Origin of the sequence: Collimonas sp., assembly GCF_039923675.1 — a bacterium.
Lineage (GTDB): Bacteria > Pseudomonadota > Gammaproteobacteria > Burkholderiales > Burkholderiaceae_D > Collimonas.
This window is the reverse complement of sequence record NZ_JBDTCG010000053.1, coordinates 1-56615: the sequence shown is the minus strand read 5'-3', so window position 1 is coordinate 56615 and position 56615 is coordinate 1. Positions and strand designations below refer to the sequence as shown.

Sequence of the window (56615 nt, the reverse complement as noted above, 5' to 3'; positions counted from 1 at the left end):
GCTGGACCGGCGTAGACCTGTTCTTTGCCATTTCGGGATTTGTGATCGCGCGCGACCTGATTCCACGCCTTAACGCCAGCCAGGGCCGGCAATTCCCTGTCATGCTGAGCTTCTGGGTGCGCCGCGCTTCGCGCCTGTGGCCGTCTGCCTGGCTGTGGCTGGGATTGATCTTGGTGGCGACCGTCGCCTTCAATCATTCCGGTGTATTCGGTCTGCTGAAAACCAATCTGGATGCGACGCTGGCGGGCGTTTTCAATTATGGCAACTTTCGCCTGCAAGCCGTCTTCGGCCGCTCTGACTATGGTTCCAGTTTTCCCTACTGGAGCCTGTCGTTGGAGGAACAGTTCTACCTGCTGCTGCCGGTTGTCGCGATTGTTTTCCGCCGCTGGCTGCCATGGGTATTGCTGGTGCCGGCCATTTATCAGCTGCTGGCGAACCGTCATATCAGCCTGCCGTTGATGACCACCCGTTCCGATGCGCTGTTATTGGGCGTGCTGCTGGCAATCTGGAGCGTCAAGGATAGCTACCGCCGTTTCGAACCGACTTTCTTGCGTAATCCTGTGTGGCTGCGCTGGATCGTCTTGGCGCTATTGGCGATCGGGCTGGCTGCGATGGGCGCCTCGCGCTTCGAGAATTTCCGGTTCTGGGTGGGATGCGTAGCGCTGATCTCCATTGCGTTGGTATTCATCGCCTCTTACGACAAAGACTACCTGATGCCGGACAATCCCTTCAAACGGGTTTTCCTGTGGTTCGGCAGCCGTTCTTACGCGCTCTACCTGACGCATATGCCTGCCTATCTGGCCAGCCGCGAAATCTGGTTCCGGCTGGCGCCGGTAAATACCATCTTCGACCGCAGCTACAATCTGCGTCTGGGGTTGACCGCATTGGTGCTGTTGCTGATTTTCAGCGAACTGAATTATCGCTTTGTGGAAACGCCTTTCCGCGCTTATGGAAAAAAACTGGCGCAACGCATCAATCTGCGCCAGGACTGGTTACAAGGCTGGTTGGCCAGATTCCGCAACCAGTCTGCGATTACCGTGGATAGCGAAAAATCATAGTATGAAAAAATTCCTCAAGAATCTGTTTGGCATTGGCGATCAGGAACTAGTGGTTCCTGCGGCTCCCGCAACGGCAGTTGCGCCGGCAGTGGCGAGTGCGCCGATAGATTCTTTCCATGTCGGCCTGCGGGATGCCTTGGCGAGCGGCTGGTATCTGCAGGAAAGCGACGAACTGTATCGTGGTTTTGTCATCACCGCTGATGACGTGGTGCTTGATATCGGTTGCGGCGATGGCGGTAATTCCCTGTTTTGCGCCAATCGCGGCGCCCATGTGATCGTGGCAGATATCGATGCCGCCAAGGTCGAGTCGACCCGGCAGCGGCTGGCGGATACGCCTGCGCGGCTGGTGCAAGGCTTGGTGGGCGACGCCAATCCATTGGCGTTGGAAAGCGGTTTCGTTTCCAAGGTGATTTGCATGGAGGTGCTGGAGCACGTCGACGATCCGGCGCAATTTCTCAGCGAGCTGGTGCGCGTGGGCAGGTCGGGTTCGCATTACCTGTTGTCGGTGCCTGATCCGGTGCAAGAGCATTTGCAGAAGAAAGTGGCGCCGGCTTCGCATTTCGAAAAGCCGAACCACATCCGCATCATCCAGCGCGATGAATTTGAAAAGATGGTGACCGCAGCCGGCCTGACCATCGAGCGGCACGAGTACTACGGTTTTTACTGGTCGGTCTGGTGGTTGTTTTTCTGGGTCTGCAAGGTTGATCTGAGCGATGCCCGCCACCCTCTGCTGGACAGCTGGGCAAGTACTTGGGAAACCCTGATGGATAGTCCGAACGGCGAGCATGTCAGGAACGCGTTGAATGATTTCATGCCGAAAAGCCAAGTCATCATAGCGCGCAAGCCATGATGGGAACCAATGCATGTATGCAAGCGTAAAACTGCAGGGAAGGATTGACTGCGTATGAAGCAGCTGAAACGATTATTTGTCACCGGGCAATCCGGATTTGTCGGGCAGGCTTTCGAGCGCATGCGCGAACATAGCGTTGCCGCGCATGGCTGGGAGCTGGTTGCCCCCGTAAATACTTATGATTTGCTGGAACCGGCGTCGCTCGACCATGTGCTGCAGCAGTTGCGTCCGGATGCGGTGATACATCTCGCCGGACAGACCTTTATCCCGGAAGCATTCCGCGATCCCGGCCGTACGCTGGATGTCAACCTGAAGGGAACGCTGAACCTGTTGCAGGCACTGCAAGGAAGCGGCTTCGACGGTACTTTTCTTTATGTCAGTTCCGGCGATGTCTACGGCAAGGTGAATCCCGAGCTGTTGCCGATCAGCGAGCAACAGCCGCCACGCCCGCAAAATCCTTATGCGGTCAGCAAAGCGGCGGCAGAGTTGTTGTCTTATCAGTGGAGTTGCAATCTGCCGTGGCGCATCATGATCGCACGGCCATTCAACCATATCGGCCCGGGACAACGCGAAGACTTTGTGATCTCCAGCGTCGCGCGACAGCTGGCGCGCATCCGGCTGGGTTTGCAAGAGCCACGCATCCAGGTCGGCGATGTCGATGTCAGCCGTGACTTCCTGGATGTCGAAGATGTCATTTCGGCTTATCTGAACTTGCTGGAAAAGGGGCAGAGCGGCGAAATATATAACGTCTGCTCGGGCAAGGAATACCTGATTCGCGACATGATCGCCAGCATGCTTTATCTGACCGAGACCGACGCCGTGATTGAACAGGATCCGGCGCGGCTGCGGCGATCCGATCTGCGCCGCGTGAAGGGCGACAATCGCAAAATTACTCAGGCAACCGGGTGGAAGCCCGGCATTCCCATGCAACAGACTTTATTGAGCGTCCTGCAGGACTGGGATGCGCGGGTCGGCGCCGAGCTTGCGGTCCAGCCGCGGCTGTAACGGCAGGCGTGACGTGATAGAACACAAAATAAAATAACGGAGATACACCTGATGACAAAAACAGCATTGATTACCGGGGTGACCGGACAAGACGGGGCTTATCTTGCCAAGTTATTGCTGGACAAAGACTATAAAGTTTACGGCATGCTAGCGAGGCGCAGCAGCGACACCTTGTGGCGCCTGCGCGAACTGGGCATCCTGGAACAGTTGCAGTTCATCGAAGGCGACCTGGCCGACGCGACTTCTACGATACGCGCGGTCTGCCAATCCCGGCCTGACGAGATCTACAATCTGGGTGCGCAGAGTTTTGTAGGCACTTCCTGGAACCAGCCGGTCGTCACCGGCATGGTGGACGGCCTGGGCGTCACTCACATGCTGGAAGCAATCCGCCAGTTCGCTCCTGCGGCGCGTTTTTATCAAGCCTCCACCAGCGAAATGTTCGGTCTGATCCAGGCTGAACATCAAGACGAGAACACGCCGTTCTACCCCCGCAGTCCGTATGGCGTCGCCAAACTCTACGGCCATTGGATCACCGTCAACTATCGTGAGAGTTTCGGTCTGCATGCCTCAAGCGGCATCTTGTTCAACCATGAGTCGCCGTTGCGCGGCATCGAGTTCGTTACGCGCAAGGTGACTGATGCGGCGGCGCGGATCAAGCTCGGCAAACAACGCGAGCTGCGGCTGGGAAACATCGACGCCAAGCGTGACTGGGGATTCGCCGGCGACTATGTCGAAGCAATGTGGTTGATGCTGCAACAAGAGCAGGCTGAGGATTATGTGATCGCCACCGGTGTCACTACCAGCGTGCGCGAGATGTGCCGGATTGCCTTTTCCCATCTCGATCTGAATTATGAAGATCATCTGGTGATCGATCCGCAACTGTTCCGGCCCGCCGAAGTGGATATCTTGCTCGGCAATCCCGCCAAGGCGCACAGCAAACTGGGCTGGAAACCAAAAACCGCTCTTGAGCAATTGATGCAGCAAATGGTCGACGCAGATATGCGCCGCGTAGTTAAAGAATAAGGGGAGACGGAAAATGCGCACGCCAGAACCCGGTATTCCATTAACAGCAACCGCAGTCATCGTTCCGGTGGTGCTTTCGGGCGGCGCCGGCACCCGTTTGTGGCCGGTCTCGCGGGAGGGACACCCGAAACCCTTTATCAAACTTCCGGACGGCAAAAGCCTGCTGCAGAAGACCTATCAGCGAGTGGCGCAGCTCGGCATCCGCGGCGACATTCTTAGCGTGACCAATCGCGACTATTATTTCCAGAGCAAAGACGAATACATATCGGCCGATCTGGGGATCCATCATCATCCGCATTTCATGCTGGAGCCAGCGGGACGCAATACGGCGCCGGCGATCGCTGCGGCAGCGGTATCCTTGCGCGCTCTGCACGGCGACAACACCATCATGGTGGTAATGCCGGCAGATCACTTGATCAAGGATGTCGAATGTTTCGCCGAAGCCGTGCGGCATGCGGTGGAAGTCGCCAAGCAAGGTTACCTGGTGACCTTCGGCATACGGCCGCTGACGCCGGAAACCGGTTTTGGCTATATCGAGTGCGGCGAAGAAATCGACAGCGATGGTGCAGCTCAGGTAAAGCGTTTCATTGAAAAGCCGGACACCGAACGTGCCGCCGGCTTTGTCGAAAGCGGCAAGCATCTATGGAATGCCGGCATATTCTGTTTCTCGGTGTCGACTTTTTTAAGCGAGCTGGAAAAGCACGCCCCGAAAATTCTGGCAATGGCCACTGCCTGCATTGAAGCCAGCCCGGCCAGTCCCACGGCCGGCGTTTTGCTGCAGGAGCTGGACGGCGAGAGTTTCATGGCGATGGAGGATATTTCGATCGACTATGCGGTGTTGGAACGCTCGGACCGGGTCGCGGTGATACCGGCCGGTTTCGACTGGAACGATATCGGTTCCTGGGGCGCCTTGCGCCAACTGGTCGAACCTGACGAACAGGGAAATCGGGTGCTGGGTGAAGCGGTGCTGATCGACAGCGGAAACAATTATATCTACTCTGAACAGCGTCTGGTGGCGACTGTCGGCGTCAATAATCTGATCGTGGTGGACACGCCTGACGCACTTCTGATCGCGCATCCGGATCACGTGCAAAACGTAAAGAAAATCGTGCATCAGCTCAAGAGCACCGAACACGATACTTACAAACTGCATCGCACCGTGTTCCGGCCGTGGGGTAGCTACACCTTGCTGGAACAAGGCCCGAATTTCAAGATCAAGCGTATCGTCGTCAAGCAGGGTGCTTCGCTGTCGCTGCAGATGCATCATCATCGCAGTGAACATTGGGTCGTTGTGCATGGCATGGCCAAGGTGGTGAACGGCGACAAGGAAATCTATGTCAACACCAACGAATCGACCTACATACCTGCCGGCACCCGTCACCGCCTGGAAAATCCCGGCTTGCTGGAACTGGTCATGATTGAAGTGCAGAGCGGCGCTTACCTGGGCGAAGACGATATCGTGCGCTTTGACGACAAGTACGGCAGGTGCAAGCAGTGTTGAAGATGATGCAGAAGACAAAGGCGCCAACCTTGTTGCGTTCGATATGGCATTACCGCGGCTTTATTGTCGGCAGCGTCAAGCGCGAGTTCCAGTCGCGCTATCGCAATTCGATGCTGGGTGCCGCCTGGATGGTGCTGAATCCGCTGGCCATGATTGTGGTCTATACGGTGATTTTTTCGCAAATGATGCATGCGCGCTTGCCCAATGCCAGTAGCCAGTTCGCCTACGGGATATACCTGTGTGCCGGCTTGCTGACATGGGGATTTTTTACCGAGACTGTATCGCGCATGCAAAACATGTTTCTGGAGAATGGCAATATGCTGAAGAAGCTGAATTTTCCGCGCATTTGCCTGCCCATCATTACGGTCATGAACGCGGGTTTGAATTTTTCCATCATCTTTGCCTTGTTCCTTGGTTTTTTACTGGTGTCCGGTAATTTCCCCGGCTGGGTCTTCTTCGGCATGTTGCCGTTGCTGCTTGTACAAGTGCTGTTTTCTGCCGGTCTGGGGATTGTGCTTGGGGTGTTAAACGTATTTTTCCGGGACATCGGCCAACTGTTCGGCATCGTGCTGCAATTCTGGTTTTGGTTCACGCCGATTGTCTATACTATTTCCACGTTGCCGGCCGCTGCGCAAACCTTGCTCAAATTTAATCCGATGACTGCGCTGATCGTCGCCTACCAGGGAATTTTTGTCAGCGGCGCATGGCCGCACTGGCACGACCTGTGGGCGATTACTTTGCTGAGCGTCGCCTTGTGTGTTTTCGGAATGCTGCTGTTTCGCCGGCACGCAGGGGAAATGGTGGATGAACTCTGATGGGTAAGGTTACGGTGAAAGGCCTCGGCAAGGCCTACAAGATATATGGCGGCCGCTGGGCGCGCCTGGTTGAATGGATAATTCCGTTTGCCAAACCGCGTCATCAGTTGCACTGGGTCTTGCAGGACATCGATTTCCAGCTGGAGGCTGGTGAAGCGGTAGGTATCGTCGGCATCAACGGTGCCGGCAAAAGCACCTTGCTGAAACTGATTGCCGGAACTACCCAAGGCACCACCGGCACCATTGATATCCAGGGACGGGTAGCGGCGCTGCTGGAGCTCGGTATGGGTTTTCATCCGGATTTTACCGGCAGGCAGAATGCCATCATGGCCGGCCAGCTGCAAGGCTTGCGTGGTGACGAAATTGCCTCTCTGATGCCGGCGATCGAAGCGTTTGCAGAGATCGGCGAATACATCGACCAGCCGGTACGCACCTATTCGAGCGGCATGCAGATGCGGCTGGCTTTCAGCGTCGCCACGGCCAGCCGGCCGGATGTGTTGATTGTCGATGAAGCGTTGTCGGTCGGCGACGCATATTTCCAGCATAAGAGCTTTGAACGGATCAGGGAATTCCGGCGCGCCGGCACCACTCTGCTGATTGTTTCGCACGACCGTTATGCCATCCAGACCATCTGTGACCGCGCCATATTGTTGAATCGCGGCCGCCTGGAAATGCAGGGCAATCCGGTGGAAGTGATGGACTTTTATAACGCCATGCTGGCGGAGCGCGAGCAGCAAACCGTCAGGCAAGAGCGGCTCGAAGACGGCAAGCTAAGAACGATTTCCGGCACGGGTGAAGCCAGTATCGTATCAGTGAATCTGCTGGATGACGAGGGCAAGCGGCTGGATGTGGTAGAAGTCGGGGCCTACGCTACGCTGGAAATACGGGTTGCAATCAATACCGCCATACCGCGGCTGGTGATGGGTTACATGATCAAGGACAAACTGGGACAGTCGATCTTTGGCATCAACACCCACCGGCTTGACAGCCCCCAGACTGACTTGCTGGCCGATGAAGAACTGGTGTATCGCTGCCGATTTCCGGTGAACCTGGGCAAAGGTAGCTATTCGGTGGCAATTTCCTTGTCGCGGCTGGACTCGCATCTTGATACCAACTATGAGTGGCGCGACTATAGCGTTATTTTCCATGTGATCAATACCCGGCATCCCGATTTTGTCGGTTGCGCTTTCCTGGACGCCGAAATAACTGTGGAGCGGCCCCTCAGTCGTGCCAAAGATCGTTGTTTAGGTACAGTCGAAAATGGAGTGGGAGCATGAGCAGATTATTGATCGAATGCACCTATGTATATCATCATCCCGGAGTGAACTCGGGGATACAACGCGTGGTGCGTAATATTGTTAATAATTTATCTTCGGTTCAAGAAGAAATTACCTGCATTCCAGTTATCTTCAAAGATGGAAAAATACTTGAAGTCACTCAGTTGGAGCCAACGCACCGCGACACCTGGCACGGCCGTTTGCAAATATTCTTGGAAAGAGTAGCGCAGAAACTTGTACGCATGCGACATTTTTATTGGCTGATTCACGCGCGCCTTCAACCGCGATGGCCATGGAAGGCTTCTCGTGTTATGCGAAAGCTGACTTTTGAAGTCTGGAATTTGTTTTGCATGCCGTTGTCGTTGGCTATCTATCTGATAGAACAGATCCTGAAGGTGATCCAGGAAAGCTCGCGCGCCATAGAGATCGAATGCGAGTCTGACGATATCCTGGTGTTGCTGGACTCGTCTTGGCACGCGAATTTTTTTCCGATAGCAGAGCAACTCCAGCGAAAGGGCATATCGATCGTGTCAGTCATCTACGATTTGATTCCATTGACCCACCCACAATTTTGCGATGCGCCTCTGGTACAGGTATTTGATCGCTGGTTTGAGTGGGTTGCAAACACCGCCAACGGCTTCATTGCCATCTCCAGCACGATTCGCGATGAAGTTCAGAATGAAGTGCGGCGACGTTTGGGCAATGAACGGAGCGATCAGCGCTGGTTTGATTGTTTTCATCTCGGCTCCGAGTTGGATCTGGTCCATAGGGATACGGTGATACGCAGAAAAGTATCAAAATTATTCACATCGGGCCGTTCGATTTACCTGATGGTGAGTACCATTGAACCACGCAAAAATCACGCCTATCTGCTGGATGCGTTTGAAAAATCATGGGCAGATGGCGTTGATGTAGTCCTGTGTTTCGTCGGGCGCATCGGATGGAAGAATGAGCGCTTGATCGATCGCGTGAAAAAGCACGTCGAATTGGGTCGACGCTTATTCATGCTCAATGATCTCAGCGACGCCGAATTGGAATATTGTTACAGCGGTGCGAAGGCGTTGGTTTTCCCGTCATTCGTGGAGGGCTTCGGTTTGCCGCTGGTGGAAGCCATGCAGCGGGGTTTGCCGACGATGGCAAGCGATATCCCGGTTTTTCACGAAATTGGCGGTGACTATACCGCCTATTTTTCTTTAACTCAGTCCGAGTCTTTAAGTCGGCTGGTCGCCGAATTTGAACTGACAGACATTTTTCCGGCGAAGAAACCTATGACACACTGGACCTGGTTGAGTTGGGAGGATTCGACACGACAGCTGGTGAGACGAGTGATGTCTCATCATTCAATTTGCGATCCGACCCACCTGCAGTTACAAAGCGACAGTCATGCACCTGACCATTGCACTGAATAGCAAAATTCTGCGCGCACCGCGTACTGGCATCGGCAATTATGTTGTTGAGCTGGCGCAGGAGTTGCAGCAGAATCCCGGCTTGCGCATGCAATATTTCTCTGGCTTTGACTGGCATGGAAAATTGGCTACGGGCGCCATGCCGGGATACTCGCGATGTGCTGGCGCTGCCAAGCGTTTCCTGCCGAGCGCTTACGCTTTGCGCCGCATCGTTGAGCAACAATGCTTCAATCTGGGAATCCGCAGGATACGGCCTGACGTCTATCACGAGCCCAGTTTATGGCCCCTCGAGTTTGATGGACCGACGGTGATGACGATACATGATTTGACGCACCTGCATTATCCGCAAACGCAGCCCGCGGATCGTCTACAGGAAATTGAACGTCGCCTGCCTTCGGCGTTGACCCGTTCCAGCCGCATACTGGTTGTCTCTGAATTCATCGGACAAGAAGTCAGGCGCCACTTCGGATTATCGGATAAAAAAGTGGTGGTGGCGCCGTCCGGCTGTTCCGATGTTTTTCATCCAAGAGAAGAACATCAGCTGAGTGCAAGCCTGCAAAAATTGGGTCTGCACTATCGTGGATTTATCTTGTCAGTCGGTACGCTAGAGCCAAGAAAAAATCTGTTGCTGACGTTGAAGGCGCATGCGCGTTTATCGCCCGCTGCGCGCGCCAGATTCCCGCTGCTGGTAGTCGGCATGGCCGGCTGGCGTACCGATGAATTGACCGGTGTGTTGTCACAGGCGGTTAATTCCGGTTACGTGCGTCTCGCCGGCTATTTGGATCAACAAGATTTGGCTGCTGTCACAGCAGCTGCCAGGGTTATGGTGTTTCCGTCTTTGTACGAAGGTTTTGGTTTGCCGGTGCTGGAGGCAATGGCGAGTGGCACGCCCGTGATTACATCCAGCGGGTCCAGTATGGAAGAAGTCGCCGCCGGCGCTGGGACTTATGTCGATCCGCAGGACGAGGTCGGTTTGACTGAAAAAATACGTCAACTTCTGGAAGACGACGGGGTTTGGACGGCTAGCAGGACCGCAGGCCTGGAGCGTTCTCACGAATTCTCATGGGCGAAATCGGCTGCAATTACTGCAGATGTGTATCGACAGGCTTCAGAGAGTTAAATAAAGTTGGTTTTTAGAGGATGCGGGAGAGGATGCAATGAGAGTTCTTCATTTTTACAAGACATACCAGTCGGAATCATACGGCGGCGTCGAGCAGACTATTTACCAGCTATGCAAATGCTCGCCTTCCAGTGGCATTGAAAGCGAGGTGCTGACGCTGAGCGAATCTCCTGAGCCGGCGGAACTGATGTATCACGGACACAAGGTGCACCGGGTCAAGCAGGATCTGCACATCGCTTCTACCGGCTTTTCCTTTGCCGCCATCAAGCGCTTTGCCCAGTTGGCTGAGGATTTCGATCTTGTCCACTACCACTTTCCATGGCCGTTCATGGACCTGGCGCATTTCGTCACGCGTATGAACAAGCCAAGCGTGGTGACCTATCATTCCGACATCGTGCGTTATAAAGTCCTGCTGCAGCTGTACCGGCCTTTGATGCATCGCTTTCTCAGCAGCGTCGATGCAATCGTCGCGACGTCGCCCAATTACCTGCAAACCAGTTCGGTACTGGCAGACTACAAGGATAAAACCCAGGTAATTCCCATCGGGCTCGATAAAGGCAGCTATCCAACGCCATCGGAACCCCTGATGGACGAATGGCGAAATCGCATTGGCGGCCGTTTCTTCCTGTTCGTCGGCGCTATCCGTTATTACAAAGGCTTGCATATCCTGCTGGACGCCGCGCGCGGAACCCATTATCCGATTGTGATCGTCGGCGCCGGCCCGATCGAACAGGAACTCAAACGACGCGTCGCCGAAGAGGGGTTGAGCAATGTGATCTTCCTGGGCATCGTCAGCGATGAAGACAAGGTCGCATTGCTGCGGCAATGCTATGCGCTGGTGTTTCCGTCGCACTTGCGTTCGGAAGCTTTCGGCATCTCTTTGCTGGAAGGCGCGATGTATGGCAAGCCGATGATTTCCAGCGAAATCGGCACCGGCACCAGCTATATCAATAACCACGGCGAAACCGGTATTGTGGTGCCTCCTAGCGACCCCGCCGCCTTCAGGGCGGCGATGCAACAGTTATGGGATAACCCCGATCAGGCGCAGGCAATGGGACTTCGCGCGCAAGCGCGTTATCATAAATTGTTTACCGCGCGGGTGATGGGCGAGAGCTATGCATCACTCTACCGTGATGTGCTGGCAATGCACGGATTGACCGAGCAGCACGCAAGCATGGGGGTGTGAGCCTGCTGCAAGACGACAGCCACGATATTGATCCTGTAGTGATTTGTGATACGATCGATCAATAGATAAGCTATTGAATAATTCATTTTAATAGTGTTTAACTATTAAAAACTATAGATTACATTTGGCCAGATGTCAGTCTGGACTTATGTCATTTCATATGTCACTAAATCGCTTATTTTGGCTGATCTCTACGTTGCTGATGCTGCTTTTTCTGACTCTCACCGGCAGGATTATTGATAGTGAATGGGCTGCATATCAGCGCAGTACGGAAAGCATACCCGCGATCAGGAATCTGCATCTGGCGTTGCAGGCCGAAGAAAAGCTGATCGTTGAACGCGGGGTCAGCAACTCTCTGCTCCGACAAGATATGCAGGAGGGCGCAGCGGCACTCGCCAGGCTGACGCCGGCGCGGGCTGCCAGCGATCAGTCTTTGGCCGTTTTGCGGCAGTCCTTGCGGACGGAAACCAGTCCATGGCTGGCCTCGGTGGCGGCGAACGTACAGTTAACTGAGGACGCGCTCGCTGCCACGCGCAAAGAGGTGGGTCAGTTGGCGCTTCGGCCAAAAGCGCAACGCGATCCGGATGCTGTCAGTGCCGCAATCGACATGGCGATGACTGCCGTGGATGCCTTTACGTCCACCGTCACCGCTCTTTCCAGCATCGCTGTCCAGGCCGATCCACAATCGCATGACGGTGTTGACAGCGCACTACTGGTCTCCAGCCTGCGTAATATCGCCGGCCAGATGGCTTCCACCCTGACCGCAGCCATCGTTGCGCAACGGCCTCTCAGTGCGCAAGAGAGATACGCGTTCGCCAAGCTCTCGGGTAACGCCGAACAATTGTATTCTGTGATCGAACTGCAGTTGCGCAGCTACGGCCACAAACCGGATTTCACGGCGGCGCTGGAGAGTATCCGCGATCATTGGATGGGAGAAGCGCAGGATCTTCTGAATGCCTTGTTTATCATAGGACGCACTTCGGGAGACTATGGCCTGACCTCGGAGCAGGTGGTGGCTCGCTACGTGCCCAGGATGGCGGAAATTCCTCATCTGCGCGATATGATCATCACGGAAATGCTGCGTGAAGCCGAGTACCGCAATCAGCGGGCGCGTTATCTTTTACTGGGGACCGTCGGTTTGGCGATTCTGGCTCTGGGCATTCTTGTCGTGTTGCTACGTGTGATACGGCAGCGTGTCTTGCGGCCTATCCTGGACGCCACCGATCTATTCGTTGCGTTGGCAGGCGAACAGCCGATTGCCGCCGTCCCGGTTCCGCGCTATGACGATGAAATCGGCGACATGATGCGCGCCATCCATATACTGAAAGCGCATAGCCAGGAGAGAATTTCGCTTGGCAAGGAGCGGGAACAGATGATCGCTCAATTGCAAGCCACTTCCGATACGGATTTTCTGACCGGCCTGCTCAACCGGCGCGCCTTTTTTGCACAAGGAGAGCAGCAATTCGGTATCGCCCTGCGCTATCGGCGGCAGCTGGCATTGATCTTGATGGACGTAGATCATTTCAAGCAGGTCAACGACCGGCACGGACATCAGGCCGGCGATCAGGTCCTGTGTACTGTGGCAGAGCTGAGCCGTCGTTTCCGGCGCAAGGTCGATTTGCTGGCCCGCTATGGCGGCGAAGAATTTTTGCTGCTGCTGCCTGAAATCGATCTGAGTCAAGGCTGCGCAGTAGCGGAAAAATTGCGCAGTGAGATCGATGCTTGCCAGTTTCAGCTGGATGACGGCGTGATCGTCAAGATTACCGCCAGTTTCGGCGTCGTGGCTTTTGATCATGACGATACGCTTGAAAGCCTGATCGCACGCGCCGACCTGGCCTTGTACAAAGCCAAGAACGACGGCCGCAACAGGGTCATGACAGCAACCGGGGAAACAGGGTTGGCTACCGACGGCCCTCTTCCAGAAAATCATGACCGGGTCCGTGAACTGGGGATGTGACACAGCGCCAAGCAAAGTCATCGACGATTTCCTTTGAGAAATTAATTCGGCTAGTTTGCTAGAATGGCGAGCTAATTTCCGGAGACATGCATGCCAAAAGTCGTTTTTCTCTTTGCGCTGCTGCTGACGCCGTTCAGTCACGCAGCCAATTACACGGCCAGTGACACAGCCAGCGACACAGCGACCCCTCAGCAGCAACTCAACACACTATTCGACAGCGACTGGCAATGGAGCATGCGCAATTCGCCTGAGACGGCCACGGCGGTGGGCGACAATCGCTATAACGATCGCTTATCGGACACATCGCCGGCCGCCAGCCTGGCAGCTAATGCACATCAGGCGCAGATGCTGGCGCAAGCCGGGCGCATTGACCGCAACAAACTGAGCGGCCAGGACTTGCTGTCCTACGACCTGTTCATCTACGAAAAGAAAAAGAATATCCAGGCTGCCGATTTCTATCCCTACCATCCGTCGCCTGTCACGCAGCTGAGCGGCGTCCAGTTCGATTTTCCGCAACTGGTGGCGCAGACGCCGTTTAACAACGCCGGGGATTACCGCAATTATCTGGGGCGCCTGCGAGCGCTGCCAAAGTACGTCGATGGCGTGATCGCGCAATTGCAGCAAGGCGTCAAATCCGGCTGGGTGGCGCCTAAAGTCACCATGAGTGTGGTGCCCGGACAGCTGCGGGAATTCGTCGCCAAGCTGGACAGCAGCCCTCTGGCGGCACCCTTCAAAAATATGCCGGCCTCGATTCCTGCAGCACAGCGGGCGCAGTTGACGCACCAAGGCCGGCAATTATTGCAGCACGCTGTAGCGCCTGCCTTCCGCAAACTGGAAGCGTACGTCAGCAACACTTACCTGCCGGCTTGCCGCGACAGCATTGCGGCTTCCAGTTTGCCAGGCGGCGCTGCGTACTACGCGTACAAGGTCAAGGAAAACACCACGACCAACATGACGCCGCAAGAAATTCACGACATCGGTTTGCAGGAAGTGGCGCGGATTCAAGGCGAAATGAAGCAGGTGATGCGGCAAACCGGATTTACCGGCACGTTTGCTGAATTCATTAGGTTTTTGAATACCGACCCGCGTTTCTATTTCACCAAGCCGGAAGACCTGCTGGCCGGCTACAAGGCAATCATCAAGAAATCTTCAGCGCAGCTGCCGCGCTTCTTTGCCGAGATTCCACGGGCACCGGTGGATGTCAAGCCGGTGCCTGAGGTTGGTGCGGAAAACCAGGCCGGCGCTTATTACGAGCCGGGTACCCCGGATGGTTCGCGTCCCGGTTATTTCGTCGCCAACCTGTCGAAACTGGATACGCGCCCGAAATGGGAAATGGAAACGCTGACCTTGCACGAGTCGGTGCCGGGCCATCATCTGCAAACCGCACGTGCGCAGGAAATCAAGGGCCTGCCTGAGTTCCGCCGTTTCGGCTGGTATGTCGCCTTTGGCGAGGGTTGGGCGCTGTATGCGGAAAGCCTGGGCGGCGAAATGGGTTTCTATACCGACCCGTATTCGAAATTCGGCCATCTCAATGACGAGCTGTTCCGTGCTGCGCGGTTGGTGGTGGATACCGGCATGCATGCATTGGGCTGGACGCGGCAGCAGGCGGTTGACTACATGAACGTGAACACTGCCAATCCGCCACACGACAACCGGGTCGAGATCGATCGCTACATCGTCGATCCGGGCCAGGCTCTCGGTTACAAGATCGGTCAGTTGAAGATCAAGGCGCTGCGTGAAAAGGCGCAAGCGGCATTGGGAGACAAGTTCGATTTGCGGCATTTTAACAATGCGGTGATCGACAACGGCGCATTGCCGCTGGAAATGCTTGAAACGCAGATCGACGGCTGGATTGCGCAGCAGGCCGCAGCCAAATAATGTTTACTGTCCGGCCGGCTTGGGATGTATCCAGGCCGGCCGGCAGGTTCCTAAGCGTAACGGGCCGCCAGCAGTTTGGCGATCCAATCGACAAACACCCGCACCCGAGCCGACAGATGCTTGTTGTGGGCGTATACCACGGATACCGGCAATGGCGGCGGTTTGAAGTCCGGCAGCACTTCTTCCATCTCCCCACTCTCCAGCAAGTCTTCCAGACCGAAGCGCGGCGCTTGTATCAACCCTAGTCCGGCTCGGCAGCTGGCCAGATAGGCATCCGAGCTGGCAACTGAAATAAGTCCTGGCAGCTTGAGGAAATGTGGTTCGCCATCCACCATGTATTCCCAGCCCAGGTCGCGTCCGGTGCGGCTGGAAAAATAATTCACCACCATGTGATGCTGCAGATCGCCCAAGGTCTGCGGCCGGCCGTTGCGCTCCAGATACGAGCGGGCACCGCAATTGATCTGCGCCATGCTGCCGATGCGGCGGGCGATCAGGCTGGAGTCGCTGAGAGCGCCGACGCGCACCACGCAGTCGACCGCTTCTCCGATCAGGTCGACAAAGCGGTCGGTGGCGCTCAGCTTGAGCCGCAACTGCGGGTAGAGCACGAAAAATTCCGGCAGCGCGGGGATCACCACCATATGCGCCAGCCGTTCAGGCAAGTCGACCCGGACCACGCCGCGCGGCTGCAGCTGGTCGTGCTGGAACAGGGCGTCGACATCTTCGAATTCGGCTAATAGTTGCGCGCAGCGATCGAGGTAAGTGATGCCTTCATCGGTCAGCGTCACCTTGCGCGTAGTCCGGTGCAGCAGGCGTACTGCCAGATGCTTCTCCAGTGCCTGCACGGCATTGGTGACCGTCGCGGCAGGCAGGTTCAACTGCTCCGCAGCACGGCTGAAGCTGCCCAGTTCAGCGACTCTTGAGAAGACTTCCATGGCCTGGATACGATCCATTGCTCTCTCCCGGGGAATGATTATTGGTGATTTTCGAATAAAGAAATCATTTTAAGCCCATTTATTCATCGGTCGCAGTAGACAACAATGTCTCCTTGGTAGCCGAGTCCGGCTTTGCCTCTCTGCTGCAAATGAACAACTCAACCAAGGATGTCATGATGAAAACCCAACAAATAGGCAATACCGGCCCCCAATCTTCTGTCATTGGCCTCGGCTGCATGGGCATGTCCGACATGTACGGCCCTGCCGATGAGAGCGAAAGCATTGCTACTCTGCACGCGGCCATCGATGCCGGCATCACCCTGCTGGACACCGGCGATTTCTACGGCATGGGTCAAAACGAAATGCTGATCCGCGAAGCGCTGCGCACACGCAATCGCGACCAGGTGTTGCTGAGTGTGAAATTCGGCGCCATGCGCGATCCTGCAAGCGGCTGGATCGGCGTCGACGGCCGGCCTGCGGCAGTGAAGAATTTCCTGGCATATACCTTGCGCCGCCTGGGCACCGATCATATCGATATCTACCGTCCGGCGCGGCTCGATCCGAATGTGCCGATCGAGGAAACCGTCGGCGCCATCGCCGATCTGGTGAAAGCCGGCTACGTGCGCCATATCGGCTTGTCCGAAGTCGGCGTGCAAACCATACGCCGGGCGCAGTCTGTGCATTCGATTTCGGATCTGCAGATTGAGTATTCGCTGATCTCACGCGGCATGGAAGCGGAGATACTGCCGGTCTGCCGCGAACTGGGCATCGGTGTCACTGCGTACGGAGTGCTGTCGCGGGGTTTGATCAGCGGCCACTGGACCAAGGAAAAGACCCTGACGCCGGGAGATTTCCGCAGTTTCAGCCCGCGCTTCAGCGGCGATAATCTGGCGCACAACCTGTCCTTGCTGGAGGTGTTGCGAACCATCGCCGACAGCAAGCAAGCGACCGTGGCGCAGATCGCCATCGCCTGGGTGATGGCGCGCGGCAGCGATATCGTGCCGCTGATCGGCGCACGTCGCCGCGATCGTCTGGCCGAGTCGCTGGGCGCAATGACTATCCAGTTAAGCGCCGGCGACCTGGCCAGGATTGAAGCAGCGATCCCGGTGGATGCTGCGGCTGGCGATCGTTATGCGGCGGCGTCGATGGCGCATCTGGATAGCGAACGGCAGCACGTCGGCTGATGGAGTTTCAGAGCTTCAATTGCAGAAAATCCAGGAAGCAGCTGATGCGCCGCGCCAGTTGCGTATTCCGGTAATACACCGCATGGATCTGCTGATGGTAGCCGTTGTTGTGGGTAGCGAGGATGTCGATCAGCGTTCCCCGTGCGATATCTTCGCGGACCATGAAAGCCGAGAGACAGGCGATGCCGAGGCCGTGCAAGGCTAATTGGCGTATGGTCTCACCGCCCGACGCCAGCAGCGTCGGGCTGATCGTCAGGTTTTCGCCTTGTTGCTGCCTTAGCGGCCAGACATTCAACGATTCCGGCTGCGTAAAACCGAGCAGCTGATGGCGTGTGAGTTCCTCTGCATTAGCGGGTGTGCCATGCGTGCGCAGATAATCCGGGCTGGCGACAACATGCAGCCGGCTCGCTCCCAGCCTGCGCGCATGCAGCATCGAATCTTGCAAGGCGCCATGGCGTATGGCGATATCGGTGCGATGTTCCAGCAGATCGATATTCTGGTCGTTGCTGGTCAGTTCCAGCATGATGTCGGGATAGCTGCTGCGAAATTCAGCAATGTGCGGCACTATGCAATGCAGCATGAAAGGCGGTGAAGCGTCGACCCGCAAGCGCCCCGACGGCCGTTGATGGCGCACCTGGATCGCTTCTTCCGCCTCTTCCATCGCGGTAACGATGGCGCGCGCTTTTTCCAGGAAAAGGTGGCCTTCCTCGGTCAGCTCCATGCGCCGCGTAGTGCGCGTCAGCAGAGAAGTGGCCAGTTTCTGTTCCAGGCGCGACAGCGCGCGGCTCAGGCCGGAAGTGGTCTGGCCCAATTGCTCGGCGGCGGCGCTGAGCGTGCCGCAATCAACCACCGCAATGAAAACCCGCAGATCGTCCGAGTGAATATTCATCTTGTGCGAATTAATGGACACCGCCGCCATGGCTGCCAAGATTGGCGGGTACGTCGTCTTCCATGCTCGCCAACCCTTGCAGGATGCCGCAATCCTTGGCGGCCTGGGTTCTTTGGCATTGCTTGCGCAATTGCTTGAGCTGCGTTTGCAATGCCTTCAATTCGCTAATCCGGGCGGCGACGTGATCGATATGGTGATCCAGCAAGGTGTTGACCTCGGAGCAGTTATCTTCCGGCAAGTCGCGGAATTGCAACAACCTGCGTACTTCATCGAGCGTCATGTCCAGCGAGCGGCAGTGCCGGATGAACTGCAGACGTTCGATATGCGCCTGTCCATATAGCCGGTAATTGCTTTGCGAGCGTGCCGCCAGCGGCAGCAAGCCTTCGCGTTCGTAATAACGAATAGTTTCAACAGGGCAACCAGCATGCGCCGCCAGTTCGCCGATCTTGAGTGAAGTCGTGCCCATGCCACTGCTCCTTCGATAGCCATATCTGCAATTAGTCCTTGACCTTATAGTAGCTACAGGGTTTTAAATATGCAAGGAGTATGCATAAGCATCACCGAAACCCGCGTCCAGGAGAGCACCATGGCCAGTTGCCAACATGAACACAGCGACCACCACGACCATCATGATCACGAACACAAACATGATCATCCGCATAAGCAAGATCATCCGCACGAACCTGCGCAAGCGGATGCGGGCGTGGCTGTGGCCAGTCGTCCGACGCTGGCCGCCGGCGCGGCGGAAGCGGTGTTCCTGATCCAGAAGATGGATTGTCCGACCGAGGAAAAACTGATACGCGACCGCTTCAAGAGCATGGCCGGTATCGAGGCCATGCAGTTCAACCTGATCCAGCGCGAGCTGACGGTCCAGCATCGTCTGCCATCGGTGGACGCCATCGTCGCCACCCTGAAGGCGCTGGACATGGAACCGGCGCTGAAGTCGGACACACTGACCGGTGCGGTCGGTTTGGCTGAGGGCCTGGGCGATGGCGCATTCAAGATATCCCGGAAAAAATGGCTGCTGATGGCGATTTCGGGGATTACCGCGGTCGGCGCCGAAGTCGTGGTCTGGAGCAGCGGCCAGGATAGTTCATGGCTGGTGATCAGCCTAGCGCTGGTCGCCATCCTGAGCGGCGGCCTGGATACTCTGAAAAAGGGCTGGATCGCACTCAAGAATTTCTCACTCAACATGAACTTCCTGATGTCGATCGCAGTGATCGGCGCCGCCATCATCGGCCAATGGCCGGAAGCCGCGGTCGTGATTTTCCTGTTTGCGCTGGCGGAAATGATCGAAGCGCTATCGCTCGACCGCGCCCGCAATGCCATCAAGGGCTTGATGGCGATGGCGCCGGATATGGCGACCGTCCAGAGCGCCGATGGCGAGTGGCGCGAAGTAGCCACCGGCGCTGTCACGCTGGCGGCCCTGATCCGCGTCAAGCCGGGTGCGCGCGTGCCATTGGATGGCTTGGTGACGGAAGGGCAGACCACCATCAACCAGGCGGCGATCACCGGCGAGAGCATGCCGGTCGCCAAGCAGGCTGGCGATCAGGTATTCGCCGGCACCATCAACGAGCGCGGCTCCTTTATCTACCGTGTCACGGCGCTGCAAGCCAACTCAACCCTGGCGCGCATCATCAAGAGTGTGCAGCAGGCGCAGGGTGAGCGCGCACCGACGCAGCGCTTTGTCGACCAGTTCGCGCGTTATTACATTCCGGTGGTGGTGCTGGCAGCGATACTGGTGGCGGCTATACCGCCGCTGTTGTTGGGCGCGGCATTTTATCCGTGGCTTTACAAGGCGCTGGTGCTGCTGGTGATCGCCTGTCCGTGCGCGCTGGTGATTTCGACGCCGGTGACGGTGGTAAGCGGCCTGGCTGCCGCTGCCAAACATGGCATCCTGATCAAGGGCGGCGTGTATCTGGAGATGGGACGCAAGCTCAAGGCGCTGGCGCTGGACAAGACCGGCACGCTGACCCTGGGCAAGCCGCGCGTCACGGACGTGCAACTGGTGCAAAGCGTGGCTGACGCCAACGGCAGTCTGCAATTGCAGCTGCAAGCGGCCAGCCTGGCAAGCCGTTCCGATCATCCGGTATCGGGTGCGGTGGTAGCGCACTGGCAAGCGTCCGGTAACAGCGCCAGCCTGCTCGACGTCAGCGGATTCGAAGCGCTGACCGGGCGTGGCGTGCAGGGCATGATCGGCGGCCAGCATTTCTATCTGGGCAATCACCGGCTGGTGCATGAGATGAATATTTGCAGCCCTGAGCTGGAAGCACGCTTGTCCGCTCTGGAAAGTGAAGGCAAGACCACGGTAGTGCTGTGTTCGGCGTCGCAGCCTTTGCTGATTCTGGCGGTGGCGGACACGGTGCGCGATACTGCGCTGGAAGCAATCGCCAAACTGCGGGCGATCGGGGTGGAAGCCGTGATGCTGACCGGCGACAATGCGCATACCGCGCAAGCCATAGCGACCCAGGTCGGCATTAGCGACGCCCGCGGCGACCAGCTGCCGCAGGACAAACTGGAAGCCATTAACGATTTGCGCGCGCGCCATGGCTATGTCGGCATGGTAGGCGATGGCATCAACGATGCGCCGGCCCTGGCACAAGCCAATATCGGTTTCGCCATGGGCGCGGCCGGTAGCGATACGGCGCTGGAAACCGCCGATGTGGCGCTGATGGATGACGACCTGCGCAAGCTCCCGGATTTCATCCGCTTGAGCAAAAAGACCTATGCGGTTCTGATGCAAAACATCACCCTGGCGCTGGGCATCAAGGCGGTTTTCCTGGTGCTGGCGCTGAGCGGTGAAGCGACGCTGTGGATGGCGGTGTTTGCCGATATGGGCGCCAGTTTGCTGGTGGTGTTCAATGGCATGAGGCTGTTGCGGGCGCTACGTTGAATCTGTTGTTGTAAGTGCGCCGGCCGGGAAATAGCGTGGTGATTATTTTCCCTCGGATGCGGAGGATCTGGTCAGCCACTCCCGGCCTTTCAGCATCAGTGTCCAATATACCCAAGGCAGTACCGTGGTTTTCAGGAACCAGTTGCTGCGGCGAGCAATGGTCGGATCGAGTGGGAAGGTCGGCAGCAGTTTTCCGCCGTAGCCGAATTCGGCCAGTATCACTTTGCCCTTTTCCACCGTGAGCGGGCATGCGCCATAGCCATCATAGCTTGCGTCCAGGGGCTGTCCCGCGCATGCGGCGAGCAGGTTGGCCGCGACCACCACGGCTTGTTTGCGGATTGCAGCAACCGTTTTTGCATTGGCCGTTGCGCTGACATCGCCGAGTGCAAAAACGTTACGATAATGCACATGGCGCAGTGTCGCCGGATCGACTTCGCACCAGCCGTCAAGGTTCGCCAGAGGGCTATTGCGTAGCGCATCGGGCGCCACCTGCGGCGGCACCACATGCAACATGTCGAATGCTTTTTCCTGGCGGACGATATTGCCGGCGCCATCCTTGACATCGAACCACGCCAGTTTTCTGTCGCCATCGACCTTGACCAGATTCGATTCAAACACCAGTTGCGCCTGATATTTTTTAACGTAGCGCATCAGCGGCGGGACAAAAACGGCGACGCCGAACAAAACCGTCCCGGCATTATCGAATTCAACTTTTATCTGATCCAGCACGCCTTTGCGCAGCCAGTGGTCGCAGGACAGATACATGGCCTTTTGCGGCGCGCCGGCGCACTTGACCGGCATCGCCGGTTGCGAAAAAATTGCCGTGCCTTGTTTTAATTGCCACACCAGCTGCCACGTATAAGGCGCGAGGTCGTAACGGTAATTGGAGGTGACGCCATTCCGGCCAAGGGTTTGTTCCAAGCCTTCTATTTTTTCCCATGCCAGGCGCAGGCCGGGGCAGACAATCAGTTGCCGGTAGGCGATCAGGCTGCCATCGTCGAGCCGGACGCGGTTATGATCTGGCAAAAATTCTGTCACTGCCTGTTGCAGCCATTGTGCGGGTCCGGGTATCACCGACGCCATCGGCCGCGCGGTTTTTTTCTGATCATAGACGCCGGCGCCAACCAGAGTCCATGCCGGCTGGTAGTAGTGCTGGCTGGCGGGGTCGATCATGGCGATCTGGATATTCGGCGCGCGCCGCAACAAGCTGGCGGCGACGGCGATGCCGGCCGCGCCGGCGCCCACGATCACGACTTCGAATTGCTGGATCTTGTCGTTCGCTCCCCCTGTCTGGGCTGCCGGCGCTGATGTCTCGGCACTATTCGCCAGGCGGAAAATGTTGGTTGAGCGAACGCCGGTGCGACAAAAAGCCAGAATCGGGGCAGGCATGGTGACGAGCAACTGACGCAGGGCTGCGCCATGTTCTTTACTTAGGTGGGTAGCGTCGGCGGGCAGATAGCTGAATCCCAGGCCGAGTTTTTCGCAGGCCGCCGCCAGCTCGTTGCTGGAAACATGACGGCCGCCGTCTTCGCCATCCGGACGGTTGCATATCACCGATCTGTAGCCTGCAACGGCGATCTCGTTCAAGTCCTCCATGCCGATTTGACCGGTGGTTGAAAATAACTCGCTATGCTTGATGATATGAAGATTCATAGGTGCAGCTTCCATCGTGTCGGGTGGGTGGCGCTGTTTATCTGCTCATGGTCCGGTCACGGAATTTGCTATCGATATGCTGCAAGTATTGCCGCGGCTATGTCGTCAATGAGGACAAATGGGTAAGATGGCAAGGCGGAAGAGCGAACCACATTTGTGAGCTACGCTCAGATGAACTGACAGGGGGCAGGAAAGGCCCTCGGTTTACCAATACGTTTAACAATTTGCGGTCATTCCCCGGTGGGCCGCGTTATATCGAATGCTCCAGTGAAATATTCCGTTTCATTGTGGCGTTATTACTTGTTTGATTATTAATAATATAAAGACTGATTACTTATTTGTCAATGTTTGATATGTTTATATATAGTTACATATCGTTATTAATTGTTAATTGTTAATTGTTAATTATTAAGTTTGAGGATGTGATGAATGCCTAAGCCGCAGATAGAAGTGATTTTTGACCAGAGCACCTCCACGTTTACCTATGTCGTGTACGAGGCAGCTGGTTCCGAATGCGCGATCGTCGATTCGGTGCTTGATTACGATCCGGTGGCTGGCCATACCTCCACCGCAGCTGCCGATCGCGTGATTGAATTCGTCCGCGCCAACAAGCTGAAAGTGCAATGGCTGATGGAAACCCATGCGCATGCCGACCACATTTCCGCAGCCCCTTATTTGCGCCGGCAGCTTGGCGGCGCCATCGCCATTGGCGACCAGATCCGCGTGGTGCAGGGAGTCTTCAAAAAGGTCTTCAACCTGCAGTCTGAATTCTTGCTGGACGGCGCTCAGTTTGACCATCTGTTTGCGGCGGACGAGATTTTTTATATTGGCAATTTGCGGGCGCAAGCGCTGCATGTTCCCGGCCATACGCCGGCCGATATGGCCTATCTGGTGGAACAGCAAGTGGCGTTCGTCGGCGATACCTTGTTCATGCCGGACCTGGGTTCGGCGCGCTGCGATTTCCCCGGCGGCAGCGCCAGCAGCCTGTATCGCTCGGTAGGCAAATTACTTGATCTGCCACCCGCCACTCGTCTCTTCGTCTGCCATGACTATCCACCGGAGGGCCGTGCGCCGATGTGTGAGGCCACCGTGGCCGAGCAACGCGCAAAAAATATCCACGTTGGCGACGGCATCAATGAAAGCGAATTCATCGCCATGCGTACCAGGCGCGATGCGACCTTGGGCCTGCCGATCCTGATGCTACCGTCGATCCAGTTGAATATCTGCGCCGGAGTCTTGCCGGCGGCGGAAGAAAACGGTGTGAGTTATTTGAAAATCCCCTTGAATCTGGCGTTGTAGGATACTCAGAAAGAGGATCCAGGCCGTTGCAGGAACGCCTGCTCTTGCGGCGTCGATTGCCGTTGCAGGATACGGTTGCGATGCGGAAAACGGCCGAAGCGAGCGATGATGTCGCGATGTTGAATCGCAAACGACAGGTAGCCGGCAAAGCATTCCTTCTGACTGGCTGAAACCTGTTCGACCAGCGCGGCGGCAAGCGCTACCGACTGGTCCTGATCTGCCAGCAGCTCTGAATGCGTCAGCGGCAAATGCAGGAAGCTGCGTTCGATTGGGCGCAGCGTGTTATAGAAATTTGTTTGCAGGCCGATACGGCAAAAGCTGCGCGCCAATGCATCGAAAGAAAATGAACGGGGTGTGTCGCGGTAGATATTCCTCGGAAACTGGTCGGTCAGGATTACCAGCGCCAACGCTCCTCGCGGCGTTTTTTTCCAGTCGCTTAACTGGTTATTCTCGGCCGCTAAAAGCGTGCTTTCAAAACGCTGTTTGATCTGCAGATCGGTAGCAGGGTCCTTGCCCCACCACAGGACCGATTGCTGGCTGGCGACGATGGCGTCATCGGGATTTTCGCCAAACCAGAATTTCCTTATCGCCAGGATAGTAGGAGCGCGGGCAAATATGCCATCGTGTTGCGATTTCACCCGCACCGCAGGCCGTTTGTTACGGCGCAAAGGAGAGTAGATCAATTGGTCCCGCGCCGCGGCAGCACATAGATCAGTAAATCGCCGATGGTGACTTTTTGTCCGGCAACGATTTTGCAGGTCTTGCGCAGCTCGACTTTGCCGTCGACCGACACCACGCCGCTGGCGACCAGCGCCTTGCCGGCGCCGCCGCTGTCGCAAACGCCGGTCAGCTTGAGCAATTGATTGAGTTCGACATAGTCGCTGTTGAGGCGTAGTTCTAGTTGTTGCATAGTATTCCGATGGTGATGAAGGTGGCAAATGAAAAAAGTTAAACGCTGGCGTTCTTTTGCAGCGTCAGTTGCGCCTGGTCGAGCCACGCATGCAGATGATCGAGCAGGTCTTGCTGGCTGAATGAACAGCTTTCTTCCGTGAACAGGCTGGCAGCCTCCAGCCTGTCGAGGAAATGTTCGGCAACTTCCGCAAAGCGCGGCGGCAGCGCCGCTAACAGGGTGGTCTGCGCGCGCCAGGTACTGCACAATGCTGTAATCCTGGAGGGATCGCCGTTGCTGCCGTTCCGCATCGAATTGACGGCTTCGCGCAGGTGTTGAATGGTTGTTTGATATGGCATGCGATTGAATGGCGACTGATAAGTTACGGAAAACGGGCTGGGGTCAGTGTTGGTGCGCTTGGTGCGGTTAATGTGTCAGCCCGGCCAGCGCGAACAAGCCGATCACGGACAGGTAAGCGATGCCCCAGACTGCCGAGCGCAACGTCGGCTTGTCGCCCAGGTACAAAACAGTGTAGATGACGCGGGCTATGATAAATACCAGGGCCAGCAAGTTCAAGATATTTTGCGGCGCATGAACCTGTTGTGCAATGATTACGCCGGCGGCAAAGAACGGGAACGCCTCGAAATGATTGCGGTGGGCATAGTCGGCGCGGCGTCGCAGGCCGGATTGCTTTTCCAGCCAGGCGCGTGGTTCGGCGTTGTCAAAATCGCGGCGGCCGCCCTTGGCGATGACGATCGTAAGCAATGGCAGCAAGCCGGCGATCAGCACGCACCAGTAAGCAATCGTCATGGTGTTCTCCTGGATGTGAATCAAGCCGGGCGCACCGGCTTGCCATAAGCACTAAATTACAGTGTCTTTACTTCAAAAGTATTGCAGGATTTGACTTCGCCGGTGCTGACGCCTTGCTTGAACCAGCGCACCCGTTGTGCTGAAGTTCCGTGCGTGAACGAGTCTGGCACCACGTAACCCTGTTCTTGCTTTTGCAGGGCGTCGTCACCGATGGCGGTAGCCGCGTTCAACGCGCCTTCGACATCGCCTTGCTCCAGGATGCCGCGCGCCTGGTTGGCATGAAAGGCCCAGACGCCCGCCAGGCAATCGGCTTGCAATTCCATCCGCACCGACATGGCGTTGACCTGCGCCTTGGACATCTGGCGTTCGGCGTTGTTGACCTTGTCCATGATGCCCATCAGGTTTTGCACGTGATGTCCGACTTCATGGGCGATCACGTAAGCCTGGGCGAATTCGCCGGAAACATGGAAACGTTGTTGCATCAATTGATAAAAACTGAGATCGATATAGACCGTACGATCGCCGGGACAATAAAACGGTCCTGAAGCGGTCTGGCCAGTACCGCATGCGGTCGGGGTTGCGCGGGAAAACAAGACCAGCTTCGGTGGGGGATAAGTTTTGCCGTTGGCGCTGAAAATCTGGGTCCAGACGTCTTCCGTGTCTGCCAGTACCGTACGCACGAATTTTTTCTTTGGATCTTCAGGCTGCGTTGCACGGTTGGTGCCGGCAGGCGCTTGCTGCGATTGCGGTTGGCTGACCGGCCCGCCGCTCAGCAGGCTGAGGACGGTAGTCGGGCTGATGCCGAAGAAGTACGACGCCACCAGGGCAATGGCGATGGTGCCGAGACCGATCGAGCGGCCGCCAAAGCCACCGCCGCCACCTCCACTGCCATCATCGCTCCGGCGATCCTCGACGTTGTCGCTTTCCCGATTGCCTTCCCATTTCATGGTAGTTACCCCTATTGATTTTGTTGTCCGTAATAGAAGGCAATTCTAACGGAAACCACCATCAATTAGGGACAAGCGATGAATGTAGAAGCAGTACTGAAGGTTGCAGGAAAGATTATTTAAAGTCCCACTTCATCTGTTCCGCAATCGGGATATGTTTGGCCGACTCGACGCAAAGCGGGAGGTAGTCGGTAAACAATGGAGCAGGGTGGATACCTTCCGCCAGCAGATTTTGATTGTCAAATACATAATTCAGGCCGGCAAAAGCGCCGTACAGCTTGAGTGCGCGCAGCAGTAGCCGGTCATTGCATTCCGGGACGCATTCGCGCATCCGCGGCAGCAGGGTGGCGATAGCGTCCGGCGTGATCTGCTTGTAGGTGGCGCCGATCGGTTCGATGCCGCGCGCTGCCGCCAGCGCCAGGTCGATCTCGCGGAACGAGACGCTGGAACCGACGCCGGCCGAGATATGGAAGACGTTGTGCGACAGTGTTTCCTTTTGCGCCAGGTCGATGATCGCCTGCGCACACCAGTCGACCGGCACGACGTCGACTTTTTCGTCGAGTGCCGTGGTCAACGCGCCCAGCAATTGCCAGACCATGAATACCCAGAAAATGCTTTGGGACGGAGCGCAACCGAGCTTGGTGTGGCCGACGATAATCGATGGCCGCACATAGATCACCGGCAGATCGGGATAGGTCTCGCGCAGCTTCTTTTCGCCCATCGCCTTGGAGCGGGTATAGGCCACCAGATGCTCGTCGCCCAGCGGCAAGTCGATGTTTTCCTTGACTACGGCATTGATGCCGGCGCCTTCGCCGCATGCCATGGCGGTGCCGATGTACATGAAGCGTTTCAGGGCTGGCCGGTGGTGCATCAGCTTGCCTAGCGCCAAGGTGCCGTCGACATTGATCGTTTCCAGCATTGGATGATTCGAAAAAGTTGCCAGCGCCGCCGAATGGATGACTACCGACACCCTGTCCAGGCGTGGATCGCCGGCGATGTTGTCAAGTTCCGACAAGTCCGAGCAGAGTATCTGTTCGACGCCGATTTGTGCGATGTCGGCTGCGCTTGCGCCCAGCAATTGCAGATTTTTGATGACCCTGGCATGCGCCGCTTCAGCGGTTTCCGCACGTGCCAGCAGCAACAGATTTTTACCCAGCCCGCGATGAATTGCTTCTACTGCGTTTGCGCCACCGAGAAAGCCGGTCGCGCCGGTCATCAAAATTAAATTATTCATGAAAGGCTAAGTGCTCTTGTAACTTGTCTGGTGCGGGTTGATGGCAGGCCTGCTGGCGGAGCTGGCTACGGGTGATCGCTGCAATATAGATACGGGCCGGCCGGTCCGACCCGGTATTTGGTTCTTCTAGTTTTTCCCATATCAATACGCAACTATACAAACGATGTAACGCATGATTCTATAGTATGGTTGACAAATGGATACAGAGATTTACAAAGGGTTGCATGTTGTTGGTTGTGCACCTATGTAATTGTTACTGAAAATTGTTACTCAAGCCGCCGCACAGGATAAGCTAACTCGTTGTTGTTTAACATTTAAATTTGCTTTTCGTGAACTTTTCGCCTCCAAAAAGTGACCAAAGGTAAAGAATTAGCTTATTTCCTTGAACGGATCGTAGTTTTCCGGGCAATGCTATTGCCCCTTCATCATTCAGTTTCGTCCCATCTCCATAACCGTGTCCCGGTCTGCAACGGTTATGTGCGAGATTCGCTGCACGAAGAACTGTCAAATTGGGAGTCAACATGTTCTATTGGATAGCGGTGTTGCTTATCGGCGCCTTGGCATTGATGCAGCTGCGCGTTGGCGCCTGGCTTTGGCTGGGCACCATGCTGCTGTGGATAGCCGGCGGCTTCTGGCTCGCCGGCATCGGCGCATTAGCGGCGATATTGCTGTTGCTGCTGCTCGTGATTCCTGCCTTGATCGTCGCCATCAAGCCGCTGCGCTACAGTCTGCTGAGCAAGCCGATATTAAATGTCTTCCAGCGCATCTTGCCGCGCATGTCGCAGACCGAGCGCGATGCGATCGAGGCCGGCACCATCTGGTGGGATGCCGAACTGTTTTCCGGCAAGCCGGCATGGGACAAGTTGCTGCAACTGCCCGCGCCCAAGCTGAGCGCGGAAGAGCAGAATTTTTTCGACAATGAAGTCGAGCAGCTATGTCACCTGATCACGGATTGGGAAAGCACGGAAATCTGGCAAGACCTGTCGCCGCAGGCCTGGCAATTCGTCAAGGAAAAAGGCTTCCTCGGCATGATCATCCCCAAGCGGTACGGCGGCAAGGAATTTTCCGCCTACATGCATTCACAGGTGATCATGAAGTTGTCCTCGCATTGTTCCGCAGCGGCGATATCGGTGATGGTGCCTAATTCTCTGGGCCCGGCCGAGCTGCTGCTGCAATACGGCACGGAAGTACAAAAAGATTATTTCCTGCCGCGTCTTGCCGCAGGAGAGGAAATCCCCTGTTTTGCTCTGACCAGTCCGTACGCCGGTTCCGATGCGGCGGCGATTCCTGACGTGGGCGTGGTTTGCATGGGCAATTACGATGGCCAGGAAATGCTGGGCTTCCGGATTACCTGGGACAAGCGCTACATCACGCTGGGGCCGATTGCGACCGTGCTGGGCTTGGCGTTCCGGGTGCAAGATCCCGATCTTTTGCTGGCTGCCCATGGCGGTACCGAGGTCGATCTCGGTATTACTTGCGCCTTGATTCCCACCAATCATCCGGGCGTGGTCACCGGTCGCCGCCATTGGCCATTGAATGCGGTATTCCAGAACGGTCCGACTTCCGGCAAGGATGTTTTCATACCGCTGGATTGGGTGATCGGCGGCCGTGAGCAGATCGGCAAGGGCTGGCGCATGCTGATGGAGTGCCTGGCTGCCGGACGAGCAATTTCCTTGCCGTCGTCTACCGTCGGCTTTTCCAAGCTGGCGGTGCGCGGCACTAGCGCGTACGCCGCGATGCGCCACCAGTTCAAGATTCCGATCGGCAAATTCGAAGGCATCCATGAAATGCTGGCGCGCATGGGTGGCAACCTGTATCTGATGGATGCGGTGCGCAGGCTTTCGGCGCTGGCGGTGGATGCAGGCGAGAAGCCATCGGTCATTTCCGCCATCTCGAAATACCATGTCACCGAGCGCGGCCGGGTGCTGGTTAATGCCGGTATGGATGTGTTGGGCGGCAAGGGTATCTGCATGGGACCGAATAATTTCCTGGCGCGCAGTTACCAGCAGATGCCGATTGCCATCACGGTGGAAGGCGCGAACATTCTGACGCGCTGTCTGATCATTTTCGGCCAGGGCGCGATCCGTTGCCATCCTTATGTGCTGAAGGAAATAGCTGCAACAGGCGAGGCCGATCAGCAAAAAGCGCTGATCGATTTCGACAACGCGTTCTTCGGCCATGTCAGCTTCATTTTCGCCAATTTTTCACGGACCCTTGTCGCCGGGCTGTCGGGCGGCAGTTTTCCTGCCGCGCCGTCCGCCGCGCCGTCCGAGTTGCGCCATTTCTACCGCGCAGTCAACCGCATGTCGACGGCATTCGCCCTGCTGAGCGACATGTCGATGTTTGTTTTCGGCGGCTCGCTCAAATTCCGCGAACGGATTTCCGGACGCTTGGGCGATATCCTGTCGCAGTTGTACCTGATTTCCAGCGTGCTCAAGCGCTATGAGGACGATGGCCGGCCGCAAGAGGATTTGCCTTACGTGCATTGGGCGATACAAGACTCCTTGCAGCAGGCCCAAGAAGCCTGTCTGGGCGTACTCGACAATTTTCCGAACCGGATACTGGCAGTCCTGATGCGGGTCATTGTTTTTCCCTTCGGCCGGCCTTACTACAAGCCATCCGATGCGCTGGACACGGCGGTGGCGAAAGCCATGCAAACCAACAACGCCAGCCGTGATCGCCTGGTTGGCGATGCGTACCTGCCAAATGCGCAACAGTCGCCGCATGTCTTTGGCGAACTGGCTTTCCAGCTGATTCCACAGGTCAATGCCATCGAAGCGCGGCTCAAGCCGGCGCTCAAGGACGGTACCCTGGCGCCAATGCCGCAAAGCCTGATCGAAATGCGCGACTGGATAACCGCAGCTGCAGCGACTGGCGCTATTACCGAAGAAGAGCAGCAAGTACTGCAGGACTTCGCGCGTTACGGCGACATCAGCGTGCAGGTAGATGATTTTCCGCAGGATTTTAACCGGCTCGAATCTGTACAAACGCACATGCAGGCTCGGCAGCCAGCATAAGCCGTGGCATGCGTGACGATTCAAACAAAAACAATCAACGGCAACAATCAACGGTAACAAGTAAGAAAGAAGACGTTTTATGACTACCCTCGTGCAACCGGGCCTTAAATTACGCCCGCTGGAACGCAATGACCTGCACTTTGTGCATCAACTCGACAACAACAGCCACATCATGCGCTACTGGTTCGAAGAACCCTACGAAGCGTATGTGGAGTTGACGCAACTTTATGACCAGCACGTACATGATCAGAGCGAGCGCCGTTTTATCCTCGAGAGCGACAACGGCGAGATGGTGGGACTGGTCGAGCTGGTCGAGATCACCCATATTCACCGCCGCGCCGAATTCCAGATCATCGTCGCGCCGAGCGCGCAGGGCCGCGGCTATGCCGAACGCGCCACCCGGCTGGCAATCGAGTATGCGTTTTGCGTGCTCAACCTGTACAAGCTGTATTTGTATGTCGACAAGGAAAACCACAAGGCGATTCACATCTACCAGAAATGCGGGTTTGAGCTGGAAAGTGAACTGAAGAGCGAGTTTTTCATCAATGGCGTCTATCGCGATGCGATCCGGATGTGCATGTTCCAGCCGGAATATCTGGCCAAACGTCCTCGCTGATGTTGTTTTTCTGGTGGATTGTCTGGCAAGGCTACATCTTGGCAAACAAAAAACATAACTAAATATTGACTTAGTAGTTTCTAAGATATATCTTTAAGTCTCATTCAATAAGACAAGGAAGAGTTATGTTTGGTCATAGAAGAGGCTGCGACCGCAGCCAGATGCATCAAGGCCACGAAAGGCAACATCGTGGCGGCGGCATGTTTGAACGTGGCGGGCGTCGTGAAGGCGGCCGTGGCGGACGCATGTTCGAGCAAGGCAGCTTGCGGCTGGTGATTCTTAACCTGTTGCAAGAAAAGCCACGCCATGGCTACGAAGTCATCAAGGCGATCGAAGAACTGGTCGGTGGCGATTACAGCCCTAGCCCGGGTGTGATCTATCCAACCCTGACGTTGCTGGAAGAGCTTGGCTATAGCGCAATCGAGGCCGAAGCCGGTGGCAAAAAGCTGTATCGCATCACGCCAGAAGGCGCGGCGTTTTTGGCGGCCAATACTGAAGCCCTGAATCTGGCGCTGCAGAAGCTGGAAACAGCGCAACGCGCATCAGGCAGTTCGGCGCCGGAGCTGAAGCGGGCCATCATGAACTTCAGGATGGCGGTACATACGCGGCTGGAAAAAGGCGAACTCAGCCAGGAACAGATCCATGCCATCGTCGATGCAATCGATGCAGCTGCGGTGAAAATAGAGCGGGTCTGAAGCAAATGATGATTGCCGGTCCGGGCAAGGAAAGTCGTTTTGGAAACAAGGAGTAACCATGCGTGAACACCGTTACCGTATCACCTTGGAGCATCTGGCTACGCCGAAGCAGGGCGAGCCGACCCATGCCGCAATCAATTTTGAAACCGGCAACCACGATGATCTGTTTACGATCATCGACAAGGTGCGCAGCAAAGGCCAGTTTGACGCCGATACCGCCGCTTCGCTGGCGCTGGGTTTGAAGCTGTTCACTGAAGTCATGCTGAAGAACCGCAGCAATCCGTTGTTCGCGGAAATCAATCAGCCGATGCGCGATTTTATCGGCAAGCTGAAAACGCAACCGCAGGCGGCAGAGCTGCAAACGCACTCGGCACAGGCGTCAGAAGCATAGAATTAAACGTAAGGATCGCCTGCGCGGGACGCCGCCCGGGTGATTAACCAGCAAGTTTTAGTACAGGCAAGCGTAAGCGGGGCCAGGAATGTTTTCGTGCAGTTGATCGAAAACATTCCTGGCCCCGCTTTGTTTTTGCTGTTCTGAAGCGGTCTGCTGCCGTTCGTGTTGCTGGTCGCAATGCTGTTCGTGATCTTACTCGCGCGCGGGTGCAATCATCTCGGCATAGTCATACAGCGCGCCGAGGATGTCTTCGCCGCGCTCATTTGCTGTTTCCGACAAATTGTCGATTTCCTCAAACAGCATCTCGACCGTCCGCGCCCGGCCTTCGCCATCGAACAGGCGGGCGGCGCGGTGTTCTTCCCAGCGCAGCTGGTCGTCGCCGGACAATGTATCGGGGAAATTGCGGGCGCGGTAGCGGAAGCTCAGTTCTTCCAGGCGCTGGTCGTCAAAACTGAACTGCGCCGTCGCCAGCTTTTGCGGCGTCATGGCGCGCAAATCATTCAACTTGCGGCGATCATTGTTGCCGACAAAACCGCCATACAAGTCTTCGTCGACATCCGTTACGCCTTCGTCCGGGCGTTGGTACACCTGACGCCACAAGCCGCTGAGATCAGGTGCTTGCGCTGCAATTTCCGCATGCTTCAAGGCTTGCGGAATATCGATGCCCCAGTGTGCCGCCATGTCGCTCGACAGGGTTTGCAGCTTGTTGATCACCATCGGCGATTTGTTCAGGTGTATCGATTTCAACGGCAGCCGGGTCACGCCCTCCGGCAGGTCGGCGGATTTGCTGAACAGCCGGGTACGTACGGAATCGGCGTCGAGCGTAAATATTTCGCTGGGATCGTAGGCAAGGTCCCAGGCCAGTATTTCATTCTTGTTGGTCGGATGCACGCCGAGCGGCCACATGACGGCGAGGCAGCCGTGCTCGGCAGGAAACATCCCGGAAATATGCAGGAAGGGGCGGCGTGTCGGCAGGCCGATTTCAGCGCCGGCGCGGTCTTTCTTGTGCAGGCCAAGGCAGAAATCGAACAGTTTCGGCTGGTGCTGACGGATCAGGCGCGCCAAAGCGATCGTCGCCCGCACGTCGGATAGCGCATCGTGCGCCGCTTCGTGGCTGATGCCGTTGGCTTTGGTCAAGAGTTCCAGGCGAAAGCTTGGCCGGCCCTCATCGTTGATCGGCCATTGGATACCGTCCGGCCGCAACGCGTAGGCAGTGCGCACAACGTCAAGAATATCCCAGCGCCCGCACTGGTTTTGCCATTCGCGCGCATAGGGATCGATCAGGTTGCGCCAGAACAGGAAGCGCGTGACTTCATCATCGAAGCGGATCGTGTTGTAGCCGACGCCGATGGTGCCGGGCTCGGAAAACGCTTTTTCGATATGGGCGGCGAACTGGTATTCCGGAATGCCGCGCTCCAGGCACTGCTGCGGCGTGATGCCGGTAATCAGGCAAGACTGCGGATCGGGCAAAAAATCATTTGCAGGTTGGCAATACAGCATGATCGGCTCGCCGATCTCGTTCAATTCGGCATCGGTGCGGATCGCGGCAAACTGGGCCGGGCGGTCGCGGCGGGGCTGGACGCCGAAAGTTTCGTAGTCGTGCCAGAGGAAGGTGTGCGTAGACATCGGAGCTAAGGCTTGTATGAGAGGAAGGTGCAGCAGTTTACAGTCATCTTTCCATGCCTGTATAGCAGTTTTACAACACATTAAGCCAAGTCATAAGAATCGCTGGAATCAGGCCTTTAGCCCCTTAAATTCACAAAACTGATAACTGCTATTGGCAATCGAAATTGGATAATTAATGGGGAAACGCTATTCTGATTGTGCGACGCAACAATTGGCTTGCGGTGAACGCAAAACGAAAGAGGAATTTATCATGTCTACAATGACAATCAGCAACAGTTCTAGCATTGCCCGCCCAGCAGCAGCAGCACGCTCGGCTCCTGTAGCACGTCCGGTCGCGCCAGTAGTACAAAGCGCCGGCATGCTGAGCAACATCGCTGCATTTTTCAAGCGTCTCGGTACTGCCTACGAACGTTCGGAAGCTGCACGTAAAGAAGCTTATCTGGCCGAAGCAGTCGACCTGTACGACCTGGAGTACCGCATGAAACGCCTGGACCGTGAAAGCGCCCAGACTGCAGCATGGATCAAAGGCTTCTAAGTCTGTAATTGTAGCAAAGCAGTCATGCATTGCCGCATTTTCCGGCAATCGGTATTAAGCCGCAGTTGTTTGCAGTTGGCAGGTGTTTGAGCTGTTGTTGTAAATTTTTAGCAGTACGTTTGTAGTAAATATATCGCTGCGTAGCAGTTGGGCATCCCACCGGCACTGGCCGTCGAACGGGTTGCCCTGCTGCTCACACAGTGCATCTCTCCTTACATTTCTCCAGCTTGCAATTAGTGCGATTCTGCCAAGAGCGTGAAATGCTCGACGGTCGGCGCGACTGCAAAAAACGGTCCTACCAGCGCGCGCCAGTCGGCAAATGCCGGCGATTCGCGGAAGTCCACAGTATGGTTTTCCAGGGTTTGCCAGACAATTGTCAGCACATAGCGTTCCGGCGATTCGATCCCCTTGTGCACCTTGAAACTGACAAAGCCCTTGGCTTTGCTGATGACTTGCTCGACGCCGCGCTGAATCGCTGCGTCAAATTCCTGTTGCTTGCCTGGCTGGATGCGGATATCGGCTAATTCGAGAATCATGGTATTTCCATCATGGTTGGTGGGCGGAAAAGCAATTGTCGCATTTTTACTTGTTTGGGGTCGGCGAGGGGCTGGGGTGGCAATCAGTCTTTGTGGATTCGATCCCGATTGACTATGCTGAAGGCATAACCAGTCATAGGAGACCATCATGTTGGGCCGACAAAGACTTTATTTCATGTTGCCGGATGTTCCCGGTGCACGCAGCACGCTAGACGAATTGCTGCTGGCGCGGGTCGGGATCCGGCATATTCATTTCTGGGCTGCCGACGGCAAATTGCCAGCGGATATGCCTGAAGCCAATATATTTCATAAAACAGATTTGGCAAACGGTGCTGAAGTCGGTTTGCTGGCTGGCGGCGTGATGGGTTTGATTTTGGGCATGTGGCTGGTGTATTTCCCGCCGGAGTGGGTGCATCTGAACTGGCTTGCTATGGTGGCGCTGACGCTGGCCGGCGCAGTGCTGGGCAGCTGGATGTCGGGGATGGCGGCTGCGGCGCTGCCGAATTCTCGGCTGAAAGCATTCCATGCCGGGATCGAGGAAGGCAAGATACTGTTGCTGGTCGATGTGCCGTTCAAACGCGTGCCAGCGATCGAAGAGCTGATTGAAAAGCGCCATCCGGAAGCGGCTTTTGCCGGAGTTGAAAAACATCTGCCGGTTTTCCCATAGCGGCGCCGAAGCGGCAACAGAATTGGACGTCAACAGGCAGCGGTCATCTGACCGCTGTTTTTTTGTGCAAGTTGCAACCGGAAGCTAGCGTTCTTGCCGCAGTCTTGCGGATTTTTTTCTAAACGCGATTGTTATTTTGTTGCCGCCTTCGTACACTAGCTTCCGGTCAAAAACAAAATCAATCATACGGTTCTGCCATGCCATGCTTTGCGGTTCAGGCTTGCAGCTCAGCCGCAGTCGCGGCAGGCATAGGGTAGATCGGTATTCAGGGAGGAAATTCATGGCAGGTTCTTATTTTCCCACGTGGCGTTTGCGCGCAAGCACGGCGGACGGGCAGGGCCAGGTAATCGCCGCCGACGAGCGCTTGCCGTGGCCGCAGACATTTGCGATGGGCGTACAGCACGTGGTGGCGATGTTCGGCTCAACCGTGCTGGCGCCGCTGCTGATGGGCTTCGATCCCAACCTGGCGATCTTCATGTCGGGCATCGGCACCTTGCTGTTCTTTGTGCTGGTAGGCGGCCGTGTGCCGAGCTATCTGGGTTCCAGTTTTTCCTTCATCGGCCTGGTGATCGCGGTCAGCGCCTATGGCGGCCACGGCTTGAATCCCAATCTGGGCGTGGCACTGGGCGGCATTATTGCCTGCGGTGTGGTGTATGCGCTGATCGGTTTCCTGGTAATGGCGATCGGCACTCGCTGGATCGAAACCCTGATGCCGCCGGTAGTCACGGGCGCCGTAGTGGCGGTGATTGGCTTGAATCTGGCGCCGATCGCAGTCAAGGGCGTCAGTGGCAATAACTTCGACGCCTGGATGGCATTGGGCACGGTATTGTGTGTCGGCGGCGTGGCGGTATTTGGACGCGGCATGCTGCAACGCTTGCTGATCCTGGTCGGCCTGGTGCTGGCGTATGTGATTTATGCGGTGCTCACCAACGGCGCCGGCCTTGGCAAGCCGATTGATTTTGCAATGGTTGCGAATGTAGCCTGGTTCGGTATTCCGCACTTCTCTGCACCGGTATTCAAGGCTGATGCAATGGCCTTGCTGGCCCCGATTGCAATTATCCTGGTGGCCGAAAACCTGGGCCACATCAAAGCAGTGGCAGCCATGACCGGACAGAATCTCGACAAGTACATGGGGCGGGCATTCGTCGGCGACGGGTTGGCGACGATCGTATCGGGTAGTGTCGGCGGCACCGGTGTTACTACCTATGCGGAAAATATTGGCGTAATGGCCGTCACCAAGATCTACTCGACGCTGGTGTTTGTGGTTGCCGCTTGCCTGGCGATCATCCTGGGTTTTTCGCCGAAATTCGGTGCTGTGATCCAAACCATTCCAGGCGCGGTGCTGGGTGGCGTTTCGATTGTAGTGTTTGGTTTGATCGCCGTGTCGGGTGCACGGATCTGGGTTGAGAACAAGGTCGATTTTTCCGATAATCGCAACCTGATCGTGGCGGCAGTGACTCTGGTGCTGGGCGCCGGCGACTTTACCTTGAAACTCGGGCAGTTTTCTCTGGGCGGTATCGGCACCGCGACTTTCGGCGCAATCATTCTGCACGCCTTGCTGCGAAAACAGAAAGCATAAATCTGCGTCGGGCCGCTGGTGACGAGGGGCCCGGCGTCTGAGCTACGCTTGGATCGTTTCCAGCGTAGTGAAATTCTGGATTTTTACTGCGCCCTCGGGAAAGCGTGCAATGATTTCCAGCTTTCCACCCATCGCTTCGATGTGCGCACGCAGCGAGGAAATATACATGTCGGCGCGCCGCTCCAGTTTGGCAATCGCCGGTTGCTCGACATGCAGTACTTCGGCCAAGGCCTTTTGTGTCAGGCCGCGTGCGCGGCGCAATTCGTGCAGAGGCATTTCAGCGAGTAAGTCATGGAATTTGGTATCCGAGCGCGCCCGTGCCGCGGCCGGCATTTTTGCCTCTAATTCAGAAAATTTCTTAGCCATTTAACGGCCCTTCCTTTCGTAATGTATCCAGATGATCGTCATACAGGCGATCTGCAAGCGGTACATTGATGTCATGCCAGCGCGACTTGCCGGTTTTGTCGCCGCCTATCAGCAAGATCGCACAGCGGCGCGGATCGAAAGCGAACAAAGTTCGATAAGGCTTGCCTCCATGCTGCGTACGCAATTCCCGCATGTGCGAATGTTTTGAGCCATTAACGCCACTGGTATGAGGAAACCCCAAACCAGGCTCCAATGCCTCAAGCAGCTTGACGCTGGCGCGGACCGATTCTTGTTCTTCCTCGGTTAGCAAATTCCACCAGTCGCCGAATTCGTCGGTGTACTCAATGCCCCACGTATTTGCTAAATATTCCATAAAAGTTATATTCCATCAAGGGAATGTATTGATGTGTCGGATTCATGCAAAAAAAAGACCCGGTCACGTAAGCGACCGGGTCTTTGAGTCTAATTCACCGATTTATACGGTGGATGACAGGGAATTCTTAAAATGCTAGAAGTCTGGCATTAACAATCCATGCGGCCAATCAAGTTTGCCGGGCAATCTTGATCGCAGCTACTGTCGCTGGCTTGAATTCCATTCGCAGGCTCTTCAGCAGGCACACCATGTACAACACCAGCACCAGCGAAAACGGCAAGGACGCCAGCACGATGGTGGTTTGGATCGCGCTGATGTTATCTGCAAACATCAGGCCGACCGTCACCGCCATGATCAGCGCCGACCAGAAGATCCGCAGCCAGTGCGGCGCATCGCCTTCGTTCTCACTTCCTTGCATCGACAAATTCGCCAGCATCACGGCGCCGGAATCTGCCGGCGTCAGGAACAGCACGAAGCCGACGAAAATCGCTACGCCGGACATCGCGGTGCCAAGCGGATAGTGTGCCAGCAATTTATACATGGTCATGGCCGGCTGCTCCAGCGCGGTACGGCTCAATTCGACAGCACCATGGTTGATCAGCAGGTCCAGCGCGCTGTTGCCGAACACCGACAGCCATACCAGCGTGAAAGCCAGTGGCAGCAGCAAGACACCGGTCACGACTTCGCGAATGGTGCGGCCACGCGAGATACGGGCAATGAACAGGCCGACGAATGGCGCCCAGGATATCCACCAGGCCCAGTAGAACAGAGTCCACTTGCCAAGCCAGTCGCTAGGCTGGTCATAGGCATACAGGTCAAACGTCTTGCCGACGAAATTGCTGACGTAATCGCCCAGGTTCTGGATCATGGCGTTCAGCAGGTGCAAGGTCGGTCCCATCGACAGGACAAAAATCAGCAGGCCGGCGAACAGCACCACATTCAGATTCGACAAGCGGCGAATGCCGGTTTCCACGCCGGAGATAGCCGCCAGCGTGGCGACGATCGTCATCACGATGATCACCGCCAGCAATGTGCTATGGCTGTTTTGCAGTCCGAACAGATGTTCCAGGCCGGCGCTGATTTGCAGCGAGCCGATGCCGAGGTTGCTGACCAGACCGAGTACCGTCACAACGATACCGAAACAGTCCACTGCATGGCCGGCGACGCCGTGCACGCGTTCGCCCAACAAGGGATACAGCGCGGTACGCAGAGCCAGAGGCTGCTTGTGGCGATAGGCAAAGTAGCCGAGCGCCACCGCGATCAAGGCGTAGATGGCCCAGCCGTGCAGGCCCCAATGCAGGAACGTCAATGTCATCGCCTGGCTGGCGGCCGCAGGCGTCGACGCCGCGCCTTGCGGTGGATACAGGTAATGCGTCAACGGTTCCGATGCGCCGAAATAGAGCAGGGAAATCCCGATACCTGAAGAAAACAGCATGCCGGCCCAGGCGCCGTAGCTGAAGGCGGGCTGCTCGTCATCCGCTCCCAGTTTGATCTTGCCGTAAGGCGATGCCGCCAGCCAGATGATGAAGCCGAGATAGGCCGCGACCACCAGCATGTAGTACCAGCCGAAACTGCTGGCCAGCGTGACTTGGGCCTGCGACAACCACGCGGTCGAGGCTTGCGGGAAGGCGATGATGATGACGGTGAAGACAAGGATCAGCAGCGCTGACGAAAAGAAAACCGGGCGGTTGAGCCTGATTTTGGTGGGCGCGTTGTCCGCGATGATGACGGTGGTCGCACTCATTTGATTTGCTCGCGGCGACATGGGTTGGCTGCTTGCTCGAGCGGTTGCGTAGTTGGCTGCTGTCTCATCGCGGCCGCGTTTGTTTGTTGTCGCATTTAAATAAACCTCATTCCGATTCTGTTGCCGGTATTGAACTGATTGTTGTTTCTATAAAGTAAATATTGTGTTGTTACTGACATCACGATGAGAGCCTAAACTTAAATTGATTGAACGTCCAATCAATTTAAATTATACTGATTTCACGCAGCGGATGGGACGACCGCTTTCCGCGAACGCAAGAGGAGAGTGAGTTGAGGAAAAGAAACGAGATGCTGCCGCTGCGCCGCAAGCAGCTGATCCAGGCGACGCTGCAAGTGATTGACCGGGTCGGCCTGGCCGACGCCACGATTGCCCTTATCGCCAAGCAGGCGGGTCTGTCGACCGGCATCATCAGCCATTACTTCGGCGACAAAAGCGGTTTGCTGGAAGCCACCATGCGCCAGATCTTGCGCGACCTGAGCGAAGATACCTTGCGCCGCCGCAGCGAACTGAGAGAAGAAACTGCCGCCGCCCATCTGCGCGCCATCGTCGACGCCAATTTCAACGACAGCCAGGTGAGCGGGCCGGTCATGAAAACCTGGCTTGCGTTCTGGTCGTCCAGCATGCACCAGGAATCCTTGCGCAGATTGCAGCATGTGAACGACCAGCGCCTGCGCTCCAACCTGTGCTGCCAGTTTTTACGCGAGTTGCCGCTGGCACAGGCGCGTCATGCCGCCCGCGGCCTGGCCGCGATGATCGACGGACTGTGGCTGCGCGGCTCGCTGTCGGGCAAAACCTTTGACGCTGACGCCGCACGCCGGCTGGCTTACGAATATCTGGATCAACAACTGGCAAAGAAAAACGGCGCCGCTACGGCAGCCTGATCTTTAGCCTATCTGACAGCAACTCATCGAGGAGAATCTGCATGCCTGTTTTCAAGCAACAACAACTGTATATCGGCGGCCGCCGTGTCGACGCCAGCGGTAGCGATACCTTCCAGACCATCAATCCGGCTAATGGCGAAGTACTGGCAGAAGTCCAGCGCGCCACCAAGGAAGACGTCGACCGCGCCGTCATCAGCGCGCAACAAGGACAGCGCATCTGGGCCGCGCAAACCGCGATGCAGCGTTCGCGCGTGCTGCGCCGTGCAGTAGCGATCTTGCGTGAACGCAATGATGAGTTGGCCGAGCTGGAAACCTTGGATACAGGTAAAGCGCTGTCGGAAACCCGTGCCGTAGATATCGTCACCGGCGCCGACGTGCTGGAATATTACGCCGGCCTGGTGCCGTCGATAGAAGGCACGCAAATCCCGCTGCGTGAAAGTTCGTTTGTCTACACCCGCCGCGAGCCGCTGGGTGTGGTGGCCGGCATCGGCGCCTGGAATTATCCTATCCAGATCGCCCTGTGGAAATCGGCGCCGGCGCTGGCGGCAGGCAATGCGATGATTTTCAAGCCTAGCGAAGTGACGCCGTTGAGCACGCTGCGGCTGGCTGAAATCTACACTGAGGCAGGATTGCCTGACGGCGTATTCAATGTGCTGACCGGCAGCGGCCGTGAAGTCGGCACCTGGCTGACGGAACATGCTGGCATCGAGAAAATTTCCTTCACCGGCGGCACCGCCACCGGCAAGAAAGTCATGGCTAGCGCTTCCAGTTCGACCTTGAAGGAAGTGACGATGGAACTGGGCGGCAAGTCGCCGCTGATCGTGTTCGCCGATGCCGACCTGGAACGCGCGGCGGATGTCGCCGTCATGGCCAATTTCTACAGCTCCGGCCAGGTGTGTACCAACGGCACCCGCGTGTTTGTGCATAGCTCGATCAAGCAGGCGTTTGAAGCCAAGGTGCTGGCGCGGGTCGCGCGTATCCGTCTCGGTAATCCACAGGATATGCACACCAACTTCGGCCCGCTGGTCAGTTTCCCTCACATGGATAGCGTGCTGTCTTACATCGAATCCGGCCTGACAGAAGGCGCACGTCTGCTGATCGGCGGCAAGCGCGAAGTCAACGGCGCCTATGCCAGCGGCGCGTATGTGCAGCCGACCGTATTTACCGACTGCCGTGACGACATGAAAATCGTCCGCGAAGAAATTTTCGGCCCGGTGATGAGCATCCTCTCGTTCGACGAAGAAGACGAAGTGATCCGCCGCGCCAATGACACGGAATACGGCCTGGCTGCCGGCCTGATGACAGAAAACCTGAGCCGCGCCCATCGCGTGATCCATCAGCTGGAAGCCGGTATCTGCTGGATCAACACCTGGGGCGAATCGGCGGCCGAAATGCCGGTAGGTGGCTACAAGCAATCCGGCGTCGGCCGCGAGAACGGCTTGACGACATTGGAACACTACACCCGCATCAAGTCGATTCAAGTCGAGCTTGGTGCTTATACATCAGTGTTTTAATTAGCGTCAAGGATCATCATGCAACAAGCAAAAGAATACGACTACATCATCATCGGCGCCGGTTCCGCAGGCAATGTCCTGGCGACCCGCCTGACTGAAGACGCTGATACCAGCGTCCTGCTGCTGGAAGCCGGCGGTCCCGATTACCGTCTCGATTTCCGCACCCAGATGCCGGCCGCATTGGCGTTTCCATTGCAGGGGCGGCGCTATAACTGGGCCTACGAAACCGATCCGGAACCGCACATGAATGGCCGTCGCATGGAATGTGGCCGTGGCAAAGGCCTGGGTGGTTCATCGCTGATCAATGGCATGTGCTACATCCGTGGCAACGCTCTGGACTATGATCACTGGGCCAAGCGCAATGGCCTGGAAAACTGGTCTTACCTGGATTGCCTGCCGTACTTCAAAAAGGCCGAAACGCGTGATATCGGTGGCAACGATTATCACGGTGGCGACGGTCCGGTCAGCGTCACCACGCCGAAGAGCGGCAACAACGTGCTCTACCATGCGATGGTGGAAGCCGGGGTGCAGGCAGGCTATCCGCGCACCGACGACCTTAACGGTTATCAGCAGGAGGGGTTCGGCCCGATGGACCGCACCACCACGCCGCAGGGAAGGCGCGCCAGCACCGCGCGCGGCTACCTGGACCAGGCTCGGGGGCGCCCTAACTTGACTATCGTTACGCATGCATTGACGGACCGCATCCTGTTTTCCGGCAAGTGCGCGGTCGGTGTCGCCTACTTGCAGCACGATCAAGCGTACATTGCGCAAGCCCGGCGCGAAGTGCTGCTGTGTTCCGGTGCGATTGCTTCGCCGCAGATTTTGCAGCGCTCCGGCGTCGGCCCGGCGCAACTGCTGCGCCAGCACGATATTCCGGTGGTGCTGGATTTGCCTGGCGTTGGCGCCAATCTGCAAGACCATCTGGAAATCTACCAGCAGTACGAATGCAAGCAACCAGTCTCGCTGGCGCCTGCGCTCAAGCCATGGAACCAGCCGCAGATCGGCGCGGAATGGCTGTTGTTGGGGACCGGTGTCGGCGCCAGCAACCAGTTCGAAGCGGGTGGATTCATCCGCAGCGATGACAGCTTCGAGTGGCCGAACATCCAGTATCACTTCTTGCCGGTGGCGATCAATTACAACGGCAGCAATCCGATCAAGGTGCACAGCTTCCAGGCGCACATGGGATCGATGCGCTCGCCGAGCCGCGGCCGCGTCCATCTGCGCTCGAAAGATCCGCGCCAGCATCCGAGCATCCTGTTCAACTATATGTCGAGCGAGCAGGACTGGCAGGAATTCCGCAATGGTATCCGCATCACGCGCGAGATCATCGGGCAGCAGGCGTTGTCAGCCTACGCCGGTCGCGAAATTTCGCCGGGCGTGCAAGCGCAGAGCGATGCCGAACTGGACGCCTTCGTGCGCCAGCATGCGGAAACCGCTTTCCATCCATCCTGTTCCAACGCCATGGGTTACGACGACATGGCGGTAGTGGATAACCAGGGACGGGTGCATGGCTTGCAGGGTTTGCGCGTAGTGGATGCATCGATCATGCCGTTGATTACCACTGGCAACCTGAATGCACCGACCATCATGATCGCGGAAAAAATCGCCGACCAGATCCGTGGCCGCGAGCCGTTGCCGCGCGTAGAAGTGGCGTATTACGTCGCCGGCGACAAGCCGGCCCGGCAGTAACCGAGGCAGCTCAGGCGCCGCGCTCTGCCATCTTGGCCGGCGTGGTGCCCAGCGCCCGCCGGAACAGCGCAATAAAACTGCTGACGCTGTCATAGCCCAAGGTGATGGCGACGGCGGTCACCGATGTGCCCTTGGCCAGCAGTTCCAGGCCATGCTGCAAGCGGGCAATCTGCCGCCATTCCACCACTGACATGCCGGTTTCGCTGCGGAAGTGGCGTGTGATGCTCCGGCGTGACATGCCGATCTGGTCGGCCCAGGCATCCAGCGAGGTGTCATCCGCCGGGTTCTCTGCAATCGCCGCCGCCATCTTCAGCAGGCGCGGATCGCGCGGCATGGTCAGGCTCAGCGGTTCCGGCGCCGCGTTCACCAACTCGTCGATGAACACGCTCAGTAAACGCCGCATGGATGCGTCCAGCGCAGCGCCTTGCGGCCATTGCTCCATTCGCTGCAAGATGGCGAGGTGGTGTTTGCGGTTGTGTTCGACGTGATCCATGACGAGCTGTATCACGCCATGGCGGGCGCAGGAGCGTTCTGCAATGGCAAGCGGATTGCCGTCAACCGAATCACTGACTATCGTGGCGGACTGGTGACCACCAACCAGCCGCCTTTCATCACCCAGCAGCCGTCTGCCATCGGTATGGCGTCAGCTTCGCTGGCGGCGGTGTTGCCGGAAGTTATGGCGGTCCGCAATTTCGGGCCGACCTCTTTGCAGCTGGCTTTTGTGGCGAGCGGCAAGGTCGATGCGTTCTGGGAGTTTGGCGACGATGGCGTCAACTGTCTCGGCGGCAGCTTGCTGGTGCGGGAAGCCGGCGGTCGCGCTACCGATGTCGGCGGCCAGCCTTATGGCATACGCGCCTGCAGCAGCATCGTCGCCGCGCCGCCGCCGGTGCATGAATCGTTGCGGGCGACGCTGGCCAAGCTCTAGTCTCAATTTTTCTGCAATGCGCCGATCGCTAGCGTAGCTACTGCGTAAGCGATGCCCAGCAGGCAGACCGCTGTCCAGCCGCCATTGACCCAGGCCAGCGCCGCGCTCGCCGCGCCCAGCGCACCGCCGACGAAAAAGATGCCGACGAATAAGCCGTTCAGGCGTCCGCGCGCTTCCGGCTGCAGCAGGTTGATGGCGCGCCGGCCCAGGGTCTGGTCGGTGGTGACGCCGGCATCCAGGCCGATTGCGGCGAGCACCAGCATGGAGATCGCCAGCAATGGATGGGCCGCAATCCTAAAACCACCCCAACCGGCGCCGGCGACGCCGGCCAGCAGCAATGCCGCAATCATCAGCACATGCGCAGCCAGGCTGGCGGGCCGGGTCCAGCCGCGGTCGCCGATGCGGCCGGCAAGCGGCGCCGCGATTGCGCCGGCGGCGCCGGCCAAAGCGAACAGGGCGATATGGCGCTGGCTCAGGTTGAATGGCGCTTGCGTCAGCAGCAGCGCGACGGCTGTCCAGAACAGGCTGAAGGTCGCCATCGCCAGTGCTGCGGTCAGCGCGCGCCGGCGTAGCACCGGCTGGCTGAGCAGCAAATTCCACAATGACTTGATCAAAGCCATATAAGGCAGGCCGGCAACCGGTTGCCGCATTGGCAGCGTGCGGCTGAGCGTGACCGCCACCAAGGCCACCGACGCTGTCAGCACCAGGTACAACAGGCGCCAGCCGCCAATATCCACCAGTAAACTTGCCAATGGCCGCGACAGCAGGATGCCCAGCATCAGGCCGCTCATCACATTGCCGACCACTCTGCCGCGGTGCGCTTCGCAAGCCATCAGGGCGGCTAGCGGCACCATGATCTGGATCGCGCTGGAGGCGCTGCCCGCCAGGAAGATCGCCAACAGGAATACCCAGCCCGAAGTCGACACGGTTGCCACCGCCAATGCCAGCGCGCAGCAGGCCAGCAAGCGCACGATCAACTGGCGGTTTTCCAGCAAATCGGCCAGCGGCACCAGCAGGATCAGGCCTGCGGCGTAGCCCAGCTGCGGCAGCATGGCGACCATGCCGCTCAACCGGGAATCCAGGCCTAGCGCAGCGGCTATCGGCGCGATCAGGGTCTGCGTGGCGAACAGGTTAATGACGGTGATGCCGACGGCGGCTGCGAACAATATTTGCAGCGCGGCGGAAATGCCACCGCTGGCGGCATGCGTGGTGATTGTCTGCGCGGCAGGACAGATGGCGTTGGGCGGCAAGTCGGGAGCATTCATGGCTTCTTTGCGTGGCGCAGTTTGCAGTGGGAGAGGCGGAGTCCGATCCCTGGCAAGCGGTTTCAATGCTGTGATTGTGCATTCGCAATCTTTATGCTACAAGTGAATTATTATTATAATTATTATGCGGATTTATTTTGAATACTCATGATATCGAGGCCTTCGTTGCGGTGGTAGAGACCGGTTCAATTGTCGCCGCAGCAACACGCTTGCATCTGACGCAACCGGGCATCAGCCGTCGCGTCCAAAGCCTGGAAGATCGCTTAGGCTTAGCCTTGCTTGAGCGGCAATCGAAGCCGCTGAAACCTACCGCTGCCGGCAAGGAAATCTACGAGCGCGGCCGCCGTGTGCTGGGTTCGGTAGCCGATTTGCTGGCCGGCGTAGAACCGGGTTCAGAAGTGAGCGGCGAGTTTCGTCTCGGGATTGCCCCTTTTCTGGCCGAGCTTGCGCTGACTCATCCGATTGATAATCTGCGCAGCGAGTTCAGCAAGTTGACATTGCGCGTCAGCGCCGGCTGGTCGCCTGCCTTGCTGATTTTGATGGAAAGCAACGCAATCGATGCGGCGGCGGTAGTTTTGCCGGACGATGTCATGCCGCCGAATACGTTGACGACACATTTGCTAAACCATCAAATGCCCCTGATCGTGGCGAGCCGTGCCTCGTCGCTGGACGATGGCAGTTTGTCCTTGAGTGAGTTGGCAAGCCATGCCTGGGTGGTGAACCAGGATGGCTGTGGTATACGCCGCTCGATCCGGCACACCATGGATGCCGCGCGTCTACCGGTGGATGTCGCGGTCGAAACCTTCGGCACGGAGCTGCAATTATCACTGGTGGCGCGTGGCGTCGGGATTGGCATGATCATGCCGGGAGCATGGGCGCGCAGCGCGTTTCGCGATCAGTTGCGGGTATTGGACGTGCCCGATTTCAAGGGCGGCGTGAACACCTGGCTGGTGCATGCCAGGACGCCGGGAAGACTGGCTGCGCCCATCGAACGTTTGCGCCAGGATATGCATACGATGCTGGAGGAAGAACTGCACTTGCCGGTTTGATGTGCTGCAGCCAAGAAAAAGCGGCCCGCAGGCCGCTTTTCACATTGGGGAAATAGTATTTCCCGCAGGCTTAGTAAGCGCCCATGAAGTCGCGCTTGCCAACTTCTACGCCGTTATGGCGCAGGATGTCATAGGCGGTGGTGACGTGGAAGAAGAATTGCGGCAAGCCATAGCCTAGCAGGTAAGTCTGGCCGTTCAGCTTCTTCTCTTTCGGTGTGCCAGGGCGCAAGACGATTTCCAGCGCTTCGCTACCGTCGATTTTTTCAACGGACAGGCCATCGATAAATGCCAGTGTCTTCTTGATGCGGGCATGCAGATCGGCAAAGGTTTGCTCGTTGTCTTCATACGCGGGCACTTCGGCGCCAGCCAGGCGGGCAGGTACGCTCTTGGCGAAGTCGGCAGCGATCTGTACCTGGCGCACCAGCGGGAACATGTCTGGAAACAGGCGCGCTTGCAGCAGCGCGTTCGGATCGATCTTCTTTTCAGTTGCGTGTGCTTCGGCTTTTGCCAGAACATCGCTGAGGGCGTTCAGCAGTTGCTTGAAGACAGGAATTGAAGTGCTGTACATGGAGATAGTCATGGTGAATCCTTGGTTGGTTGTCGCGTCATGCTGCTGGGAAGGTGCATGATTATAGTGCTTGCGTGGCGAGTCCGCTGACTGGCAGGTAATTACCTAGAGCCGCAGCAGTTTCTTTTTGGCGGAGACCCATTCCGAGCGCGAAATCAGACCTTGCTTGTACTGTTCCGCCAACAGATCCAGCTGTTCGAAGTCTATCGGGGGAAGTCCTGCCGAGACTGTCGGGGAGGCTGCCGGAGTCGCCACCGGGGTAATTGCCGGAGAAATTTCCGGCGTGATTTCTGATGCAGGTTCGGATACAGGTTCTGGCGCGGCTTCTGCCACAGATTCTGGCGCAGATTCTAATACCGATGGCGGTTCTTCTGATGTCGGCTCTGGCTCTGATACCGATTCCGGCGCAAGTTCCGAGACAGGTTCCGGTACGGACTCTGAGACAGCTTCTGGAACGGGCTCTGAAACAGGTTCCGGTACAGGCTCCAATACGGATTCTGATACGGGTTCCGAGAGAACTTCCGGGGCAGGAAGCAATAGCACAGGCGACGGCTGCAATGCAGCGATTTTCTTCTCAACAGCACTTTTGAGAAGCGTGAAGCGGGTCAATTGCCAGCCATTGACGAGGACCGTATTGGCGTCGCCGGCCGCGCGAATCAGGCTGGCGTCGGCGGACTCGCCGTTGACCAGGAAAAAACGGATATAACCGTTGCTCATCAGGCTGGGCAGCTGGATGCGAACCCCGCTCAGGTCGGCAATCAGAATATCCTTGTCGCCGTTCTTGGCTTGCGTCAAACGGGCCATGGCGCCGGCGCGCTTGATCTGGATCCGGTCACTGAGTAGCGTTACCTGGCCGTTAACGCCCCGTACTTGCATCTCTACCTGTATAACCGCTAGCCCCACGTCTGCTTACCCTGTATTTACAACCTGTTTGCCATCATCTCGGCGCAAAACGCCGATGCCTTTAATATAGTCAGATAATGTAACACCGGCTTCAAAATGAATAAAGACGCCACACCGAATTTACGGGGTGGCGTCTTTTTTGCGGGTGGTGCGAACGAACGATCCGCGGGTTTTACTTGCCCCAGCCGTCCTTCAAGGTAACAGTCCGGTTGAATACCGGTTTGCCGACTACCGAATCAACCCGGTCGGCAATGAAATAGCCATGCCGTTCGAACTGATAGCGGTCTTCCGGCTTGGCGTCTTTCAGGCCTGGCTCCAGGTAAGCGGTAATCACTTCCTTGGCGTTCGGATTCAGGGCAGCCTTGAAGTCCTTGCCACCGGCGTCCGGATGCGGATCGGTGAACAGGCGGTCGTACAGCCGTACTTCAGCTTCCAGCGCATGCGCCACGCTGATCCAGTGGATATTGCCCTTGACCTTGTAGTTGGCGCTGCCTTCGGTGCCGCTCTTGCTGTCTGGAAAGTATGTGCAATGGACTGCAGTGACCTTACCGTCGACGTCTTTATCGAAACCGGTGCACTCGACCACAAAACCGTGGCGCAGGCGGACCCGGCTGCCCGGCTTGTCGGCCGTCGGCGGGAACAGGCGGAAATACCCTTTGACAGGGGTTTCCATGAAATCTTCCTGCTCGATCCAGAGCGTGTTGCTAATTGGAAAATGACGCAGCGCAGTGGCATGCTCGGGATGCGCCGGAGGATAGACCGGGGCGTGGCAAGCCACGGTTTCGCCTTCCGGAAAATTATCGATGATCAGCTTCAAAGGCCGCAACACAGCCGAAGCGCGCGGCGCTTTTGGATCGAGGTCTTCCCGCAACGCACCTTCCAGCGAGCTCATGTCGATCCAGCCGTCCGATTTGGTGACGCCGGTGCGGTCGCAAAACAGTTGCAGCGCTTCCGGCGTAAAACCGCGGCGGCGGATACCGACCAGGGTCGGCATGCGCGGATCGTCCCAGCCGTCGACGATGCCTTCGTCCACCAGCTGGCGCAGCTTGCGCTTGCTGGTAATGACATAGGTGACGTTGAGGCGTGAAAACTCGTACTGGTGCGGCACTGGTTTTTGCAGGAAGCCGGCGCTGCTCAGGTGCTCCAGGATCCAGTCGTAGAACGGCCGGTGGTCTTGGAATTCGAGGGTGCAGACCGAATGCGAAATATTTTCCAGCGCATCGGAGATCGGATGCGTGTAGTCGTACATCGGGTAGATGCACCACTTGTCGCCGGTCCGGTGATGATGGGCGTGGCGGATACGGTAGATGGCCGGATCGCGCAGGTTCATGTTGGGCGAGGTCATGTCGATCTTGGCGCGCACGATGTGTTCGCCATCCTTGAACTTGCCCGCCTTCATGCGGCGGAACAGGTCCAGCGATTCGGCCGCAGGGCGGTTGCGGAACGGCGAATCCTTGCCGACTTCGCCGAAATTACCGCGGTTGGCCGCCATCTCTTCCGCGCTTTGGCTGTCGACATAAGCCAGGCCGACGGTAATCAGATACTCCGCCATTTCATACAGCTTGTCGAAATAATTGCTGGCGAAATAGAGGTGCTCGCCAGTGCTATCTTTCCAGTCGAAACCCAGCCAGCGCACGCTGTCGATGATGGTGTCGACGTATTCCTGTTCTTCTTTTTCAGGGTTGGTATCGTCGAAACGCAGATGGCAACGGCCGGCGTAATCGCGCGCCAGGCCGAAATTGACGCAGATCGACTTGGCGTGGCCGATGTGCAGGTAGCCGTTAGGCTCCGGCGGGAAACGCGTGACCACTTGCGGCAATGGCTGACCCTGGCTGTCCTGGCGGTTGGCGTAGGCGCCGGCCGTCAAATCGGTTTCGATGATGCCGCGCAAGAAATTGGACGAGGCAGGTGCAGGTGGGGTGTGGCCGTTGGTGTGATCTGTGCTCATGGAGGATTTATTTATACGCTTTGCAGAATGAGGTTATGACTCATTTTACCGTAGCGTGGCGCTTTGCAGGAGGGACCTGGCGGATTTTGTTGCACTGCGGGGATCCGGCGCTGGATGCGGGGCGGAAAGCGCTATTTTAATATCAAAAAATTATTTAATATTGCCGTCCGACCCTTTAAAACCGGTATCGCCCATCAGTTACATTTGCCGGAACAAATGGGCAAATACGCGGCTGACCGCCAGGCTTTCGCTGCGGCCGCGCAGCTTGATCGACAGCTTGCCGTTTTCATCGCGGGTGGCCACCTGGATGCATTGGCAATTGACGACTGTGCCGCGATGTACCTGCCAGAACTGCTGGCTATCGAGCTGCTGCAGCAAGTCCTTGAGACTGGTGCGTATCAGCGATTCGCTTTCCGCCGTGACGACATTGATATATTTGTCGCTGGCCTCGAAATAAATCACTTCGCCGATAGGAATCATGCGGATCTGGTTGCCCACCGCGGCGCGGATGACAGTCAGCCGTTCGGCGCCGGCCTTGGGTTGCAGGTTGTGCAACTGTCCGATCAGGTGCTCGAGCGCTTGGTCTTTGCCAGCATCCTGCTGCAGACGCTGTTGCAGACGAGCGATGGTTTTCCCGAGGCGAGCGTCGCTGATCGGTTTCAAGACATAGTCGGCGGCGGCATGGTCGAAGGCTGAGATCGCGTATTCGTCGTATGCCGTGACGAACACGATCAATGGAAACGCTTGGCCTTCCGGCCATTCTTCCGCCAGTTCCTGGGCTGCTTCCAGGCCGCTTTTGCCCGGCATTTTTATATCCAGGAACAAGACATCGGGCCGCAGTGCGAGGGTTTGCTCGACCACCGCCACGCCATTCTCGACGCTGGCAACGATTTGTAATTCCGGCCATAGTTTTTGCAGGGCGTGCTTCAGCGCGGCAGCCAGGATCGGTTCGTCTTCTGCAATCAGGGCGCGTAGTTCAGATGGATTGGTGGATGGCATAATCATGACAAGTAAGGAAGCTGGATTTGAGCGATGACGCCATGCGGCATGTTGGCGCCGAGATGCAGCCGGGCCTCAGAACCGTACAGTGCGTGCAGGCGCTCGCGGATATTATCGAGACCGATGTGGCTGCTATTGCCGCCAGGTTGATGGTGCTGGTTTCGCGTTTCCTCATCGGCCAGTCCCAGACCCGTATCGCTGACCCGCAACAGCAGCATTTGGCCGTACCGGCTGGCGCTGACTTCGATCCGGCCACCTTCTATTTTCGGTTCGACACCGTGCTTGATGGCGTTTTCCACCAGTGGCTGCAGCAGCATCGGCGCGATGACGGTGCTTCGCAGTGCTTCAGGCAGATCCAGTGCGTAGCTGAGGCGGGCGCCCATGCGCAGCGACATCAGTTCCAGATACGCTTCCATCAAGCCGAATTCCTGCGCCAGGGTGGTTTGTCCGGTGCGCGACGACGACAGCGATGAGCGCAGATACTGGATCAACTGGTCCAGCATCTGCTGCGCGCGCGGAGCATCGAATGCGATCAGGCTTTGTAGCGTGGCCAGGGTGTTGAACAGCATGTGCGGCTCGATCTGGGCCTGCAGCAATTGCAGCTGGGCTTGCAAGGCTTGCTTTTCGACGGCAGTGCTACGCGCTTTTTCGGTGGCAGCCTGGTTGCGCAGCTCGGCGAGGGTGCTTTGGTTCCAGAAAAACAGGGTGGCGCCGACGCTGAGGGAAACAGTCAGGACGATCAGGCCGGTTGCGTGGTAACTCATATATTGATCAACGCCATCGGGTGGAAGGCAGAGCAGTTTTGTCGCCAGCCGGGTACCGAACAGGAAAGCCAGGCCGGCCGTCGCCAGGATCAGCGCCATGTAAGCCCGGCGCGGCGGAACGTTGTTGCGCCAGAGCAGATACCGGCCAAGGTAATTGAACAGCATGACGGAAAGGCCGATACACAGGGAAAACACCAGGTTTTGCAAGAAGCTGTCGCCGATTTCCATTACATAAGTAACGAAAACGGCGCAGCCGATGTCGACGCTGAGATTGATCAGCAAGCTTTTCAGCAGGCGCTGCCCTAAGGGCCCGGCGTTTTGTTGCAGTGCGAGTTCGGGTATCCGGTTCATGCGGGAGGTGTGTGGTTATGCTTGTTCAGCTCTTGTTCTATCATGCGGCGCTTCCATTTTGCGCCTGAGGCATGCATGAACACCGCCAGGCCGTGGAATAGTAACCCGATTCCCCAGCCGAGAATTGGTCCCATCGCCCAGGGATGGCCTGGATTATTCACATAGTTCAGCAGCACCAGCCCGCTGTTGACGAGCAAATAGACGGATAAATGAATAAAGAATCCGATTTTCCGCTCGACTTGGCGTTGCGCTTCTTTGTAGTCGGGATGGCTGTCGTCCATTGTCGTTCTCCTTGTAGCTTTGTTGTCAGGCGATGTGTGAATGTTGAACGCCGGCTGCATCGGTTGGAAGCAGAATGCGACGAAACCGGCTTTGGATGGCGCGAATCGATGCTGGCGGAGAGCAAATGTGAATGTGCCGCTGAATGTGATGGCGCGGCGCGGCAGATTGGGGCTGTGCCAAACAATGCTGATCATTTAAGATTGGACATTGAAGGTTGAACATCAAGGCAGGCAATTGAACCATCCGTCTTTAACCGGCGATGTTTTGCTTGCGGTAATTCCAACATATCTATTGAAGGAAAAGATTTATGTGGCCCTATCCCAAAATAGTCGCGCATCGCGGCGGCGGCACACTGGCTCCGGAAAATACCTTGGCGGCCATGCGCTGCGGTCTGGAACACGGATACCATGCGGTCGAGTTTGATGTCATGCTGTCGCGCGACGGCGTGCCGATCCTGATGCACGATGCGGTGTTCGGCCGCACCGTGCGAGGCGTTGGCAAGGTGTCTGACTTCAATGCCGACCAGCTGGCCGTGATGGATGCCGGCAGCTGGTTGGGGCCGCAATTTGCCGGCGAACGGATCTGCACCTATCGCCAGGTGCTGGCTTTTTGCCGGCAGAACGGCATCTGGATGAATGTTGAAATCAAGCCGGCCGAGGGATTTGAAATTGAAACCGGCCGCGTGGTGGCGCAAGTCACCGAAGAAGTTTTTGAGACTGAACTGGCTGCGCATGTGGCTGTCGACAGCGGCGCCTGGCCCGATCCGGCGTTACCCTTGTTTTCCTCGTTTTCGTTTGACGCCCTGCGTGCGGCCCAGGTCGCCGCACCCGATATCCCGCGCGGCTTTTTAACCGATGTGATCGAGGATGACTGGCAGCACAGACTGCAGGAACTGGATGCGGTGGCCTTGCATACCAATCACAAATACCTGTCGCCGATGCAGGCCGATGCAGTCAAGCGGGCAGGCTACGGTTTGTTTTGCTATACGGTGAATACCCCGGCGCGCGCCACGGAAATACTGGGCTGGGGCGTGGATGGATTCTGCACCGACCGGATCGACTTGATCGCGGCCGATTTTGCCTAGTCGGTATTTACTTTGGTTTACGTTTCGTTACATGGCTTACAAATGATGTGTCGGCGGGTTGCCGCTGTTAGCGTTTAAGGTCACATGGGCAAGCAGCTCATCAGCCTAAACAGCCAACCCGAAAAGGACCACCATGAAAACCACAAAATCGATCTCTTTCCTGCTGACTGCGCTCGTGACTACCCTGTTGGCAGTCCCTGTCTTCGCACAATCCGCCGCCAGCGAAACCCAGCGTGACGTCAATCAGCAAAACCGGATAGAAAACGGTTTGAAATCCGGCCAGTTGACTACCCGTGAAGCCGGCCAGCTTGAGCATCAGGAAGCCAAGGTTGACCGTACTGAATCCAATGCGCTCAAGAATGGCAATCTCAGCCCGGCAGAAAAAGCTCGCATCCAAGGTATGCAAAACAAGGTGAGCCAAGATATCGGCGCAGACAAGCATAACGGCGCGGTCGGCAATCCGAATTCGGTTTCCAGCCAACGTATGCAAGCCGACGTGCAGCGCAACGCCAATCAGGAACAGCGGATTGAAAACGGCATCAAATCCGGTAGCCTGGACAAACGCCAGGCAGGCAATCTGCAACGCGGTGAGGCGCATGTCGACCGTACAGAAGCCCGGGTTGCCCGTAACGGTCATGTCAACGCAAATGAACAGGCCCGCGTTAATCGAGTGCAGAACCGAGTTTCAGGACGTATTCACCGTGATAAAACGAATGGCTGATCGTTGATTTATCTTTAAAGCAACAGATTTGCTTGTTTTTACCTAACTGAAAGGATTTCCAAATGAAGATCAATAAATTGCTGGCTGCCGTACTTGTCGCTGCTTTCGCTCTGCCAGTGATGGCGCAAACCGCTGCCCCAGCACCTGCTCCTGCAGCACCAATGGCAGCTCCTGCTGCTGCGCCAGACGCTGCTGCACCAGCAAAAACCATGAAAAAGCACAAAAAGCATCACCACAAGAAAAGCCACGCTATCACTGCTACGCCAACCAATAAAGGCGCTTAATAGCGCGCAGTACGGCTGATACAGGACCGAATCCGGATGAGATTCATCTGAATTCTTACCTGATATCATTAAAAGCCCGTCGGGAGCGATTCCGGCGGGCTTTTTTCATGCGCTTCCTGCTGAATCGTCCGGCAGGTATCACGTATAATCAGAGGTTTGCAAAAGTACTTATTTGGCAACGTCTTGCGGGCCGGTCTCGGTTTACCTGAGTTGCTGAACGTCGATTGCCTTTATTCCGTTTCATTTTTTGCCCAAGAACATGAACTCAGCCGAAATCCGCGAAAAGTTTCTCAAATTCTTTGAATCCAAAGGCCACACCATCGTGCGCTCATCGAGCCTGGTCCCCGGCAACGATCCGACACTGCTGTTTACCAACTCCGGTATGGTGCAGTTCAAGGACGTGTTCCTGGGTACCGAAAAGCGCAATTACGTGCGCGCCACCTCGGTGCAGCGCTGCCTGCGCGCCGGCGGCAAGCACAACGACCTGGAAAACGTCGGCTATACCGCGCGTCACCACACTTTTTTCGAAATGCTGGGCAACTGGTCGTTCGGCGACTACTTCAAGCATGATTCGCTGGTCTGGGCCTGGGAGCTGCTGACCAAAGTGTACGGCTTGCCGGCCGATAAATTATGGGCCACGGTATATGAAACCGACGATGAAGCCTACGATATCTGGCATAACGTCATCGGCCTGCCGACAGAGCGTATCGTCCGCATCGGCGATAACAAGGGCGCGCCTTACGCTTCGGATAATTTCTGGCAAATGGCCGACACCGGTCCTTGCGGTCCCTGTTCCGAAATTTTCTACGACCATGGTCCCGATGTCTGGGGCGGTCCTCCCGGCAGCCCGGAGCAGGATGGCGACCGTTACATCGAAATCTGGAACAACGTGTTCATGCAATTCAACCGCACCGCCGATGGCGTGTTGCATCCGCTGCCGGCACCGTCGGTTGACACCGGCATGGGCCTGGAGCGGATCAGTGCGGTGATGCAGCACGTTCACTCCAACTACGAAATCGACCTGTTCACCAACCTGTTGAGCGCGTCTGCCGCAGCCATTGGTTGCGCCAACGAAGGCCAGTCTTCGCTCAAGGTGGTGTCGGACCATATCCGTTCCTGCAGCTTCCTGATCGCTGACGGTGTACTGCCGTCGAACGAAGGTCGCGGCTATGTGCTGCGCCGTATCATCCGTCGCGCCTGCCGCCACGGTAACAAGCTGGGCGCCAACGGCAGCTTCTTCTACCAGATCGTCGCGGCGCTGGTCGCCGAGATGGGCGAAGCGTTCCCGGAACTGACCCAGAACCAGGCGCACATCGAACGCGTGCTGAAGGCCGAAGAAGAGCAGTTCGCCAAGACCCTGGAGCAGGGCCTGAAAATCCTCGAGCAAGACCTCGCCGAGCTCAAAGGCGACGT

Annotated in this window: 54 protein-coding genes (1 of these 54 running past the window's edge); 31 read left to right on the top strand and 23 right to left on the bottom strand. The window is 56.9% G+C overall.

The features are described from left to right. The 12 genes from ABI171_RS10835 to ABI171_RS10780 all read left to right on the top strand — a co-directional run. Positions 1-1058 carry the 3' portion of an acyltransferase gene (locus ABI171_RS10835; protein ID WP_348092572.1) on the top strand. Its footprint begins 142 nt before the window's first position, so only the last 1058 of its 1200 coding nucleotides appear in the window; its start codon lies off the left edge, out of view; its stop codon occupies positions 1056-1058. A gap of 1 nt (position 1059) precedes the next feature. After that, positions 1060-1908 (top strand): class I SAM-dependent methyltransferase, encoded by an 849-nt coding sequence (locus ABI171_RS10830; RefSeq protein ID WP_348092571.1) that lies wholly within the window; start codon positions 1060-1062, stop codon positions 1906-1908. 54 nt (positions 1909-1962) lie between these two features. Continuing rightward, entirely contained in the window at positions 1963-2913 is a 951-nt protein-coding gene (locus ABI171_RS10825) for a GDP-mannose 4,6-dehydratase (protein WP_348092570.1), read from the top strand. 51 nt (positions 2914-2964) lie between these two features. After that, entirely contained in the window at positions 2965-3936 is a 972-nt protein-coding gene (locus ABI171_RS10820; RefSeq protein ID WP_348092569.1) for a GDP-mannose 4,6-dehydratase, read from the top strand. A 13-nt stretch (positions 3937-3949) separates the two neighbouring features. Then, entirely contained in the window at positions 3950-5437 is a 1488-nt protein-coding gene (locus ABI171_RS10815; RefSeq protein WP_348092568.1) for a mannose-1-phosphate guanylyltransferase/mannose-6-phosphate isomerase, read from the top strand. A gap of 2 nt (positions 5438-5439) precedes the next feature. Next, positions 5440-6252 carry an ABC transporter permease gene (locus ABI171_RS10810; RefSeq protein WP_348092567.1) on the top strand — a complete coding sequence of 271 codons (813 nt, stop codon included), beginning with the start codon at positions 5440-5442 and terminating at the stop codon, positions 6250-6252. After that, positions 6252-7529: an ABC transporter ATP-binding protein gene (locus ABI171_RS10805; RefSeq protein ID WP_348092566.1), complete on the top strand. Its 1278-nt coding sequence runs from the start codon at positions 6252-6254 to the stop codon at positions 7527-7529. Before ABI171_RS10810 ends, ABI171_RS10805 begins: the two co-directional genes overlap by 1 nt. After that, positions 7526-8938, top strand: a complete 1413-nt coding sequence (locus ABI171_RS10800) for a glycosyltransferase family 1 protein (protein WP_348092565.1) — start codon at positions 7526-7528, stop codon at positions 8936-8938. The genes ABI171_RS10805 and ABI171_RS10800 overlap by 4 nt, the downstream gene beginning before the upstream one ends. Continuing rightward, on the top strand, positions 8913-10055 hold the full coding sequence (locus tag ABI171_RS10795; RefSeq protein WP_348092564.1) for a glycosyltransferase family 1 protein: 1143 nt from the start codon (positions 8913-8915) through the stop codon (positions 10053-10055). Before ABI171_RS10800 ends, ABI171_RS10795 begins: the two co-directional genes overlap by 26 nt. Before the next feature lie 37 nt (positions 10056-10092). Continuing rightward, entirely contained in the window at positions 10093-11241 is a 1149-nt protein-coding gene (locus tag ABI171_RS10790; RefSeq protein WP_348092563.1) for a glycosyltransferase family 4 protein, read from the top strand. Between the two features lie 202 nt (positions 11242-11443). After that, positions 11444-13198: a diguanylate cyclase gene (locus ABI171_RS10785; RefSeq protein WP_348092562.1), complete on the top strand. Its 1755-nt coding sequence runs from the start codon at positions 11444-11446 to the stop codon at positions 13196-13198. A 90-nt stretch (positions 13199-13288) separates the two neighbouring features. Beyond that, entirely contained in the window at positions 13289-15076 is a 1788-nt protein-coding gene (locus ABI171_RS10780; protein ID WP_348092561.1) for a DUF885 domain-containing protein, read from the top strand. A gap of 50 nt (positions 15077-15126) precedes the next feature. Here ABI171_RS10780 and ABI171_RS10775 read toward each other — a convergent pair whose 3' ends face one another. Further along, on the bottom strand, positions 15127-16026 hold the full coding sequence (locus ABI171_RS10775) for a LysR family transcriptional regulator (protein ID WP_348092560.1): 900 nt from the start codon (positions 16024-16026) through the stop codon (positions 15127-15129). Between the two features lie 158 nt (positions 16027-16184). Here ABI171_RS10775 and ABI171_RS10770 point away from each other — a divergent pair, with 158 nt between their 5' ends. Further along, on the top strand, positions 16185-17192 hold the full coding sequence (locus ABI171_RS10770) for an aldo/keto reductase (protein ID WP_348092579.1): 1008 nt from the start codon (positions 16185-16187) through the stop codon (positions 17190-17192). A gap of 7 nt (positions 17193-17199) precedes the next feature. Here ABI171_RS10770 and ABI171_RS10765 read toward each other — a convergent pair whose 3' ends face one another. Both ABI171_RS10765 and cadR read right to left on the bottom strand, forming a co-directional pair. Next, entirely contained in the window at positions 17200-18081 is an 882-nt protein-coding gene (locus ABI171_RS10765; protein WP_348092559.1) for a LysR family transcriptional regulator, read from the bottom strand. A 10-nt stretch (positions 18082-18091) separates the two neighbouring features. Then, on the bottom strand, positions 18092-18547 hold the full coding sequence (cadR, locus tag ABI171_RS10760; RefSeq protein WP_348092558.1) for a Cd(II)/Pb(II)-responsive transcriptional regulator: 456 nt from the start codon (positions 18545-18547) through the stop codon (positions 18092-18094). 120 nt (positions 18548-18667) lie between these two features. On the opposite strand from cadR, the gene ABI171_RS10755 reads away from it, so the two are divergent. Continuing rightward, complete coding sequence (locus tag ABI171_RS10755) at positions 18668-20974, top strand: heavy metal translocating P-type ATPase (protein ID WP_348092557.1); 2307 nt, start codon at positions 18668-18670, stop codon at positions 20972-20974. 42 nt (positions 20975-21016) lie between these two features. On the opposite strand, the gene ABI171_RS10750 is transcribed toward ABI171_RS10755, so the two are convergent. Then, the gene (locus ABI171_RS10750) at positions 21017-22627 is read right to left on the bottom strand and encodes a sulfur transferase domain-containing protein (RefSeq protein WP_348092556.1); all 1611 of its coding nucleotides are present in this window, start codon (positions 22625-22627) and stop codon (positions 21017-21019) included. Between the two features lie 429 nt (positions 22628-23056). Here ABI171_RS10750 and ABI171_RS10745 point away from each other — a divergent pair, with 429 nt between their 5' ends. Then, entirely contained in the window at positions 23057-23926 is an 870-nt protein-coding gene (locus ABI171_RS10745; RefSeq protein ID WP_348092555.1) for an MBL fold metallo-hydrolase, read from the top strand. 5 nt (positions 23927-23931) lie between these two features. Here the strand turns inward: ABI171_RS10745 and ABI171_RS10740 are convergent, their stop codons facing one another. The 6 genes from ABI171_RS10740 to ABI171_RS10715 all read right to left on the bottom strand — a co-directional run bounded on the left by ABI171_RS10740 (position 23932) and on the right by ABI171_RS10715 (position 27806). Next, the gene (locus tag ABI171_RS10740; RefSeq protein ID WP_348092554.1) at positions 23932-24609 is read right to left on the bottom strand and encodes a DUF924 family protein; all 678 of its coding nucleotides are present in this window, start codon (positions 24607-24609) and stop codon (positions 23932-23934) included. Continuing rightward, a complete protein-coding gene (locus ABI171_RS10735) occupies positions 24606-24836 on the bottom strand; it encodes an RNA-binding S4 domain-containing protein (protein WP_098493548.1) in 231 nt (76 codons plus the stop codon). Before ABI171_RS10735 ends, ABI171_RS10740 begins: the two co-directional genes overlap by 4 nt. A 38-nt stretch (positions 24837-24874) precedes the next feature. Next, positions 24875-25174 carry a hypothetical protein gene (locus ABI171_RS10730; protein ID WP_348092553.1) on the bottom strand — a complete coding sequence of 100 codons (300 nt, stop codon included), beginning with the start codon at positions 25172-25174 and terminating at the stop codon, positions 24875-24877. A gap of 67 nt (positions 25175-25241) precedes the next feature. Further along, positions 25242-25625, bottom strand: coding sequence for an MAPEG family protein (locus ABI171_RS10725; protein ID WP_348092552.1), 384 nt, complete (start codon positions 25623-25625; stop codon positions 25242-25244). Positions 25626-25681: 56 nt separating this feature from the next. Beyond that, positions 25682-26572 carry a neutral zinc metallopeptidase gene (locus ABI171_RS10720; protein WP_348092551.1) on the bottom strand — a complete coding sequence of 297 codons (891 nt, stop codon included), beginning with the start codon at positions 26570-26572 and terminating at the stop codon, positions 25682-25684. A gap of 115 nt (positions 26573-26687) precedes the next feature. Then, on the bottom strand, positions 26688-27806 hold the full coding sequence (locus ABI171_RS10715; RefSeq protein ID WP_348092550.1) for an SDR family oxidoreductase: 1119 nt from the start codon (positions 27804-27806) through the stop codon (positions 26688-26690). Between the two features lie 521 nt (positions 27807-28327). Here ABI171_RS10715 and ABI171_RS10710 point away from each other — a divergent pair. From ABI171_RS10710 to ABI171_RS10695, 4 genes are all read left to right on the top strand, one after another. Beyond that, the gene (locus ABI171_RS10710; RefSeq protein ID WP_348092549.1) at positions 28328-30823 is read left to right on the top strand and encodes an acyl-CoA dehydrogenase; all 2496 of its coding nucleotides are present in this window, start codon (positions 28328-28330) and stop codon (positions 30821-30823) included. 79 nt (positions 30824-30902) lie between these two features. Further along, positions 30903-31439, top strand: coding sequence for a spermidine N1-acetyltransferase (speG, locus tag ABI171_RS10705; RefSeq protein ID WP_211444554.1), 537 nt, complete (start codon positions 30903-30905; stop codon positions 31437-31439). Positions 31440-31564: 125 nt separating this feature from the next. Then, positions 31565-32134: a PadR family transcriptional regulator gene (locus ABI171_RS10700; RefSeq protein ID WP_348092548.1), complete on the top strand. Its 570-nt coding sequence runs from the start codon at positions 31565-31567 to the stop codon at positions 32132-32134. Between the two features lie 58 nt (positions 32135-32192). Next, on the top strand, positions 32193-32525 hold the full coding sequence (locus tag ABI171_RS10695) for a DUF3861 domain-containing protein (protein ID WP_348092547.1): 333 nt from the start codon (positions 32193-32195) through the stop codon (positions 32523-32525). A 195-nt stretch (positions 32526-32720) separates the two neighbouring features. Here the strand turns inward: ABI171_RS10695 and sbcB are convergent, their stop codons facing one another. Continuing rightward, positions 32721-34154, bottom strand: coding sequence for an exodeoxyribonuclease I (gene sbcB, locus ABI171_RS10690; RefSeq protein WP_348092546.1), 1434 nt, complete (start codon positions 34152-34154; stop codon positions 32721-32723). 358 nt (positions 34155-34512) lie between these two features. Between sbcB and ABI171_RS10685 the strand changes: the two genes are divergently transcribed. Then, positions 34513-34689, top strand: a complete 177-nt coding sequence (locus ABI171_RS10685; protein ID WP_348092578.1) for a DUF3563 family protein — start codon at positions 34513-34515, stop codon at positions 34687-34689. 233 nt (positions 34690-34922) lie between these two features. Here the strand turns inward: ABI171_RS10685 and ABI171_RS10680 are convergent, their stop codons facing one another. Further along, positions 34923-35225, bottom strand: a complete 303-nt coding sequence (locus ABI171_RS10680) for an antibiotic biosynthesis monooxygenase family protein (RefSeq protein ID WP_348092545.1) — start codon at positions 35223-35225, stop codon at positions 34923-34925. Positions 35226-35373: 148 nt separating this feature from the next. On the opposite strand from ABI171_RS10680, the gene ABI171_RS10675 reads away from it, so the two are divergent. Both ABI171_RS10675 and ABI171_RS10670 read left to right on the top strand, forming a co-directional pair. Beyond that, the gene (locus ABI171_RS10675; RefSeq protein ID WP_348092544.1) at positions 35374-35892 is read left to right on the top strand and encodes a DUF1269 domain-containing protein; all 519 of its coding nucleotides are present in this window, start codon (positions 35374-35376) and stop codon (positions 35890-35892) included. A 280-nt stretch (positions 35893-36172) separates the two neighbouring features. Beyond that, a complete protein-coding gene (locus ABI171_RS10670) occupies positions 36173-37471 on the top strand; it encodes a solute carrier family 23 protein (protein ID WP_348092543.1) in 1299 nt (432 codons plus the stop codon). Positions 37472-37513: 42 nt separating this feature from the next. Here ABI171_RS10670 and ABI171_RS10665 read toward each other — a convergent pair whose 3' ends face one another. The 3 genes from ABI171_RS10665 to ABI171_RS10655 all read right to left on the bottom strand — a co-directional run bounded on the left by ABI171_RS10665 (position 37514) and on the right by ABI171_RS10655 (position 39954). Continuing rightward, a complete protein-coding gene (locus ABI171_RS10665) occupies positions 37514-37837 on the bottom strand; it encodes an XRE family transcriptional regulator (protein WP_348092542.1) in 324 nt (107 codons plus the stop codon). Continuing rightward, a complete protein-coding gene (locus tag ABI171_RS10660) occupies positions 37830-38210 on the bottom strand; it encodes a type II toxin-antitoxin system RelE/ParE family toxin (protein ID WP_348092541.1) in 381 nt (126 codons plus the stop codon). Before ABI171_RS10660 ends, ABI171_RS10665 begins: the two co-directional genes overlap by 8 nt. Positions 38211-38379: 169 nt before the next feature. Next, the gene (locus ABI171_RS10655; protein ID WP_348092540.1) at positions 38380-39954 is read right to left on the bottom strand and encodes a BCCT family transporter; all 1575 of its coding nucleotides are present in this window, start codon (positions 39952-39954) and stop codon (positions 38380-38382) included. Between the two features lie 308 nt (positions 39955-40262). On the opposite strand from ABI171_RS10655, the gene betI reads away from it, so the two are divergent. From betI to betA, 3 genes are read left to right on the top strand one after another with little or no spacing between them, the layout of a single operon-like run. Next, complete coding sequence (gene betI / locus ABI171_RS10650) at positions 40263-40856, top strand: transcriptional regulator BetI (RefSeq protein WP_348092577.1); 594 nt, start codon at positions 40263-40265, stop codon at positions 40854-40856. A 41-nt stretch (positions 40857-40897) separates the two neighbouring features. Then, complete coding sequence (gene betB / locus ABI171_RS10645; RefSeq protein ID WP_348092539.1) at positions 40898-42370, top strand: betaine-aldehyde dehydrogenase; 1473 nt, start codon at positions 40898-40900, stop codon at positions 42368-42370. Positions 42371-42388: 18 nt separating this feature from the next. Further along, a complete protein-coding gene (gene betA / locus ABI171_RS10640; protein ID WP_348092538.1) occupies positions 42389-44059 on the top strand; it encodes a choline dehydrogenase in 1671 nt (556 codons plus the stop codon). Between the two features lie 10 nt (positions 44060-44069). Here betA and ABI171_RS10635 read toward each other — a convergent pair whose 3' ends face one another. Then, positions 44070-44462: an AraC family transcriptional regulator gene (locus tag ABI171_RS10635; protein WP_348092537.1), complete on the bottom strand. Its 393-nt coding sequence runs from the start codon at positions 44460-44462 to the stop codon at positions 44070-44072. Positions 44463-44483: 21 nt separating this feature from the next. On the opposite strand from ABI171_RS10635, the gene ABI171_RS10630 reads away from it, so the two are divergent. Further along, a complete protein-coding gene (locus ABI171_RS10630; protein WP_348092536.1) occupies positions 44484-44984 on the top strand; it encodes an inositol monophosphatase family protein in 501 nt (166 codons plus the stop codon). Positions 44985-44986: 2 nt separating this feature from the next. Here the strand turns inward: ABI171_RS10630 and ABI171_RS10625 are convergent, their stop codons facing one another. Next, entirely contained in the window at positions 44987-46249 is a 1263-nt protein-coding gene (locus ABI171_RS10625; protein WP_348092535.1) for an MFS transporter, read from the bottom strand. Positions 46250-46386: 137 nt separating this feature from the next. Here ABI171_RS10625 and ABI171_RS10620 point away from each other — a divergent pair, with 137 nt between their 5' ends. Beyond that, a complete protein-coding gene (locus ABI171_RS10620) occupies positions 46387-47298 on the top strand; it encodes a LysR family transcriptional regulator (protein ID WP_348092534.1) in 912 nt (303 codons plus the stop codon). Positions 47299-47368: 70 nt separating this feature from the next. On the opposite strand, the gene ABI171_RS10615 is transcribed toward ABI171_RS10620, so the two are convergent. The 6 genes from ABI171_RS10615 to ABI171_RS10590 form a co-directional block, all read right to left on the bottom strand. Beyond that, positions 47369-47878, bottom strand: coding sequence for a DUF1993 domain-containing protein (locus tag ABI171_RS10615; RefSeq protein WP_348092533.1), 510 nt, complete (start codon positions 47876-47878; stop codon positions 47369-47371). Between the two features lie 93 nt (positions 47879-47971). Then, positions 47972-48742 carry a DUF4429 domain-containing protein gene (locus ABI171_RS10610; protein ID WP_348092532.1) on the bottom strand — a complete coding sequence of 257 codons (771 nt, stop codon included), beginning with the start codon at positions 48740-48742 and terminating at the stop codon, positions 47972-47974. Between the two features lie 199 nt (positions 48743-48941). After that, complete coding sequence (locus ABI171_RS10605) at positions 48942-50717, bottom strand: glutamine--tRNA ligase/YqeY domain fusion protein (protein ID WP_348092531.1); 1776 nt, start codon at positions 50715-50717, stop codon at positions 48942-48944. Positions 50718-50915: 198 nt separating this feature from the next. Then, positions 50916-51716 carry a LytTR family DNA-binding domain-containing protein gene (locus ABI171_RS10600; protein ID WP_348092530.1) on the bottom strand — a complete coding sequence of 267 codons (801 nt, stop codon included), beginning with the start codon at positions 51714-51716 and terminating at the stop codon, positions 50916-50918. 2 nt (positions 51717-51718) lie between these two features. Then, complete coding sequence (locus tag ABI171_RS10595) at positions 51719-52831, bottom strand: histidine kinase (protein WP_348092529.1); 1113 nt, start codon at positions 52829-52831, stop codon at positions 51719-51721. Then, complete coding sequence (locus ABI171_RS10590) at positions 52828-53307, bottom strand: 2TM domain-containing protein (protein ID WP_348092528.1); 480 nt, start codon at positions 53305-53307, stop codon at positions 52828-52830. The genes ABI171_RS10595 and ABI171_RS10590 overlap by 4 nt, the downstream gene beginning before the upstream one ends. Positions 53308-53420: 113 nt before the next feature. On the opposite strand from ABI171_RS10590, the gene ugpQ reads away from it, so the two are divergent. The 4 genes from ugpQ to alaS all read left to right on the top strand — a co-directional run. After that, on the top strand, positions 53421-54197 hold the full coding sequence (gene ugpQ / locus ABI171_RS10585) for a glycerophosphodiester phosphodiesterase (RefSeq protein ID WP_348092527.1): 777 nt from the start codon (positions 53421-53423) through the stop codon (positions 54195-54197). A gap of 133 nt (positions 54198-54330) precedes the next feature. Then, positions 54331-54918 (top strand): hypothetical protein, encoded by a 588-nt coding sequence (locus tag ABI171_RS10580; protein ID WP_348092526.1) that lies wholly within the window; start codon positions 54331-54333, stop codon positions 54916-54918. Positions 54919-54980: 62 nt separating this feature from the next. Next, positions 54981-55202, top strand: coding sequence for a hypothetical protein (locus ABI171_RS10575; RefSeq protein ID WP_348092525.1), 222 nt, complete (start codon positions 54981-54983; stop codon positions 55200-55202). 259 nt (positions 55203-55461) lie between these two features. Beyond that, positions 55462-56615: alanine--tRNA ligase (gene alaS, locus ABI171_RS10570; RefSeq protein ID WP_348092524.1), on the top strand; the 1154-nt coding region annotated here is incomplete at its 3' end.

Bases quoted from the DNA above. Each gene is read 5' to 3' on its own strand.
- ABI171_RS10665 (WP_348092542.1), bottom strand. From the start codon at position 37,837: ATGGCTAAGAAATTTTCTGAATTAGAGGCAAAAATGCCGGCCGCGGCA.
- ABI171_RS10600 (WP_348092530.1), bottom strand. From the start codon at position 51,716: ATGCCATCCACCAATCCATCTGAACTACGCGCCCTGATTGCAGAAGAC.
- betB (WP_348092539.1), top strand. From the start codon at position 40,898: ATGCCTGTTTTCAAGCAACAACAACTGTATATCGGCGGCCGCCGTGTC.
- ABI171_RS10670 (WP_348092543.1), top strand. From the start codon at position 36,173: ATGGCAGGTTCTTATTTTCCCACGTGGCGTTTGCGCGCAAGCACGGCG.
- ugpQ (WP_348092527.1), top strand. From the start codon at position 53,421: ATGTGGCCCTATCCCAAAATAGTCGCGCATCGCGGCGGCGGCACACTG.
- ABI171_RS10745 (WP_348092555.1), top strand. From the start codon at position 23,057: ATGCCTAAGCCGCAGATAGAAGTGATTTTTGACCAGAGCACCTCCACG.
- ABI171_RS10660 (WP_348092541.1), bottom strand. From the start codon at position 38,210: ATGGAATATTTAGCAAATACGTGGGGCATTGAGTACACCGACGAATTC.
- speG (WP_211444554.1), top strand. From the start codon at position 30,903: ATGACTACCCTCGTGCAACCGGGCCTTAAATTACGCCCGCTGGAACGC.
- ABI171_RS10710 (WP_348092549.1), top strand. From the start codon at position 28,328: ATGTTCTATTGGATAGCGGTGTTGCTTATCGGCGCCTTGGCATTGATG.
- ABI171_RS10825 (WP_348092570.1), top strand. From the start codon at position 1,963: ATGAAGCAGCTGAAACGATTATTTGTCACCGGGCAATCCGGATTTGTC.
- ABI171_RS10790 (WP_348092563.1), top strand. From the start codon at position 10,093: ATGAGAGTTCTTCATTTTTACAAGACATACCAGTCGGAATCATACGGC.
- ABI171_RS10725 (WP_348092552.1), bottom strand. From the start codon at position 25,625: ATGACGATTGCTTACTGGTGCGTGCTGATCGCCGGCTTGCTGCCATTG.
- betA (WP_348092538.1), top strand. From the start codon at position 42,389: ATGCAACAAGCAAAAGAATACGACTACATCATCATCGGCGCCGGTTCC.
- ABI171_RS10810 (WP_348092567.1), top strand. From the start codon at position 5,440: ATGATGCAGAAGACAAAGGCGCCAACCTTGTTGCGTTCGATATGGCAT.
- ABI171_RS10730 (WP_348092553.1), bottom strand. From the start codon at position 25,174: ATGCCATATCAAACAACCATTCAACACCTGCGCGAAGCCGTCAATTCG.
- ABI171_RS10765 (WP_348092559.1), bottom strand. From the start codon at position 18,081: ATGAATATTCACTCGGACGATCTGCGGGTTTTCATTGCGGTGGTTGAT.
- ABI171_RS10755 (WP_348092557.1), top strand. From the start codon at position 18,668: ATGGCCAGTTGCCAACATGAACACAGCGACCACCACGACCATCATGAT.
- ABI171_RS10685 (WP_348092578.1), top strand. From the start codon at position 34,513: ATGCTGAGCAACATCGCTGCATTTTTCAAGCGTCTCGGTACTGCCTAC.
- ABI171_RS10785 (WP_348092562.1), top strand. From the start codon at position 11,444: ATGCTGCTTTTTCTGACTCTCACCGGCAGGATTATTGATAGTGAATGG.
- ABI171_RS10580 (WP_348092526.1), top strand. From the start codon at position 54,331: ATGAAAACCACAAAATCGATCTCTTTCCTGCTGACTGCGCTCGTGACT.
- ABI171_RS10635 (WP_348092537.1), bottom strand. From the start codon at position 44,462: ATGCGGCGTTTACTGAGCGTGTTCATCGACGAGTTGGTGAACGCGGCG.
- ABI171_RS10770 (WP_348092579.1), top strand. From the start codon at position 16,185: ATGAAAACCCAACAAATAGGCAATACCGGCCCCCAATCTTCTGTCATT.
- cadR (WP_348092558.1), bottom strand. From the start codon at position 18,547: ATGGGCACGACTTCACTCAAGATCGGCGAACTGGCGGCGCATGCTGGT.
- ABI171_RS10735 (WP_098493548.1), bottom strand. From the start codon at position 24,836: ATGCAACAACTAGAACTACGCCTCAACAGCGACTATGTCGAACTCAAT.
- ABI171_RS10575 (WP_348092525.1), top strand. From the start codon at position 54,981: ATGAAGATCAATAAATTGCTGGCTGCCGTACTTGTCGCTGCTTTCGCT.
- ABI171_RS10655 (WP_348092540.1), bottom strand. From the start codon at position 39,954: ATGAGTGCGACCACCGTCATCATCGCGGACAACGCGCCCACCAAAATC.
- ABI171_RS10830 (WP_348092571.1), top strand. From the start codon at position 1,060: ATGAAAAAATTCCTCAAGAATCTGTTTGGCATTGGCGATCAGGAACTA.
- ABI171_RS10750 (WP_348092556.1), bottom strand. From the start codon at position 22,627: ATGAATCTTCATATCATCAAGCATAGCGAGTTATTTTCAACCACCGGT.
- ABI171_RS10780 (WP_348092561.1), top strand. From the start codon at position 13,289: ATGCCAAAAGTCGTTTTTCTCTTTGCGCTGCTGCTGACGCCGTTCAGT.
- betI (WP_348092577.1), top strand. From the start codon at position 40,263: ATGCTGCCGCTGCGCCGCAAGCAGCTGATCCAGGCGACGCTGCAAGTG.
- ABI171_RS10590 (WP_348092528.1), bottom strand. From the start codon at position 53,307: ATGATCAGCATTGTTTGGCACAGCCCCAATCTGCCGCGCCGCGCCATC.
- ABI171_RS10715 (WP_348092550.1), bottom strand. From the start codon at position 27,806: ATGAATAATTTAATTTTGATGACCGGCGCGACCGGCTTTCTCGGTGGC.
- ABI171_RS10595 (WP_348092529.1), bottom strand. From the start codon at position 52,831: ATGAACCGGATACCCGAACTCGCACTGCAACAAAACGCCGGGCCCTTA.
- ABI171_RS10610 (WP_348092532.1), bottom strand. From the start codon at position 48,742: ATGCAAGTACGGGGCGTTAACGGCCAGGTAACGCTACTCAGTGACCGG.
- ABI171_RS10605 (WP_348092531.1), bottom strand. From the start codon at position 50,717: ATGAGCACAGATCACACCAACGGCCACACCCCACCTGCACCTGCCTCG.
- ABI171_RS10680 (WP_348092545.1), bottom strand. From the start codon at position 35,225: ATGATTCTCGAATTAGCCGATATCCGCATCCAGCCAGGCAAGCAACAG.
- ABI171_RS10805 (WP_348092566.1), top strand. From the start codon at position 6,252: ATGGGTAAGGTTACGGTGAAAGGCCTCGGCAAGGCCTACAAGATATAT.
- ABI171_RS10675 (WP_348092544.1), top strand. From the start codon at position 35,374: ATGTTGGGCCGACAAAGACTTTATTTCATGTTGCCGGATGTTCCCGGT.
- ABI171_RS10720 (WP_348092551.1), bottom strand. From the start codon at position 26,572: ATGAAATGGGAAGGCAATCGGGAAAGCGACAACGTCGAGGATCGCCGG.
- ABI171_RS10695 (WP_348092547.1), top strand. From the start codon at position 32,193: ATGCGTGAACACCGTTACCGTATCACCTTGGAGCATCTGGCTACGCCG.
- sbcB (WP_348092546.1), bottom strand. From the start codon at position 34,154: ATGTCTACGCACACCTTCCTCTGGCACGACTACGAAACTTTCGGCGTC.
- ABI171_RS10815 (WP_348092568.1), top strand. From the start codon at position 3,950: ATGCGCACGCCAGAACCCGGTATTCCATTAACAGCAACCGCAGTCATC.
- ABI171_RS10775 (WP_348092560.1), bottom strand. From the start codon at position 16,026: ATGGATCGTATCCAGGCCATGGAAGTCTTCTCAAGAGTCGCTGAACTG.
- ABI171_RS10625 (WP_348092535.1), bottom strand. From the start codon at position 46,249: ATGAATGCTCCCGACTTGCCGCCCAACGCCATCTGTCCTGCCGCGCAG.
- ABI171_RS10700 (WP_348092548.1), top strand. From the start codon at position 31,565: ATGTTTGGTCATAGAAGAGGCTGCGACCGCAGCCAGATGCATCAAGGC.
- ABI171_RS10615 (WP_348092533.1), bottom strand. From the start codon at position 47,878: ATGACTATCTCCATGTACAGCACTTCAATTCCTGTCTTCAAGCAACTG.
- ABI171_RS10795 (WP_348092564.1), top strand. From the start codon at position 8,913: ATGCACCTGACCATTGCACTGAATAGCAAAATTCTGCGCGCACCGCGT.
- ABI171_RS10820 (WP_348092569.1), top strand. From the start codon at position 2,965: ATGACAAAAACAGCATTGATTACCGGGGTGACCGGACAAGACGGGGCT.
- ABI171_RS10800 (WP_348092565.1), top strand. From the start codon at position 7,526: ATGAGCAGATTATTGATCGAATGCACCTATGTATATCATCATCCCGGA.